The organism is Streptomyces sp. NWU339 (assembly GCF_003143855.1).
GTDB lineage: Bacteria > Actinomycetota > Actinomycetes > Streptomycetales > Streptomycetaceae > Streptomyces.
Genome location: NZ_QFRK01000050.1, coordinates 1 through 55,170, shown reverse-complemented (window position 1 = coordinate 55,170; position 55,170 = coordinate 1). Strand labels below are relative to the sequence as shown.

Annotated in this window: 50 protein-coding genes, 2 rRNA genes and 2 pseudogenes; 14 read left to right on the top strand and 40 right to left on the bottom strand. The window is 71.9% G+C overall.

Annotation, left to right across the window (positions count from 1 at the left end; all coding sequences use genetic code 11):
* A partial coding sequence (locus DIZ27_RS35955) for a DUF402 domain-containing protein (RefSeq protein WP_146229050.1) occupies positions 1 to 265 on the top strand: 265 nt, incomplete at its 5' end.
* 24 nt (positions 266 to 289) lie between these two features.
* Here the strand turns inward: DIZ27_RS35955 and DIZ27_RS35950 are convergent.
* Entirely contained in the window at positions 290 to 907 is a 618-nt protein-coding gene (locus DIZ27_RS35950; protein WP_109382613.1) for a bifunctional 2-polyprenyl-6-hydroxyphenol methylase/3-demethylubiquinol 3-O-methyltransferase UbiG, read from the bottom strand.
* A gap of 137 nt (positions 908 to 1,044) precedes the next feature.
* Here DIZ27_RS35950 and DIZ27_RS47790 point away from each other — a divergent pair, with 137 nt between their 5' ends.
* Both DIZ27_RS47790 and DIZ27_RS35945 read left to right on the top strand, forming a co-directional pair.
* The gene (locus DIZ27_RS47790) at positions 1,045 to 1,179 is read left to right on the top strand and encodes a hypothetical protein (RefSeq protein ID WP_258308691.1); all 135 of its coding nucleotides are present in this window, start codon (positions 1,045 to 1,047) and stop codon (positions 1,177 to 1,179) included.
* 200 nt (positions 1,180 to 1,379) lie between these two features.
* A complete protein-coding gene (locus tag DIZ27_RS35945) occupies positions 1,380 to 2,468 on the top strand; it encodes a lytic polysaccharide monooxygenase (RefSeq protein ID WP_109382612.1) in 1,089 nt (362 codons plus the stop codon).
* A 131-nt stretch (positions 2,469 to 2,599) separates the two neighbouring features.
* Here the strand turns inward: DIZ27_RS35945 and DIZ27_RS35940 are convergent, their stop codons facing one another.
* The 5 genes and pseudogenes from DIZ27_RS35940 to DIZ27_RS35920 all read right to left on the bottom strand — a co-directional run bounded on the left by DIZ27_RS35940 (position 2,600) and on the right by DIZ27_RS35920 (position 8,053).
* The gene (locus DIZ27_RS35940) at positions 2,600 to 3,463 is read right to left on the bottom strand and encodes a triacylglycerol lipase (RefSeq protein ID WP_109382611.1); all 864 of its coding nucleotides are present in this window, start codon (positions 3,461 to 3,463) and stop codon (positions 2,600 to 2,602) included.
* Between the two features lie 314 nt (positions 3,464 to 3,777).
* Positions 3,778 to 4,017: pseudogene (locus DIZ27_RS47785) on the bottom strand (S1 family peptidase); the annotation flags it as partial.
* A 30-nt stretch (positions 4,018 to 4,047) separates the two neighbouring features.
* Positions 4,048 to 5,268 (bottom strand): RNA-guided endonuclease TnpB family protein, encoded by a 1,221-nt coding sequence (locus DIZ27_RS35930; RefSeq protein ID WP_109382610.1) that lies wholly within the window; start codon positions 5,266 to 5,268, stop codon positions 4,048 to 4,050.
* 420 nt (positions 5,269 to 5,688) lie between these two features.
* Positions 5,689 to 6,594, bottom strand: a complete 906-nt coding sequence (locus DIZ27_RS35925) for a S1 family peptidase (RefSeq protein WP_109382609.1) — start codon at positions 6,592 to 6,594, stop codon at positions 5,689 to 5,691.
* 289 nt (positions 6,595 to 6,883) lie between these two features.
* Positions 6,884 to 8,053: a DUF5685 family protein gene (locus DIZ27_RS35920; RefSeq protein ID WP_109382608.1), complete on the bottom strand. Its 1,170-nt coding sequence runs from the start codon at positions 8,051 to 8,053 to the stop codon at positions 6,884 to 6,886.
* Between the two features lie 290 nt (positions 8,054 to 8,343).
* Here DIZ27_RS35920 and DIZ27_RS35915 point away from each other — a divergent pair, with 290 nt between their 5' ends.
* Positions 8,344 to 8,781: a cell division protein SepF gene (locus DIZ27_RS35915; protein WP_109382607.1), complete on the top strand. Its 438-nt coding sequence runs from the start codon at positions 8,344 to 8,346 to the stop codon at positions 8,779 to 8,781.
* Between the two features lie 35 nt (positions 8,782 to 8,816).
* Here DIZ27_RS35915 and DIZ27_RS35910 read toward each other — a convergent pair whose 3' ends face one another.
* Together DIZ27_RS35910 and DIZ27_RS35905 are read right to left on the bottom strand one after the other, a co-directional pair.
* Positions 8,817 to 10,016 (bottom strand): acyl-CoA dehydrogenase family protein, encoded by a 1,200-nt coding sequence (locus DIZ27_RS35910; RefSeq protein WP_109382606.1) that lies wholly within the window; start codon positions 10,014 to 10,016, stop codon positions 8,817 to 8,819.
* A 165-nt stretch (positions 10,017 to 10,181) separates the two neighbouring features.
* Positions 10,182 to 11,837: an MFS transporter gene (locus DIZ27_RS35905; RefSeq protein ID WP_109382605.1), complete on the bottom strand. Its 1,656-nt coding sequence runs from the start codon at positions 11,835 to 11,837 to the stop codon at positions 10,182 to 10,184.
* 346 nt (positions 11,838 to 12,183) lie between these two features.
* On the opposite strand from DIZ27_RS35905, the gene DIZ27_RS35900 reads away from it, so the two are divergent.
* Both DIZ27_RS35900 and DIZ27_RS35895 read left to right on the top strand, forming a co-directional pair.
* Positions 12,184 to 13,479: a glycosyltransferase family 39 protein gene (locus DIZ27_RS35900; protein ID WP_109382604.1), complete on the top strand. Its 1,296-nt coding sequence runs from the start codon at positions 12,184 to 12,186 to the stop codon at positions 13,477 to 13,479.
* A 247-nt stretch (positions 13,480 to 13,726) separates the two neighbouring features.
* Complete coding sequence (locus DIZ27_RS35895; protein WP_109382603.1) at positions 13,727 to 14,749, top strand: phosphatase PAP2 family protein; 1,023 nt, start codon at positions 13,727 to 13,729, stop codon at positions 14,747 to 14,749.
* Positions 14,750 to 14,786: 37 nt separating this feature from the next.
* Here the strand turns inward: DIZ27_RS35895 and DIZ27_RS35890 are convergent, their stop codons facing one another.
* The 3 genes and pseudogenes from DIZ27_RS35890 to DIZ27_RS35875 all read right to left on the bottom strand — a co-directional run bounded on the left by DIZ27_RS35890 (position 14,787) and on the right by DIZ27_RS35875 (position 16,925).
* Positions 14,787 to 15,002: an I78 family peptidase inhibitor gene (locus DIZ27_RS35890; protein WP_109382602.1), complete on the bottom strand. Its 216-nt coding sequence runs from the start codon at positions 15,000 to 15,002 to the stop codon at positions 14,787 to 14,789.
* 355 nt (positions 15,003 to 15,357) lie between these two features.
* Positions 15,358 to 16,079 (bottom strand): annotated as a pseudogene (locus DIZ27_RS35885) (amino acid ABC transporter substrate-binding protein); the annotation flags it as partial.
* Between the two features lie 198 nt (positions 16,080 to 16,277).
* Positions 16,278 to 16,925: a transglycosylase family protein gene (locus DIZ27_RS35875; protein WP_109382601.1), complete on the bottom strand. Its 648-nt coding sequence runs from the start codon at positions 16,923 to 16,925 to the stop codon at positions 16,278 to 16,280.
* 440 nt (positions 16,926 to 17,365) lie between these two features.
* Between DIZ27_RS35875 and DIZ27_RS35870 the strand changes: the two genes are divergently transcribed.
* On the top strand, positions 17,366 to 18,184 hold the full coding sequence (locus tag DIZ27_RS35870; protein ID WP_109382600.1) for a hypothetical protein: 819 nt from the start codon (positions 17,366 to 17,368) through the stop codon (positions 18,182 to 18,184).
* 109 nt (positions 18,185 to 18,293) lie between these two features.
* Positions 18,294 to 18,731, top strand: coding sequence for a hypothetical protein (locus DIZ27_RS35865; RefSeq protein ID WP_109382599.1), 438 nt, complete (start codon positions 18,294 to 18,296; stop codon positions 18,729 to 18,731).
* Positions 18,732 to 18,817: 86 nt separating this feature from the next.
* Here the strand turns inward: DIZ27_RS35865 and der are convergent, their stop codons facing one another.
* The 5 genes from der to aroH all read right to left on the bottom strand — a co-directional run bounded on the left by der (position 18,818) and on the right by aroH (position 23,311).
* Positions 18,818 to 20,296 carry a ribosome biogenesis GTPase Der gene (der, locus tag DIZ27_RS35860; protein ID WP_109382598.1) on the bottom strand — a complete coding sequence of 493 codons (1,479 nt, stop codon included), beginning with the start codon at positions 20,294 to 20,296 and terminating at the stop codon, positions 18,818 to 18,820.
* A 72-nt stretch (positions 20,297 to 20,368) separates the two neighbouring features.
* Complete coding sequence (locus DIZ27_RS35855) at positions 20,369 to 21,016, bottom strand: 1-acyl-sn-glycerol-3-phosphate acyltransferase (protein WP_109382597.1); 648 nt, start codon at positions 21,014 to 21,016, stop codon at positions 20,369 to 20,371.
* Positions 21,013 to 21,693 carry a (d)CMP kinase gene (gene cmk, locus DIZ27_RS35850; protein ID WP_109382596.1) on the bottom strand — a complete coding sequence of 227 codons (681 nt, stop codon included), beginning with the start codon at positions 21,691 to 21,693 and terminating at the stop codon, positions 21,013 to 21,015. Before cmk ends, DIZ27_RS35855 begins: the two co-directional genes overlap by 4 nt.
* A 173-nt stretch (positions 21,694 to 21,866) precedes the next feature.
* A complete protein-coding gene (locus tag DIZ27_RS35845) occupies positions 21,867 to 22,952 on the bottom strand; it encodes a prephenate dehydrogenase (protein ID WP_109382595.1) in 1,086 nt (361 codons plus the stop codon).
* Positions 22,949 to 23,311, bottom strand: coding sequence for a chorismate mutase (gene aroH, locus DIZ27_RS35840; protein WP_109382594.1), 363 nt, complete (start codon positions 23,309 to 23,311; stop codon positions 22,949 to 22,951). Before aroH ends, DIZ27_RS35845 begins: the two co-directional genes overlap by 4 nt.
* A 256-nt stretch (positions 23,312 to 23,567) precedes the next feature.
* Between aroH and DIZ27_RS35835 the strand changes: the two genes are divergently transcribed.
* Both DIZ27_RS35835 and DIZ27_RS35830 read left to right on the top strand, forming a co-directional pair.
* A complete protein-coding gene (locus DIZ27_RS35835; RefSeq protein WP_109382593.1) occupies positions 23,568 to 23,942 on the top strand; it encodes a Rieske (2Fe-2S) protein in 375 nt (124 codons plus the stop codon).
* A gap of 22 nt (positions 23,943 to 23,964) precedes the next feature.
* Positions 23,965 to 24,654 (top strand): DNA polymerase beta superfamily protein, encoded by a 690-nt coding sequence (locus DIZ27_RS35830; RefSeq protein WP_109382592.1) that lies wholly within the window; start codon positions 23,965 to 23,967, stop codon positions 24,652 to 24,654.
* On the opposite strand, the gene DIZ27_RS35825 is transcribed toward DIZ27_RS35830, so the two are convergent.
* The 11 genes from DIZ27_RS35825 to DIZ27_RS35775 all read right to left on the bottom strand — a co-directional run bounded on the left by DIZ27_RS35825 (position 24,651) and on the right by DIZ27_RS35775 (position 37,345).
* Entirely contained in the window at positions 24,651 to 25,676 is a 1,026-nt protein-coding gene (locus tag DIZ27_RS35825; RefSeq protein ID WP_109382591.1) for an ADP-ribosylglycohydrolase family protein, read from the bottom strand. The genes DIZ27_RS35830 and DIZ27_RS35825 overlap by 4 nt on opposite strands.
* Positions 25,673 to 26,392: an NUDIX domain-containing protein gene (locus tag DIZ27_RS35820; RefSeq protein ID WP_109382616.1), complete on the bottom strand. Its 720-nt coding sequence runs from the start codon at positions 26,390 to 26,392 to the stop codon at positions 25,673 to 25,675. The genes DIZ27_RS35825 and DIZ27_RS35820 overlap by 4 nt, the downstream gene beginning before the upstream one ends.
* 63 nt (positions 26,393 to 26,455) lie before the next feature.
* On the bottom strand, positions 26,456 to 27,499 hold the full coding sequence (locus DIZ27_RS35815; RefSeq protein WP_109382590.1) for a pseudouridine synthase: 1,044 nt from the start codon (positions 27,497 to 27,499) through the stop codon (positions 26,456 to 26,458).
* On the bottom strand, positions 27,499 to 28,155 hold the full coding sequence (scpB, locus tag DIZ27_RS35810) for an SMC-Scp complex subunit ScpB (protein ID WP_109382589.1): 657 nt from the start codon (positions 28,153 to 28,155) through the stop codon (positions 27,499 to 27,501). The genes DIZ27_RS35815 and scpB overlap by 1 nt, the downstream gene beginning before the upstream one ends.
* Positions 28,152 to 29,294 carry a ScpA family protein gene (locus tag DIZ27_RS35805; RefSeq protein WP_109382588.1) on the bottom strand — a complete coding sequence of 381 codons (1,143 nt, stop codon included), beginning with the start codon at positions 29,292 to 29,294 and terminating at the stop codon, positions 28,152 to 28,154. The genes scpB and DIZ27_RS35805 overlap by 4 nt, the downstream gene beginning before the upstream one ends.
* An 18-nt stretch (positions 29,295 to 29,312) precedes the next feature.
* The gene (locus tag DIZ27_RS35800) at positions 29,313 to 29,915 is read right to left on the bottom strand and encodes a hypothetical protein (RefSeq protein ID WP_109382587.1); all 603 of its coding nucleotides are present in this window, start codon (positions 29,913 to 29,915) and stop codon (positions 29,313 to 29,315) included.
* Complete coding sequence (locus tag DIZ27_RS35795) at positions 29,900 to 31,027, bottom strand: ParA family protein (protein ID WP_109382586.1); 1,128 nt, start codon at positions 31,025 to 31,027, stop codon at positions 29,900 to 29,902. Before DIZ27_RS35795 ends, DIZ27_RS35800 begins: the two co-directional genes overlap by 16 nt.
* 434 nt (positions 31,028 to 31,461) lie before the next feature.
* Positions 31,462 to 32,586, bottom strand: coding sequence for an alanine dehydrogenase (ald, locus tag DIZ27_RS35790; protein WP_109382585.1), 1,125 nt, complete (start codon positions 32,584 to 32,586; stop codon positions 31,462 to 31,464).
* 133 nt (positions 32,587 to 32,719) lie between these two features.
* Positions 32,720 to 34,795, bottom strand: coding sequence for a tetratricopeptide repeat protein (locus DIZ27_RS35785; protein ID WP_109382584.1), 2,076 nt, complete (start codon positions 34,793 to 34,795; stop codon positions 32,720 to 32,722).
* Between the two features lie 168 nt (positions 34,796 to 34,963).
* Complete coding sequence (locus DIZ27_RS35780; protein WP_109382583.1) at positions 34,964 to 35,590, bottom strand: NUDIX hydrolase; 627 nt, start codon at positions 35,588 to 35,590, stop codon at positions 34,964 to 34,966.
* Between the two features lie 108 nt (positions 35,591 to 35,698).
* Positions 35,699 to 37,345: a CTP synthase gene (locus DIZ27_RS35775; protein WP_109382582.1), complete on the bottom strand. Its 1,647-nt coding sequence runs from the start codon at positions 37,343 to 37,345 to the stop codon at positions 35,699 to 35,701.
* Between the two features lie 545 nt (positions 37,346 to 37,890).
* Between DIZ27_RS35775 and DIZ27_RS35770 the strand changes: the two genes are divergently transcribed.
* Complete coding sequence (locus DIZ27_RS35770; protein ID WP_109382581.1) at positions 37,891 to 39,693, top strand: glycoside hydrolase family 15 protein; 1,803 nt, start codon at positions 37,891 to 37,893, stop codon at positions 39,691 to 39,693.
* A gap of 50 nt (positions 39,694 to 39,743) precedes the next feature.
* The gene (locus DIZ27_RS35765; protein WP_109382580.1) at positions 39,744 to 41,396 is read left to right on the top strand and encodes a PucR family transcriptional regulator; all 1,653 of its coding nucleotides are present in this window, start codon (positions 39,744 to 39,746) and stop codon (positions 41,394 to 41,396) included.
* A 14-nt stretch (positions 41,397 to 41,410) separates the two neighbouring features.
* On the opposite strand, the gene DIZ27_RS35760 is transcribed toward DIZ27_RS35765, so the two are convergent.
* The 5 genes from DIZ27_RS35760 to DIZ27_RS35740 all read right to left on the bottom strand — a co-directional run bounded on the left by DIZ27_RS35760 (position 41,411) and on the right by DIZ27_RS35740 (position 46,745).
* Positions 41,411 to 42,547, bottom strand: a complete 1,137-nt coding sequence (locus tag DIZ27_RS35760; RefSeq protein WP_109382579.1) for a glycosyltransferase family 4 protein — start codon at positions 42,545 to 42,547, stop codon at positions 41,411 to 41,413.
* 227 nt (positions 42,548 to 42,774) lie between these two features.
* Complete coding sequence (recN, locus tag DIZ27_RS35755; protein WP_109382615.1) at positions 42,775 to 44,493, bottom strand: DNA repair protein RecN; 1,719 nt, start codon at positions 44,491 to 44,493, stop codon at positions 42,775 to 42,777.
* 146 nt (positions 44,494 to 44,639) lie between these two features.
* Positions 44,640 to 45,545, bottom strand: a complete 906-nt coding sequence (locus DIZ27_RS35750) for an NAD kinase (RefSeq protein WP_109382578.1) — start codon at positions 45,543 to 45,545, stop codon at positions 44,640 to 44,642.
* Positions 45,542 to 46,357, bottom strand: coding sequence for a TlyA family RNA methyltransferase (locus tag DIZ27_RS35745; RefSeq protein WP_109382577.1), 816 nt, complete (start codon positions 46,355 to 46,357; stop codon positions 45,542 to 45,544). The genes DIZ27_RS35750 and DIZ27_RS35745 overlap by 4 nt, the downstream gene beginning before the upstream one ends.
* A gap of 7 nt (positions 46,358 to 46,364) precedes the next feature.
* Entirely contained in the window at positions 46,365 to 46,745 is a 381-nt protein-coding gene (locus DIZ27_RS35740) for a hypothetical protein (RefSeq protein ID WP_258308690.1), read from the bottom strand.
* Positions 46,746 to 46,787: 42 nt separating this feature from the next.
* Between DIZ27_RS35740 and DIZ27_RS35735 the strand changes: the two genes are divergently transcribed.
* The gene (locus DIZ27_RS35735) at positions 46,788 to 47,135 is read left to right on the top strand and encodes an SCP2 sterol-binding domain-containing protein (RefSeq protein WP_109382575.1); all 348 of its coding nucleotides are present in this window, start codon (positions 46,788 to 46,790) and stop codon (positions 47,133 to 47,135) included.
* Here DIZ27_RS35735 and DIZ27_RS35730 read toward each other — a convergent pair.
* From DIZ27_RS35730 to DIZ27_RS35715, 4 genes are all read right to left on the bottom strand, one after another.
* Positions 47,119 to 48,036 (bottom strand): ABC transporter ATP-binding protein, encoded by a 918-nt coding sequence (locus DIZ27_RS35730; protein ID WP_109382574.1) that lies wholly within the window; start codon positions 48,034 to 48,036, stop codon positions 47,119 to 47,121. The two genes, DIZ27_RS35735 and DIZ27_RS35730, sit on opposite strands and share 17 nt — an antisense overlap.
* A complete protein-coding gene (locus DIZ27_RS35725) occupies positions 48,033 to 49,070 on the bottom strand; it encodes an iron chelate uptake ABC transporter family permease subunit (RefSeq protein WP_109382573.1) in 1,038 nt (345 codons plus the stop codon). The genes DIZ27_RS35730 and DIZ27_RS35725 overlap by 4 nt, the downstream gene beginning before the upstream one ends.
* A complete protein-coding gene (locus DIZ27_RS35720; protein ID WP_109382572.1) occupies positions 49,067 to 50,113 on the bottom strand; it encodes an iron ABC transporter permease in 1,047 nt (348 codons plus the stop codon). Before DIZ27_RS35720 ends, DIZ27_RS35725 begins: the two co-directional genes overlap by 4 nt.
* Positions 50,114 to 50,192: 79 nt before the next feature.
* The gene (locus DIZ27_RS35715) at positions 50,193 to 51,227 is read right to left on the bottom strand and encodes an HAD hydrolase-like protein (RefSeq protein WP_109382571.1); all 1,035 of its coding nucleotides are present in this window, start codon (positions 51,225 to 51,227) and stop codon (positions 50,193 to 50,195) included.
* 71 nt (positions 51,228 to 51,298) lie between these two features.
* Here DIZ27_RS35715 and DIZ27_RS35710 point away from each other — a divergent pair, with 71 nt between their 5' ends.
* Positions 51,299 to 52,585: a DUF1015 domain-containing protein gene (locus DIZ27_RS35710; protein WP_109382614.1), complete on the top strand. Its 1,287-nt coding sequence runs from the start codon at positions 51,299 to 51,301 to the stop codon at positions 52,583 to 52,585.
* A 113-nt stretch (positions 52,586 to 52,698) separates the two neighbouring features.
* Here DIZ27_RS35710 and DIZ27_RS46600 read toward each other — a convergent pair whose 3' ends face one another.
* From DIZ27_RS46600 to DIZ27_RS35695, 4 genes are all read right to left on the bottom strand, one after another.
* Entirely contained in the window at positions 52,699 to 53,451 is a 753-nt protein-coding gene (locus tag DIZ27_RS46600; RefSeq protein ID WP_219933689.1) for a tetratricopeptide repeat protein, read from the bottom strand.
* On the bottom strand, positions 53,343 to 54,551 hold the full coding sequence (locus DIZ27_RS48540; RefSeq protein ID WP_219933690.1) for a hypothetical protein: 1,209 nt from the start codon (positions 54,549 to 54,551) through the stop codon (positions 53,343 to 53,345). The genes DIZ27_RS46600 and DIZ27_RS48540 overlap by 109 nt, the downstream gene beginning before the upstream one ends.
* Before the next feature lie 196 nt (positions 54,552 to 54,747).
* Positions 54,748 to 54,864, bottom strand: a 5S ribosomal RNA gene (gene rrf / locus DIZ27_RS35700).
* Positions 54,865 to 54,966: 102 nt separating this feature from the next.
* Positions 54,967 to 55,170 (bottom strand): 23S ribosomal RNA (locus tag DIZ27_RS35695); the annotation flags it as partial.

The window sequence follows — 55,170 nt, the reverse complement described above, 5'->3', positions numbered from 1 at the left end:
CACCGCCGGGGGCACCCTCAAGGGCCACTACTGCGACATCACCCGCCCGGCCGTGCTCACCGGTACGGAGCTGGTGGTCGAGGACCTCGACCTGGACCTGTGGCGCTCCGCCGACGGCACGGACGTACGACGGCTCGACGAGGACGAGTTCGCAGCGAGCGGCCTCCCGCAGGCTGACCCCCGGGCAGCGGCCACCGCCGTCGCCGCCCTCGACGAACTGGAAGCCCGAGCCCGCGGAGACCGCTTCGACGCGCTCCTGAGGTGAAGAGGTGGGCCGGCCGGGCCCGCCTCACTCCGGCATCGCGACCGCCACGTACCGCTCGTCACCCACCTCCCTCCCCCACAGCGCCGCCTCGTCCGACAGCCCCTCGATCCGTACCCGTGCGGCGAGCGGGGCGAGGAGCGCGGCGAGCCGGTCCTTCGGTATGCCGACCGGGCTCACCGTCCCCCAGAACCCCTCCACCAGCACGAACCGGCCACCGGGACGCAACAGCCCCCGCCAGTGCCGCAGCACCCTGGCCGGATCGGGCAGCGTCCACAGCACGTGCCGCACGAGAACGACGTCGTAACGCCGCTCCCCCGTCGGGGGCGCTGCGGCGTCACCGATGAGGAACACCGCGTCGTGTCCGGCGAGCTTCTCCCGGGCGAGCGCCACCATGGCCGGGGACCGGTCGACCCCGGTCACCCGGTGCCCCTGCTCGGCGGCCAGCAGGGAGAGGCTGCCGGTGCCGCAGCCCAGGTCGAGGACATCGCTCGCCCGGACGGGCAGCCAGGAACGCAGCCGCACGGCCCAGGCTTCGCGCACCCGGGGATCGCGCAGCCCGTGGTCCGGTTCCTCGTCGAAGGCCGCGGCCGCCAGGTCCCAGTCGACACCCACCGTGCCCGTGACGTCACTGTCATCGGTCATGGGTCAAGAGTGACAGCTGCCACTGACAATCGATTCGTGATCGGGGCCACAGACAGATCGGGCCCGATGGGGAACTCTCCCCCGAAAGGTCCACCCCTGCGGGACCGCGGTGTCCGTGGGCCCCGAAGGAGGCAGCCATGCGCCGTGTCACCGCACAGAAGCCCCCGAAGAAGACGGAAGCCCGCCGGATCCGCGAGAAGACCGGCGAGCGCCCGGCCACGCGCCCGGAGATCCGCGAGGACATCGCCCGCACCTGGTGGCCGGACGGCTGAGCGTGTCCGGTCGGCGGCGTCCGTCACACCGCGTACGCCGCCTACCTGATCTCAGCCTGAGCACTTCCTTAACGCGGCCATAAGGATCTCCTCGCACAGCCTCTGCCAGGCGATCTCACTGTTCCTTGGGGCTAGTTTCTGAGCCGTCCCCCCACGGGATTCCCCCAAGTCCAGTGATCGTTCCGAGGAGTTGCTGCCCCATGACCGCACGCCGCAAGGCCGCCGTCGCCGCCGTCGGTATCGTCCCGCTCGCCCTGACCGGGCTGTCCGCCGCACCGGCGGCCGCGCACGGTTCGATGGGCGACCCGGTCAGCAGGGTCGCGCAGTGCTTCGCCGAGGGACCGGAGAGTCCGAAGTCGGCGGCGTGCCGGGCGGCGGTCGCGGCCGGCGGCACCCAGGCGCTCTACGACTGGAACGGCATACGCATCGGCGACGCGGGCGGACGCCACGAGGAGCTCATCCCCGACGGCAAGCTGTGCAGTGCGAACAACGAGGCGTTCAAGGGGCTCGACCTGGTCCGCGACGACTGGCCGACCACTCCGGTGAGCAGCGGCTCGTACACCTTCAAGTACCGGGTGACCGCCCCGCACAAGGGCACCTTCGAGGTGTACATCACCAAGCCCGGCTACGACCCGTCCAAGCCGCTGGGCTGGGGCGACCTGGATCTGGCGAACCCGGTGGCGACCTCCACCGACCCGGCCGCCTCCGGCGGTTTCTACACGTTCACCGGCACCCTCCCCGAGCGCTCCGGCAAGCAGCTGCTGTACGCGGTGTGGCAGCGTTCGGACAGTCCGGAGGCGTTCTACTCCTGCTCGGACGTCACGTTCGGCGGGGCGGCCGGGGGCACCGCGAACAAGAGCACCGCCGGCAGCGGTGCCGGGTCCGGCGGCGACGCGCCCAAGAGCGCGGCCGCCCCGGCGCCGGTCGCCTCCGCGCCCTCCGAGAAGCAGGTCGAGGAGGGCGCCGAGAAGTCGACCATCGAGAACCACGGGCACGGGGACGACGACCCGCACACCACGGCGCAGCCCACCCCGGCGGCCGACGACGCCTCCGGCGACACCCCGGACGACGGCTCCGACGCGGCGGCCGGCGACGCCACCGACGACACCGCCGGGACCACCCCCAACCAGCCCAAGGCGGCCGGTGCTTCGGAGAACCTCGCGGAGACCGGGGGCGACGGGAACACCCCGTACCTGATGGTCGGCGGAGCCGCTGCGCTGGCGCTCGGTTCGGCGGCGCTGTTCGCCTCCAACCGGCGGCGCGCGGCGAGCGGACGGAACGGCCGCTGACCCGGTTCCGCCCGGTACCCGGGGGCCTGTCCGGCGGCTCAGGCCGGACAGGCCCCCGGCATGCGCGTCACCGGTCGCACGTGTCACCGACTACACGTATCACCGACTACACGTGTCACCGGCTACACGTGTCAGCTGAACACCGAAGCGCAGGTGGTGGGGCGGGCGTTGGCCGGGTCCAGGGCGTTGGCGACTTCGTGGAAGGCGATCCGGTCGAGCAGCCCGATCGCCAGATGCTCGGACAGGTCGAGCGGGCACAGGTCCTGGAGCAGGACGTTGCGCACGTTCGGCCCGCTCAGGTACTGGCTGCGGTAGGGGGTGACCACCTCGTCGTACCGGGTGGCGAGGACGGTGTAGCGGACGCCGGGCACGGTGTCGCCGCCCGCGTTCAGCTTGGTGAGGAAGTCGGAGCCGGCGATCTGCTGGGCGAGGGCGGGGGTGGTCTCGTTCAGCAGGTCCCCGGCGCCCGGGAAGTAGGGCAGCAGGTTGGTGAGGCCGCTGAGGGTGGTGCCGTGGTTGCTGGGCGCGATCCCGACGAGGGCGTTCACCTCGTCGGCTCCGCCGAGGAACTTGAGGTAGTAGCGGGGCATCATGCCGCCCTGCGAGTGTCCGACGAGGTCGGCCTTGGTGGCGCCGGTCGCGGCGAGCACCTTGTCGACGAAGGCGTCGAGTTGTTCCGCGGACCGCTCGATGGGGCCGAGGCCGTGGAAGAGGGGGACTCCGGCGAGCTGACCGTAGTCGAGGGAGAAGACGCAGTAGCCGCGGTGCTTCAGATAGGGCGCGAGGCCCAGCCAGTTGTCGACGGAGTTCCCGAAGGTGCCGTGGACCAGGACGACGGGACGGGGATGGGCGGCGGACGGCTTGCAGGTGTAGTCGTTCCAGCCCGAGCCGGGTGCAGCCGCGGCGTGGGCGCCGGTGGCGGTGGGGACGGTGAGGGCCGCGGTGGCCAGCAGCAGTGCGGCCAGCGGTCTGGCCACTCGCTTCCAGGGCAGCATCGAGTGATCTCCTTGCGCGTCGAGGGGAGAATGCGACGGCCTTGCGCCCTGTGACCCGGATCACGAGGATGTTGTTCACTCGTCAAGTTACGGGCGAGTAGCCACACAGGGAAGTTACGCGTCGGTAAAAACTTTCCGCGACAGCCGACAGCGCACGACGCCACCTGATAAGGAGTCATCAAGTGGAATAAACAGGCCTGTTGGGTGCAATGCGTGACAGAACACCGCACGGCGACCGTGCCTCCCGCACCGGGCGGACACACGAAAACGTCCCGCCCCTCGCATGGAGGGACGGGACGTCCGTGTGCGTACCGCAGGCACTTCGCCACGACTCTCGCCTTGGCTCCGGCCGCCTCGACGGTCTCGGCGGCGGCCTCGTCGAGCACGTTCACCACGAGGCTCTTGCTCTTCGCGTCGTAGTACGTTCCCGCCGCGTCGGCGCCGAGGTCCTCGACGAGCGTCGAGGCGAGGTTTCCGGCCGCCGCGATCGAGAGGGTCTGGGGCGTGGAGGCCTCCGGGGTCTCGCTGACGTTCGCAGTCTGGAAATTGAATCCTCCCCTCCCTCCGGGGAGGGGATTCCTGGCTCAGGCCGCCTCCCGGAGCAGCACTCCGGGAGGTCTTGCGCCCTCGGCACCAGCCGGGTGGAGACCAGCCCGGACGAGCATGACGCGTGCGGAGTTCTTGTCCCGTGGGGACACGGTTCCGCAGGCGGTGCAGGTGTAGGTGCGCTCACCCAGCGGCAGTGCGTGCTTGGCTCTCGCATCGCAGTGCGCGCAGTCCATCGTGGTGTGCGCGGGATGGACGAGACGGATGTCCCGCCCGTGTTTGCGGCCCATCTCGATCAGGGCGGCCTTGGTGGCGCCGATGGCGGCGTCGGCTGCCTTGCGGGCCATGGTGGTCCTGGCCAGGAACTTCGGTCGGAAGTCCTCGACCGCGATGGCGTCGTGGTCGCGGACCACCTTCTTGGCCCACTTGCGGCCGGTGTCCGCCCGCTGCCGGGCGACCTTCTTGTGGGTCTTCGCCCGCAGTTTCCTCGCCTTGTGGTAGCCCTTCGAGGTCGCCTCGCCCCTCTTCGGCCTGCGGCGGGCCATCATCCGGTCGTATCGGGCCAGCTTGGTTCGGGCCTTCCTGCCGTGCTCGGCGTGCGGCAGGTCGTGCGCGTCGGACGTGGTGGTCGCGGTCTCCCTCACGCCCCAGTCGACGCCGAGGACCTGGCCGGTCTTCGGCAGGGGCTGGAGCCGGGCGGGGACGACGAACGAGCAGTACCAGTGGCCGAGGCTGTCCTGGTACAGGCGTACCGAGGACGGCTCGGCCGGCAGTTCCCGCGACCAGACCACCGTCACGGCGATGCCGCCCGCCAGGTGCAGCCGGCCGTCCTTCAACCGGAACCCGCGCCGGGTGTAGTTGAGGGTCGGCAGTGCCTCGCATTTGGTCTTCCACTGCGGCATCCCGGCCCGGCGCGCCCCGGGCAGGCGCTCCTTGATGTCCTTGTGCGCCTTGGCGCGGGAGCGGCCGAAGTCGCGGATGACCTGCTGCTGGGGAACCGACGAGCCCGCACGCAGCCACGGCGTGCGGGCGCGGGCCTCGGTCAGCATCCTGTCGAGCTGAGCCGGGCCGCACGTGGCCTTTTGGCCGGTGGACTTGTTGTGCAGGTGCACGGCCCTGGACTTGGCGACGCATTCGTTCCACACCCAGCGGCACCGGTCCCGCTCCGCCGCCAGGACGGTGCGGGCAGCGGACGACACGCGCAACCGGTAGGTGTACCGGGCATGCCCGGCCCCCGCATCCGCCCGCACCTGCGCCATCGCGCCCCCGATCTCGCTCCCGCACGGGACACTGTGCCGCCTCGGGCTCCTTGAGGGACCGTACGTACGACAGCCGCACAGACGCACCCCGATCCCACGGTCACCACCCCCACCGGCGACCACGGGCACACGCGTTCGCATCAACCCGGCGACAACAACAGCGGTACGGGCGCTCCGAGCCCCGGACCGGATGCGGCGACGCTCCGCGTCGCGACACCCGGATGCGATTCCTCCCCGGCGTGCACGCCGGGGCCTCCTCGCAAGAAACAGGTAACTCCGTGCCCCCACAAGAGCGAGCCCCCGCACGGCGGTTGCCGTGCGGGGGCTCGTCATGCTGCCGGCTGCGGGGGCCGGTGGTACCGGCCGGCCCCCGACCCGTCCTCCTGGACGGCCCGCTGCTGGTCCGTCGACCCGGTGGACCTAGTAGACGCTGACGCCGTAGGCGCTCAGGGCCTCCGTCACCGGCTGGAAGAAGGTCGTGCCGCCGGTGCTGCAGTTGCCGCTGCCGCCGGAGGTCAGACCGTACGCGGTGCCGTTGCTGCCGTACAGCGAACCACCGGAGTCACCGGGCTCGGCGCACACGTTGGTCTGGATGAGGCCCGAGACGATGTCGCCGCCGCCGTAGTTCACGGTCGCGTTGAGCGCGGTGACCCGGCCGCTGTGCGTGCCCGTGGTGGAGCCGTCACGGATGACGGTGGTGCCCACGGCCGGGGTGGCCGCGCGGGTGATGTCGACGCCGTTCGCGGTGCCGGGGCGGCTGACGGAACCGGTGTAGCGCACGATGCCGTAGTCGTTGCCCGGGAAGCTGGAGCCGGCGGTCGTGCCGATGGCCGTGGTGCGGGCGGAGTTGGAGTACCAGGTGCCCGCGCCGTCGGTGCAGTGACCGGCGGTCAGGAAGTACTCGACACCGCTGCTGCTGCGGACGTTGAAGCCGAGGGAGCAGCGCCAGCTACTCGCGTAGATGGCGTCGCCGCCCTGGATGAGCTTGCTGAACGTACCGGGCGTGCGCTTGATCTGCAGCGCGCCGGCGTCGGCACCGGCCTGCTGCTTGATCTGCGCGATCTCGGCCTGGGACACCGTGCTGTCGACGGTGACGACGACCCGGTTGGTCTTGCTGTCGACGGCCCAGGCGGTGCCAGGGATGTCGGCCTTCAGCACCGATCCGCTGACGCTGTTGAGCTCGGCGGAGCTGAAGGTGGTGGGTGCTTCGGACGCGTTCGCGCTGGGGATCGCGATCGCGGCGGCGGCCACGAGGCCGGTGGAGACGGCGATCAGCCGGGTGCGTCTCGAGATGCCGCTGCGGGGGGTGGTGCGCTTGATCCTCACTTCTCGTTCCTCCACAAAGGAAGTAGGGGGCCCCGTGGGGTTCGGGCCCGTGAGGCGCAGTCAGGGGACCGGCCGTCCGGATTCCGAACATGCCGTGCCCCTGACAAGCGCTGGGGGTGAGTATTCGGCCGAACGACCGGTCGGCGCAAGAGTGCCTTTCGGCCGTCACCCGCCTCGAGGTGTCCGGAAGTCGCCCCTCCGGTTGCCCTCTGATTCCCCTCCGGTTCCCCCGTCGGCCCCTCCGGTTCCTTCTACGGAGCCCCCTTCGAACGTCTCCCCTGACGCCGGTTCAGCAGTCGCAGCCGCAGTCGCAGCCGCCGTCCTCGCCGCAGCAGCTGCAGCACTCACAGCAGTTGCAGCAGTCGCAGCACCCGCCGCAGTCGCACCGGGAGCAGACCGCCTCCTTGTGCTCCCGGCTCCAGGGGTCCTCGTAAGTGCCGCAGCACATCTGGCACGTACAGGCCAGTCCCAGCCACACGGCGCAGCCGGCGAGCAGCCCGCGCCGGTCGCGGCGCGGCGGCTCGGGCGGCGTCGGGCCTCCGGGACCACCGGGCACGCCCGGTGTGCCGGGCGGTGCGTAGGGGCCGGAGCCGTGGGCACAAGAGACGGTGTCGAAGGCACGGTGGACGGAGTTGGGCAGTTCATGGACGAGCAGCCGGTACGCCAGAGTGCCGTCACCGAACTCCACCTCGCGCAGCGCGAGCCGGATGCCGTGCACGGCGTCGTCGGCGAGCCGGCGGACCTCGGTGAGGGGGGTGCCGGTGGCGGCGAGGGGGTTCCACGCGCCCGCCGCGGCATCGGCCTCCCGGTCCTCCACGGCGTCCAGGAGATGGGCGAGCCGGCCGAAGAGACGCCCGGCCTCGGCGAGCGGCCCGGCGTTGTGCGGGCGCCCGGCGAGCACCGCGGTGTGCGCGAAGGCCGCCGCGGTGGCGGTCTCGGTCGGTTCGGTGACGGTGAGGATCGGGGTGCCCGGCCCGGCCAATGCCTCGATGCCGGTCTGCCGGTCGACGGCGTCGACCAGGACGGCCGTGTCGAACCCGACGTCCGAACCGGTCCGCGCCCCGGCCCGGTCCCAGCTCTCGGCGACGCGGCGCGCGGCGCGCGCCACCGGTCGGCGGGCCAGCAGCCCGTCCCCGTCGGCCACATGGTCGCGCACCTTGGCGGAGGCCAGGACCAGCGAGACGGCCGCCGCGAGTCGTGCGCCCTCACCGTGTGCGACGGAGGCGGTCCGCATGCCGCGCAGCGGACACGGCCCCGCCGTGCGTCGTCCGGCGTCCGCGCGCGTCGCCTGAGCCTCCGTCAGGACCGAGACGAGCAGCCCGTCGTAGTTGGTGACCACGCGTGCGAGCTGCCCGTGGTCCCCGCGCAACGCCAGGCACAGCCCGCACAGGTGTGCCGTCCACTGAGCAGTGAGCCGTTCACCGAGCCGGTGCCGGCAGGGCCTGACCATTCCGAACATGACGTTCCCCCGTGGATGCCGCGAAGTGGAGCGGCGGCATCGTATCGACTGTCGCGTTCACCCGTACGCGCCACCGATCACCCATACGCCGAGAAGAATCATATTTCACTCACAGTCAGCATCCGCTTATGTCAGGGGCCTTGGGGTGCTTGGGCTCTCGACGGATTCGTCGTGCACCAGTACCGTCACAAACCCCCCGCGCGGCGTCCCATCACTTGGCGCGCCATCCGCATCATGGACGACCATAGGGATGCGGAAAGCAAGAAGGACCGCTGTGAGAGGAGGCGTCCATGGGATCGGTACGCAAGGCAAGTGCCTGGCTTGGCCTCGTCGACGACAACGAAGACGAGCGTTACTACGACGACGACTACTCCGACGGGACCGAGCCGGGGGACGCCTGGGTCACCGATCCGCGGGTCAAGGTGGCCACGGACGTCGCCGAGGAGAGGGGCCGCCGCATCGGCACGGTCACCCCGGACAGCTTTCGGGACGCCCGCGCCATCGGCGAGCTGTTCCGGGACGGGATCCCCGTCATCATCAACCTCACCGCCATGGACGCCGGTGACGCCAAGCGCGTCGTCGACTTCGCCGCCGGGCTGATCTTCGGTCTGCGCGGTTCCATCGAGCGCGTGTCCAACCGCGTGTTCCTGCTCAGCCCGGCCGACACCGAGGTCGTCAGCGGAGAGCCCGCGGCGCACCGGTCGGACGGCTTCTACAACCAGAGCTGAGGCAGGGCCGCTCGCCGGCCCTGCCCCCACCGGGCCTACCGGAACGCGTCGATCCCGGTCAGCGCCTTGCCCAGCACCAGCTGGTGCATCTCCACGGTGCCCTCGTAGGTGAGCACCGATTCGAGGTTCGTCGCGTGCCGCATCACGGGGTATTCGAGCGAGATCCCGTTGGCGCCGAGGATGGTGCGGGCCGTGCGGCAGATCTCGATGGCCTCGCGGACGTTGTTCAGCTTGCCGAAGCTGACCTGCTCGGGACGCAGGCGGCCGGCGTCCATGCGCCGCCCGAGATGATGGGCGAGCAGTATCCCCTTGTGCAGTTCGACCACCATGTCGGCGAGTTTGGCCTGCGTCAACTGGAACCCGCCGATGGGCCGCCCGAACTGCTCCCGCGACTTCGCGTAGTCGACGGCGGCCTCGAAGCAGGCGCGCGCCGCGCCCATCGCGCCCCAGACGATCCCGTACCGGGCGTGCGTCAGGCAGCTGAGCGGTCCGCGCAGCCCGGTCACCTCGGGCAGTACCGCGTCGGCGGGCAGCCGTACGTCGTCGAGTACCAGCTCGCTGGTGACGGAGGCGCGCAGCGACCACTTGTGCTTGATCTCCGGCGCCGAGAACCCGGCGCTGTCGGTGGGCACCACGAACCCGCGGATTCCGTCGTCGGTCTGCGCCCACACCACGGCGACACCGGCCACGGATCCGTTGGTGATCCACATCTTGCGACCGTTCAGGACCCAGTCCCCGCCGTCGCGCTTGGCGTACGTCCGCATGGCCGCGGGGTCGGAGCCGTGGTCGGGTTCGGTGAGCCCGAAGCAGCCGATGACCTCACCGGCGGCCATCTTCGGCAGCCACCGCTGCTTCTGCTCCTCGCCGCCGAACCGGTGGATCGCGTACATGGCGAGCGAGCCCTGTACGGAGACCAGGGACCGGATGCCGGAGTCGGCGGCCTCCAGTTCCAGGCAGGCGAGCCCGTACTGCACGGCCGAGGCGCCCGCACAGCCGTAGCCGCGAAGGGGCATGCCGAGCGCGCCGATCCCGCCGAGTTCCCGGGCCAGCTCCCGGATGCCGGGCAGTTCGCCCTTCTCGTACCAGTCGGCGACGTGGGGCAGTACCCGGTCTCCCGCCCAGGCGCGCACGGTGTCCCGGACCGCCAGGTCCTCCGGCTCCAGCAGGTCGTCGAGGCCGAGCGGGTCGACCGGGTCGAAGGGGGGCAGCTTCGCTGACTTCGCTGACGCGGACATGGGACACCCTCCGGGGGATCTGACCGGTGCGGACCCTCCGGGGGATCTGACCGGTGCGGAGCCGGCCGACGCACTTGTCAACTAGCACTGCTAGTCACGGCTCGGACCGACCCGACGTTACGACGCGGTGTCGCGCACGTCCACCCGGCCCGGCGGCGGTGTGCCTCACACCGAGACGCGGGAGTCCGCGGCCGCCCGCGGCGCGGGCACGTCGGCGGCTTTGCCCACGGGCACATCGGCGGGCACGTCCGCGGGCGTTTCCCCGGCCGCCGCCGTCTCACAGTGCATCACCCGCGGCAGCCGAAGCGCCATCGCGGCCCCGAGCAGCAGCAGGCCGGCGCTGACCAGCAGGGTCACATGCAGCCCGTGCACGAAGGCGTGGCGTGCCGCGTCCAGCAGGGCGGCTCCGGCGGGTCCGCCCAGTTGGGCGGCGACCTCGTGGGCCTCCCCCAGCGAGTGTCCCGCCGCCGTGGACGCCGACGCGGGCACCCCGGGGACGCCGGTGAGGCCGGGCGCGTAGGCGGCGTTCATGACGCTGCCGAGGAGCGCGATCCCGATTCCGGCGCCCAGCTGGTACGAGGTCTCGCCTATGGCGGCGGCCCCGCCCGCCTGTTCCGGTGGCGCTTCGCTCAGCATCGACTCGTACGCCCCGAACAGGGTGGTCTCCAGGCCGAAGCCGAGCAGGACGAAGCCGCTCAGCAGCAGGGTGCGGTTGTCCTGCCCGCCCATCGCGGTCAGCAGCAGCACCGCGGCGGCCGTCAGACAGAAACCGAAGCAGACCATGAGGCGCGGCCCGAACCGGCGCAGCAGCCGCGCACCCGCCAGCCCCGCCGCCATCGCCGCGAACGTCAGCGGCAGCAGGCGCAGTCCGGTCTCCAGCGGGGACAGCCCCAGGACCAGCTGGAGGTACTGCGCGGCGATCAGCTCCAGGCCCACCAGGGCGAGCATCGCCAGCACGATGCAGCCCACCGACGTGCTGAACGCCGGCCGGGCGAACATGCGCAGGTCGACCAGCGGGTGCGCGCGTCGCCGCTGCCGACGGACGAAGGCGGACAGCAGGGCGGCGCCCGCGACCAGCGTCAGGGCGGTCCACACACCGCCGCCGGCGGCGGATTCGCCGCCGCCGAGCCGCTTCACGCCCAGGACCACCGAGAACAGCCCGGCGGCGGCCATCAGCGCGCCCGCCACGTCCCAGGGGCCGCTGTCGTCGCCCTTCGACTCCGGCAGCAGGATCCGCCCCACCGGGAGGCTGACCAGCATCAGCGGAATGTTGATGAGGAAGACCGAGCCCCACCAGAAGTGCTCCAGCAGGAACCCGCCGAGCAGGGGCCCGACCGCCGCACCGACCGCGGCGACCGCGCTCCAGATGCCGATGGCGAGCGCCCGCTCACGCCGGTCCGGAAAGACCTGCCGCAGGATCGACAGCGTCGCGGGCATGATCATCGCGCCGCCCACGCCCAGCAGCACCCGCGCCGCGATCAGCACCTGCGCGTTGTCCGCGAGGGCCGCGATGCCGGAGGCGACGCCGAACAGGGCGTAGCCGAGCAGGAGCACGCGTCTGCGCCCGACCCGGTCGCCCAGGGTGCCGAACAGGATCAGCAGCGAGGCGCAGACCAGCGGGTAGGAGTCGACGATCCAGAGCAGTTCCATACCGCCGGGCCTGAGGTCCTCCGTGACGGCGGGGACCGCCACGTGCAGCACGGTCGCGTCGACGGCGACGAGCAGCAGGCTGGTGCAGAGGACGACGAGTACCACCCAGCGGTTGGCACCGGCCCCGGCCGCCCTACGGCGCAGCGCGGTGGCCGTGGTCGTCCCGGACATGCACAGACCTCCCAGATGTTCCCTCGCGCTCGGCGGGCCCGCGGGACGGGGGACTCCCCCGCGACTCGGCCGGAGAGGAGCGGTGTGGCCTCCGGCCTGCGCAACGAACGGCGAGTGACACGTCAGCGTACGCGAGGGAACGGTGGTATCGAGTGGCGGGCCTCTCACAGATTCGGCAGAAACGTGTGGCGTACACCACTTCCCTTCGGGCCCTCTCCAGTGCCTTCCGGTCGTCTCCGGGGCCCGTACGCCCCGCCGGGCCGCCCGTCCGGGTGGGCGGCCCGCCCTGGAGGGCCGAACGCTCCGCCGGGCTGCCCCGCCACGCGCCCGGTCGATAATCGGGCCCGTGACCGATCTCGAGACGCGTGCCCTGCCGTCCCGCCCCGGCGTGCTGCGCCGGGCCGCGCCGGCGCTCCTCGGGTACGCGGCCGTGCGCGCCCTGGGCCTGGCCGTCCTGGCGCTGTGGAGCGAGGCGCGCGGCAAGAGCGCGTACACCCTGCTGACGGCCCGCTGGGACGCGCTCTGGTACACGAGGATCGCCGAGCTGGGGTACGGCCACGAGGTGCGCCTCCCGAACGGGGACGTGCACTCGAGCCTGGCCTTCTTCCCCCTGCTCCCCTGGCTGGAGCGGCTGCTGGCGGTGGTGTCCCCGCTGTCGTACGCCGACGGGGGCTTCGCCGTCGCCGTGCTGGCCTCGCTCGCCGCCGCCTGGGGGATCTTCGCGGTGGCGGACCATGTGTACGGGCCGCGTGCCGGGGTGTGCGCGGTGCTGCTCTGGGCGGTGCTGCCGGTCGGTGTCGTCCAGTCGATGGCGTACAGCGAGTCCCTGTTCACGGCACTCGCCGCGTGGTCGTTGTACGCGGTGCTGACCGGGCGCTGGGTGACGGCCGGGGTCCTGGCGAGTCTGGCCGGGCTGACCCGCCCGGTGGGGATGGCGGTGGTCGCGGCGGTATGGGTGGTGGGCATCACCTCTCTCGCGCACAGCCGCCACCGATTCCCCGCCGGCCTTCGCTCGTTCGGGGGAAGCCGGGGCGCGGCAGCCGTGGGCGGCGCGCGCTGCGGGGAACGCGCCGCCCCGCACGAGGACGCCCGGCGCGTTCCCGCACCCGAGGGCGCGCACGTACCGTCGGGCGCCCCCGGCGTCCGCGTCCGCCGGGCGCTCGGCATGTTCCTCGCTCCGCTCGGTGCCGCCGGTTACGTTCTGTGGGTCGGCCGCCGGACCGGGAAGGGGCCGTTCGGGTATCTCGATGTGCAGGCCGGATGGCGGAACGGGTTCGACGGGGGTTATGCCTTCGCCCGGTTCACCCTCGAGAAGTTCACGTCGTTTCCGTCGGCCCCGGCGGGGCTCGGACTGGTCCTCGGGGTCGGTCTGCTGGTGTGGCTGTACGTGATCTGCGTACGGCAGCGCCAACCGCTCCCGCTGCTGGTGTACGCCGGTGTCGTCACCGCTCTCGCCCTGTGCGCGTCGAGCTACTTCGGCTCGAAGCCGCGTCTGCTCATGCCCGCCTTCCCGTTGCTGCTGCCCCTCGCACAGGGCCTGGCCCGGCTGCGTACGCCCAGGTCGGCGCTGGTGGTGGCGTCCGTCGCGGCGGCCTCGGCGGTGTACGGCGCCTTCTGGCTGAACGGTTCCGGTCCGCCCTGAGCCGCTCCCGCCCCGGCCACCGGCGGTGAGCACCGGGGAAATTCCGCGCCATCCCCTGGTGAACCAATTCCAAAAGCGCGATAAATCCGCGCCACCGAATGATCAAAAGAATTGAAGGACACACTGTCCGGGGATTGCCGATTCGCCAAGAATAAAGATCACCTTGAGAGCAATCCCACATCACATCGTCATCACAAAGCCGCTGATTCGGAGGGGCTGCGCGTTCACTCCCTGTAACGTCGATTGGGTGCGTACCGAACGTAAGCCCACCCGTCTGGACCGGGTGTTCGCGAGGCTGGATCGTGAGCCGGAACGACCGGCTCACATCGACGTGCCTCGAATGAGCCGGCACCGGACGGTGCTCTTCGGCTCCGCCCTGGCCTTCTACGTGGCGATCGTGTGGGCCGTCGTCATCACGTCCTGGCTGGTCCGGCTGGACTGGCGGGTGATGTTCTTCCGTCCCTACGAGCAGTGGGCACAGATCCACGCCTTCGTCGACTACTACGTGGTGCTCGGCCAGCGCGGCCCGACCGCGGTGATGGTCGCCGCCTGGCTGGGCTGGCGCTCCTGGCGGCAGCACACACTGCGTCCGCTGCTCGCGCTCGGGGTCTCCCTGCTGCTGCTCAACATCACCGTCGGTGCCGCGAAGTACGGCATGGGGCGCCTCGGACCGCACTACGCCACCGAGATCGGATCCAGCGAGATGTGGCTCGGCGGCAGCATATTTCCCAGCGGCCACACCGCCAACGCCGTGGTGACCTGGGGAATCCTGGCCTATCTGGCCTCCACTCCGAGAGCGCGGCGCTGGCTGTCCGCCCTGTCCGCGGTGACCTCGCTCGGTGTCGGCCTGTCCACCGTCTACCTCGGCACCCACTGGCTGAGCGACGTACTGCTCGGCTGGGTGGCCGGCCTGCTGATCCTGCTGGCGCTGCCCTGGTTCGAACCGATGATCGCCCGTGCCGAGGACCGTATCTTCGGCTGGCGCGACCGCTGGCGCGAGCGCCGGTACGCACGTCAGGGCCGTACGGCGCCCGCCGCCCCCCTGCCCGCCGCAGCGCCGGTCGTGCTCAAGCCGCTCACCGACCGCGAGGACACCGCGGTCCCCGAGCCGGTCTCCGCGTCCCGTTCCACCACCCGGTCACCCGTCTACCTGGCCCCCGGCCCGCATACGGGCCGGGCGGAGCGCAGTCCGGTCACCCCGACGGGCAGCCGCCGCCCCTCGCACGGGGAACGCCATCCGCGCGGCAACGCACCGTCGACCCGCCCCTGACGGATTCCCCTGACGGATTCCGGGGCGCCGCCGCGTCTCAGCCCTTCCAGGACCGCGTCACGCTGCCGTCCCTCACCTCGAAGTTCAGCCGTCCCACGAGGTACTCCATGGTGATGATCGCCCCCGGCGGCAGCGCCCGCACCGTCGACCAGCCGCGCTCGCGCGCGAGCCGCTCGGCGCGGTCCGCGGGCAGGCCCACATAGGCGTCCGGGCTGTCGTCGGGTTCCGCGGAGGGTGTCGGAATGGGTGCCATACGGTCACGCTATGCCCTGCCCGGCGGACGGGGAAGGCCCGGCCGGGAACACGGCCCGAGATCCCCCGACGGTCACACTTCTGTCACAGGATCACGACAGGCGTTTACCCTCGCGGCCATCACACGAATGGGTGATTCGGCGCCTCCTCCGAAGGAAGTCGCGGACAATTCCCGAGCGTCACGCCGGAGGCGCGGATAAAACCGGCGGTGGATCCCGGAAGAAACGTCCGGGTCCTCTTGCGTTTCGCCGTTCGCATGCCCGCGAAGCCGTTACCGCACAGAATGTTCGCGCTTCCCTCACACGGTCCGCCGTCTTCGCGGTCCCGGCGCGGGAACCGGGACCGCGGTCGATGCCTCAGGGCTCGCAGGCCGGGTGCGGTACGTCGAGGCAGGTGCGGTTCATGTCGCCCTGGGAGATCCGGCCCTCGCCGTCCCGCCGGCGGGCCACCGACAGACAGGTCCTGCCGGCCCCCGGCGGTCCGGGCCGGCGGGCGAACGCGACGGGAAGCAGCAGCCCGCCCGCGGTGCAGCCGTCGGCGCGGTTCACGAAGTCGTCGACGCACGCGCGCGTGACGCCCGTGCACGCACAGGACCTCGCCCCGTCGGTGAACCAGCGCGCGGCGGCCCATCCCTCCGGCTGCCACTGGCAGTGTGTCCTCAGGCCCTCGGTGGCGTCCCGGAACTCCCGTACCGCCTCGTGGCCGGTGTCGTCGAAGTCGCGGCTGGAGCAGGTGGCTCACAGGGCGTTGCGGCAGTGCGGGGCGTCCTTGTAGTCCTCGGCGACGGTGGACGTCCAGTGCTGCGCGTCGGTGACCTTGGCGGTGACCCGGGCGCCGACCTCGTCCACGGCCTGGCAGAGGCGTGCGTTGCCGTGGCTGTCGATGGCGTCGAGGACGAGGTCGGCGCCCTGCTGTTTCAGGCGGCGGACGCGGACTGGTCGTGGGAGACCACGGCCGCCGTGCGGGCACCGTGCTCGCGCTTGAAGTAGCGGTGGACCGCGGTCGCGGCCCGCGCGTACGGACTGCCGGCCGCGGCCGCGCTCCACGCGCGCGTGGTGATCGCCGAACAGCGGCTCCCGCCCGCGCTGCCCGACGGGCCCGCCTTCGTCCACGAACCGCACCGGGGCGCGGTGGTGTTCGCCGGGGAGGCGGGGGAACCCGGCCGCCGGATCTGACGCGGGGGGCCCGTCCGGGCGGCCGAGGACCGGGGCCGACCGGACGGGCCTCACCTCGGGTGACCGGGCCTCGCCCGGGACCCCGGTTCACCCAGAACGGTTCAGAGCGCGAGACGCTGTCCGGGCATGATCACGTCGGGATCGCCGCCGATGACGTCCTTGTTGGCGGCGTACAGCCGCTTCCAGGTGGTTCCGTGCCGGGCGGCGATGCCGCTCAGTGTGTCTCCCTTGCGGACGGTGTAGGAGCCGCCGGACGAGCCCTGCTTCGCGGCGCCCGACGACTGTGCCGGTGCCTTCGCCGGGTCCTTCTGCGCGGTCCCCGGGCCGACAGCTGGTGCGCTCCCGGACGCCCCGGCGCGTACCGAGCAGGTGGGCCAGGCACCCCACCCCTGGGCCCGCTGGACCTTGGTGGCGACGGCGATCTGCTGGGACTTGGTGGCCCGGTCGGCGGTCGGCGCATAGGCCGTGCCGCCGAACGCGCGCCAGGTGGAGGCGGTGAACTGCAGCCCGCCGTAGTGGCCGTTGCCGGTGTTGGTGTGCCAGTTGCCACCGCTCTCGCACTGCGCGATGCGGTCCCACACTCCGCCGTCCGCCGCCGCGGCGTTGCCGGTCCCGGCCAGCAGCCCGAGGGGCGCGAGCAGTACCGCGCCGGCCAGAACCGCCGCCGTACGGGGCGTCTGAGCCTTCCGGGCGTCGTCGTGGGCGTCGTCGTGGATGTCGTCGCGGGTGTTGCCGGCACATTCGAGCATGTAGTTCCCTCTCCAAGGACTCGGGGTCCCCCAAGGCAGAGCGCCACCACCACGTCACGAGACGCCGTGCGTCAACGCCCGAACCGGCAGGATCAAGCAACTTCCCGTCCTCCCAGGCCAGTTCACCTTTACCCTAAGTAGCGTCAGTTTCCGGGCACCCACTTTATTCCCTTATTTCCTGATTTACCGACCGACACGCCGGATGTCCCATGAGCCACTTCGTCCAGGCAACGCCGTTGACATCGAAGGCAGTTGACGACGAGTGCCCGATTCCTTGCCGGAAGTGACCGGGTGCGCCAGATGGTTCGATTCCGTTCGCTCCGGGGCGTGACTCCCCCCGCAGATCGCCCGTTGTCTTCTGTATGAGCCGGGGACCCGCCCGGACCACGGGCCGGGAGCCCCCCGGCCTCGCCACGCACCGCATCCCGAGGGAGCCACCCGTGCCGCGCATGCTCGACGTCAGCGACGAGGTACGCGCCGAGATCGGCGACGAAGAAGCCGACCGCCTGCTCGCCGGAGATTCAGCCCCGGGCGGTTACGACTGCACCTCCTGCCGCACCCCGGGCGACCCGGAGCAGGAGCGCACCAGCACAGTCCTGTTCATCGGGGACGAGACCGCCGTCCTCGCCTTCGCCCACTCCACCTGTCTGCCCTCGCAGGTCGTCCAGGTCACCGAGGAGCAGCTCCAGGGCGCCGTGCGGGCCATCGGCGGAAACGACACCGCGCCCGCACCGGCCGCACCCGCCATGCAGGCCGCACACGTCGCACCGGGACACACCGCACCGGAACAGGCCGTGCTCGGCGTGACCAGCGGACTCGTCCTGATCGCCGGGGAGCTGCACCCGGCCCTGGTCGTCGAGCCGACCGCGCCGGTCGCGCGGCCCGGTTCGCTCGCGCCCGGCGACGACTTCCTGCCGCTGCTCATCGAGCAGGGCTTCATCCCCATGACCGTGCTGTCCACCACACCTCCCGTGCTGCACGGCTGGTCGGTACTGCTGGCCGTGGGCCAGCTGCACGCGGTGCTCCAGCCGAATCCGAACGGCGGACAGCCGGTGGCCTGGTGGCAGGCGCACCAGCCGCTCCAGGTCACCGAGGGCTGGCGAACGGCCGCCAACAAGCACCAGCAGGTGCTGCTGTTCGCAGCCCCGGTCGGCTCGATCGGCCGTCAGCCGCGCGAGGACCTGCTGCGCGACGCCCTGGACCGGGCGGCGGCGAACGGGAGGCTGGTCGCGGCGGCACTGCCGCTCGCCGGCCTCTGAGCGGCGAAGGGGGTCGGCCGGTCGGCCGTCGGAGGACGCCGACCGGCCGGTGACCGGCGAAAACCCCATGGGGCCGCATCCCTTGCCGGGCGGGGTCGTTTGGAGATATGTGCACGCATACGACGCTCCCCGCCGCCAGACCGTCCCGCTGGCCCCCGCCCCGGTGCGGTCGACTCAGGACTCCACGAGCGGCCCTTCGGCCACGCCGATCTACGACGCGCTCTACGCCGAGTACGTGAAGTCCTTCCGCTCACTGCCGGGCGACCGCAGCGGCGAGGAGAAACTGGGCTTCACCGCCTTCGGAAGCATCCCGCACAGAACGAGCCCGTCCGCCGGTGCGGACTCGTCCGTCGGCCACGGTTCGGGGACCTTCGGGGGTTCCCTCGGCGGCGGGTCGTACAACGACTACAGCGCGGGGGCGAGCAGCGCCCGTCAGACCGCCGGGCAGCAGCCGCAGTGGCAGCAGGTCACAGCGGTCGGTCGGCACGCCATCGGAATGCACCACGTGCCGGCGGCACTGCCCCCGGCCCCGCGCCGGGAGCCCTGACCGAGGGCCACCGAGCCCGCCGGCGAGGCACGGTGAAGGGGGCGGCCCCGACCGGGGCCGCCCCCTTCACCCTGTGTGCCGTCGGGTCACTTCTTCTTGCCGCGCTTTTCGCGCACCCGCACCGAGATGTGGATCGGCGTGCCCTCGAAGCCGAACTCCTCGCGCAGCCGGCGCTCGATGAACCGCCGGTAGCCCGCCTCGATGAAGCCGGAGGCGAACAGGACGAACCGCGGCGGCTTGGTGCCGGCCTGCGTGCCGAACAGGATGCGCGGCTGCTTGCCGCCCCGCACGGGGTGCGGGTGGGAGGCGACCAGCTCGCCGAGGAAGGCGTTCAGCTTGCCCGTCGGGACGCGGGTCTCCCAGCCCGCCAGGGCCGTCTCGATCGCCGGGACCAGCTTCTCCATGTGGCGTCCGGTGCGGGCCGACACGTTCACCCGCGGCGCCCACGTCACCTGGCCGAGCTCGGTCTCGATCTCCCGCTCCAGGTAGTAGCGGCGCTCCTCGTCGAGGGTGTCCCACTTGTTGAAGGCCAGGACGAGCGCCCGCCCCGCCTCGACGGCCATGGTGACGATGCGCTGGTCCTGCACCGAGATGGAGTCGGCTGCGTCGAGGAGGACGACGGCCACCTCGGCCTTCTCCACGGCGGCGGCGGTGCGCAGCGAGGCGTAGTAGTCGGCGCCCTGCTGGAGGTGGACGCGCTTGCGGATGCCCGCGGTGTCGACGAACTTCCAGGTCTTTCCACCCAGCTGGATCAGCTCGTCGACCGGGTCACGGGTGGTGCCGGCGATCTCGTTGACGACGACGCGCTCCTCACCGGCGACCTTGTTCAGCAGCGAGGACTTGCCGACGTTCGGGCGGCCGATCAGAGCGACCCGGCGGGGGCCGCCGACCACCGTGCCGAAGGTCTGCGCGGGTGCCTGGGGCAGCGCCTCCAGGACCTGGTCCAGCATGTCGCCGGTGCCGCGGCCGTGCAGGGCCGAGACGGGGTGCGGCTCGCCCAGGCCCAGGGACCACAGATAGGAGGCGTCGGCCTCGCCGCTCGGGCCGTCCACCTTGTTGGCGCACAGGACGACCGGCTTGCCCGCCTTGCGCAGCAGCCGGACGACGGCCTCGTCGGTGTCGGTCGCGCCGACCTTGGCGTCCACCACGAACACCACGGCGTCGGCCGCCTCGATCGCGTACTCGGCCTGCGCCGCCACGGAGGCGTCGATGCCGAGCACGTCCTGTTCCCAGCCGCCGGTGTCGACGACCTTGAAGCGGCGGCCGGCCCACTCGGCCTCGTAGGTGACGCGGTCCCGGGTGACGCCGGGCTTGTCCTCGACGACGGCCTCGCGGCGGCCGATGATGCGGTTCACCAGGGTCGACTTGCCGACATTGGGGCGTCCGACGACGGCGAGCACGGGCAGCGGACCGTGTCCGGCGGCCTCGATGGCGCCCTCGACGTCCTCGAGGTCGAAGCCTTCCTCCGCGGCGAGCTCCATGAACTCCGCGAACTCGGCGTCACCGAGCGCCCCGTGATCGTGCTCGTGCTCGGCCGAGCCGTCGGGCTGGATGTGGTCGTTCATGAAGTCCGTACCTCGTTGTCCATCGTGGTCGGTGGAATGCCCGGTTCCGGGTGATCCACTACTCAGTGTCGCCTAGCGCCCGGTGAGGCGTCTGGCGTTTTCCAGGTGCGCGGTGAGCTGCTTCTGGATCCGCTCGGTCGCCGCGTCCAACGCCTTGCGGGTGCGGCGGCCGTCACCGTCGCCCGCGTCGAACGGGTCGCCGAAGACGACGTCGACACGGGAGCGCAGCGGGGGCAGCCCCTTTATCAACCGCCCGCCCCGCCTGGAACTTCCCAGCACGGCGACGGGCACGATCGGCGCGCCGCCGCGTACGGCGAAGTACGCGAGCCCCGCGCGCAGCGAGGCGAAGTCGCCCTCGCCCCGGGTGCCCTCGGGGAAGATACCGAGGACGCCGCCCTCCCGCAGGACGCCGAGCGCCTGGGAGACCGCCGTGCGGTCGGTGGTGTCCCGGTCCACCTTCACCTGGCCGATGCCGGTCAGGAACGGGTCGAGCGGTCCGACGAACGCCTCCTTCTTGATCAGGAAGTGCGTCGGCCGGGGCGCCACGCCCATGACCATCGGTCCGTCGATGTTGTGGGAGTGGTTCACGGCGAGCACCACCGGACCGGCCGCGGGTACCCGCCAGGCGCCCAGCACGCGCGGCTTCCACAGCCCGTACATCAGGCCGACGCCGATCCGCCGCCCGACCTCGGCACCCCGCGCCGACGGAAGTTCGGTCACCGTCCGGCTCGCTTCTCCTCGACGAGGGTGACGACACACTCGATGACCTGCTTCAGCGTCAGGCCGGTGGTGTCCACCTCGACCGCGTCGTCCGCCTTGGCCAGCGGGGAGGTCTTGCGGCTGGAGTCGGCCGCGTCCCGCTTGATCAGGGCCTCGCGGGTGGTGTGCAGGTCGGCGCCCTTCAGCTCACCGCTGCGGCGGGCGGCGCGCGCCTCCGGGGAGGCGGTGAGGAAGATCTTCAGGTCGGCGTCGGGCAGCACGGTGGTCCCGATGTCGCGGCCCTCGACGACGATGCCGGTGACGGCGGAACCGGCGATCGTGCGCTGCAGCTCGGTGATCCGGGAACGCACCTCGGGGACCGCGCTGACGGCGCTGACCTTGGAGGTGACGTCCTGCTCGCGGATCGGACCGGCCACGTCGACACCGTCGACCGTTATGGTCGGTCCCGCCGGGTCGGTGCCGGAGACGATCTCGGGCTTGCCGGCCACGGCGGCGATCGCGGAGGGGTCGGCGATGTCGATGCCGTTGGCGACCATCCACCACGTGATCGCCCGGTACTGGGCGCCGGTGTCCAGGTAGCTCAGGCCGAGCTGTGCCGCCACGGCCTTCGACGTGCTCGACTTGCCCGTGCCGGACGGACCGTCGATGGCGACAATCACTGGCGTGGCGCTTTCCACAGTGGGGACCTTCCTGGACCTGGCTGGCGGGGAGCGGGGCGCGACTGCCCTGGACAAGGTTACTGGGTGTATGTCCCTCGATCGGCCCTACCCGCTCCCGGCTGCGCGCGGGGCCCCGGAGCCGGCACGGGCGCTGTCCAAGGACACACCGCCCGCCCGCCGCCCGGCGGGTGCTACTGGCGGATCGCCCAGCCCCGCTCCCGGAGGGCCGCGGTGAGTACCGGGGCCGCGTTGGGTTCCACCATGAGCTGCACCAGACCGGCCTGCTGTCCGGTCGCGTGCTCGATGCGCACGTCCTCGATGTTGACGCCCGCCCGTCCCGCGTCGGCGAAGATGCGGGCCAGCTGGCCCGGCTGGTCGTCGATGAGCACCGCCACGACCTCGTAGACGCGCGGCGCGGAGCCGTGCTTGCCGGGGACCCGGATCTGGCCGGCGTTGCCTCGGCGCAGCACGCCCTCGATGCCGGTGCCGCCCTCGCGGCGCTTGTCCTCGTCGGAGGACTCCAGCGCGCGCAGGGCCCGCACCGTCTCCTCCAGGTCGGCGGCGACGTCGGTGAGCAGGTCGGCGACCGGTCCGGGATTCGCGGAGAGGATGTCGATCCACATCCGGGGGTCCGAGGCGGCGATCCGGGTCACGTCCCGGATGCCCTGCCCGCACAGCCGTACGGCGGTCTCCTCGGCGTGCTCCAGGCGGGCGGCGACCATGCTGGACACCAGGTGCGGCATGTGGGAGACGAGGGCCACGGCACGGTCGTGGGCGTCGGCGTCCATGACGACCGGCACGGCCCTGCAGTGCGAGACCAGCTCGAGGGCGAGGTTCAGCACCTCGGTGTCGGTGTCCCGGGTGGGGGTGAGCACCCACGGGCGGCCCTCGAAGAGATCCGCGCCGGCGGCCAGCGGGCCGGACTTCTCCCGGCCGGACATGGGGTGGGTACCGAGGTACGCCGACAGGTCGAGCCCCCGCTGCTCGAGCTCGCGGCGCGGACCGCCCTTCACGCTGGCGACGTCGATGTAACCGCGCGCCGCACCACGGCTCATGGCCTCGGCGAGGGCTTCGGCCACACGGGCGGGCGGGGCGGCGACGATCGCCAGGTCCACCGGCCCCTCCGGCTCCCGGTCGGTGCCGGCGCCGAGTGCGGCGGCCGTACGGGCCTGCTCCGGGTCGTGGTCGACGAGGTGGACGACGACGCCCCGCCGGGACAGGGCGAGGGCGGCGGACGTGCCGATCAGCCCGGTGCCGATGACGAGTGCGGTCCTCACTGTGCGATGTCCTTGCGCAGGGCCGCCGCGGCACCGAGGTACACATGGGCGATGTCGGCACGCGGCAGGTCGGACTCGACGTGCGCGAGGATGCGGACGACGCGGGGCATGGCGCCCTCGATGTCCAGTTCCTGGGCGCAGATCAGGGGGACGTCGACGATGCCGAGCTTGCGGGCGGCAGCTGCCGGGAAATCGGAGTGCAGGTCGGGCGTGGCCGTGAACCAGATGCTGATCAGGTCGTCCGCGGCCAGACCGTTGCGCTGCAGAACAGCGGTGAGCAGGGCGCCGACCTGCTCCTCCATGTGGCCGGACTCGTCCCGCTCGAGCTGGACGGCGCCCCGGACCGCTCGTACCGCCACGACGATGCTCCTTGCTGGTGCGCTGATGTACGGGTGTACCGGCGTGTTCACTCGCCGGCACGCCGACGTGGGTGTCGGTCGTCCAGCCTAGTCAGAACGGGCGCGGCCGGTGTCCGGTGCCCGCCCGCCGAGACGGACGGCGCGTCCGGTGGCAGACTGCCGGGGCCCTCCGCCTCGCCCACGGTTCTCTCCCCCGCAGTGACGACACACCCCTTCCCGCGACGCGACGCTCCTTCTCGCGACAGGCGCGACGGCACTGGCCGTCGGCTGCGGCGGGATCGGGAACGGCGAGGGTTCCTCGCCGGACTCCGCCACGGACACCGCCGCGCCCGACACGTCGGCAGGCCGGGAGCTGGCCTCGACCGGCGGCATCCCGGTAGGTGGAGGGGTGGTCCTCAAGGAGGAGAAGGTCGTGGTGACGCAGCCGGAGCAGGGTGACTTCAAGGCGTTCTCGGCGATCTGCACCCACCAGCACCGCCTCCTGGCGAACGTCTCGGACGGCACCGTCAACCGCGCCTGTCACGGCAGCCGGCTCCGGATCACCGACGGCTCGGTGGACCGGGGCCCGGCGACCGGTCCGCTGCCTCCGGAGCAGATCACGGTGGAGGGAAAATCGATTCGCCCGGCGTGAGCCGCCGCCTACGCTCCCGGTCATGCACCCCGAGCACCTGGTCCGCGACCACACCGTCTACGCCTGCGTCATGGGGTCGCGTGCCTTCGGTCTGGCCACGGAGGGCAGCGACACCGACCGCCGGGGTGTCTTCCTCGCCCCCACTCCCCTGTTCTGGCGCTTCGAGAAGCCGCCGACCCATGCCGAGGGACCGGCCGAGGAGCAGTTCAGCTGGGAGCTGGAACGCTTCTGCGAGCTGGCCCTGCGGGCCAACCCCAACATCCTGGAGTGCCTGCACTCGCCGCTCGTGGAGCACGCCGACGACACCGGACGCGAGCTGCTCGCCCTGCGCGGCGCGTTCCTCTCCCGCCGGGTCCACGAGACGTTCACAAGGTACGCCCACGGCCAACGCCGCAAACTGGAGGCCGACGTCCGCGCCCACGGGGCACCCCGCTGGAAGCACGCCATGCATCTGCTCCGTCTCCTGGCCTCCGCCCGCGACGTGCTGCGCACGGGCACCCTCACGATCGACGTGGGCGAGGAGCGCGAGACGCTGCTCGCGGTGAAGCGGGGCGAGGTCGCCTGGTCCGAGGTCCAGGCACGGATGACGCGCCTGGAGCGGGAGGCCGGGGAGGCCGCCCGCCACAGCCCGCTCCCCGCGGAACCGGACCGCCGACGGGTGGAGGACTTCCTCGTCCGCACCCGCCGCGCCTCGGCCCTCCGGGCGGGTTAGGGACGGGCGTCCCAGAGCGCCCCCAGCGCCAGCAGTTCGTCCCGGTACTCGATGCGGTCGGTCCAGACGTCCGGCCAGGCGTCCGCGCCCAGGTGGGCACCGGCGAAGGCGCCCGTCAGGCAGGCGATCGAGTCGGAGTCGCCCGCGGTGCAGGCGGCGCGGCGCAGGGCGGTGAGCGGTTCGTCGACGAAGAGCAGGAAGCAGAGCAGGCCGGTCGCCAGGGCCTCCTCCGCGATCCAGCCCTCCCCCGTCGCCAGGCACGGGTCGGTCTCCGGCGAGACGGTGCGCACGGCGCGCTGGAGGCGTTCCAGGATGTCCAGGCACTCGTCCCAGCCGCGGGTGATGAAGTGCTCGGGGGTGGGGTCCTGGGCGCGGGTCCACAGGTCACCGAGCCAGAACTCGTGGTAGCGGGTGCGGTTCTCGTAGGCGTAGGAACGCAACAGGCCTATCAGACCGGTGGGTTCGGCCCCCTCGGCGAGCAACCGTACGGCGTGCGCGGTGAGGTCGGAGGCGGCGAGCGCGGTGGGGTGCCCGTGGGTGAGGGCCGACTGCAACTGGGCGGCGCCCGCGCGCTGTTCGTCGCTCAGCCCGGGGGCCAGGCCTATGGGCGCGACCCGCATGTCGGCGCCGCAGCCCTTGGAGCCGACCTGGGAGGCGTCCTGCCAGGGAAGAGCGCTCTGCAGCAGACCGCACGCCGTGAGGCAGGTCCGCCCCGGTGCGCGGTTGTTCTCGGGCGAGCGGTACCACTCCACGAACTCTTCGCGCACCGGACGCTCCAGCCCTTTCGGGGTGAGCACGCCCCGCTCCATGGCCGTCCGCAGCCCCCCGCCGAGCGCCAGCGTCATCTGGGTGTCATCGGTCACGCGGGCAGGAGTGGGCAACTCCATCGTCCGCCAGGGCCCGTACCGGTCCAGGATCTTCGGTACGCCGATGAACTCGGTCGGGAAGCCCAGCGCGTCCCCCAGGGCGAGTCCGGTGAGCGCACCTGTCGCGGCGCGCTTGGTGACGGTGGTCGTGGTCATGCGGGGCGTCCTTCCGAAGTCGGCCGGAGCAGCGGTGGGTGGAGGGTGGCGGCGGTGCCCGCGCGGTACAGCGCGGCGGGTTTGCCCCGGCCGCCGGTGAGGCGCGCGGCGCCCGGGACGGCCTCGACGAAGCCCGGGGTGGCGAGCACCTTGCGCCGGAAGTTGGGCCGGTCGAGCACGGTGCCCCACACGGTCTCGTAGACCTGCTGAAGCTCCCCGAGGGTGAACTCGGGCGGGCAGAAGGCGGTGGCGAGGCAGGTGTACTCGAGCTTGGCGCCGACGCGTTCCCGGGCGTCGGCCAGGATCCGGTCGTGGTCGAAGGCAAGCTTCCGCGCGGAGTCGTACGGCGTCCAGCGGGCCTGTGCCGCGTCGCTGCCGCCGTGCGCCCCGGGAGCGTGGGGCAGCAGCGCGGCGAAGGCCACGGACACGACGCGCATCCGCGGGTCCCGACCGGGTTCGCTGTAGGTCCGCAGCTGCTCCAGATGCAGCCCGGACACGTCCGTCAGCCCGGTCTCCTCGCCCAGCTCGCGCCGCGCGGCGCTCTCCGCGGACTCGTCCGGCCGGACGAAGCCTCCCGGCAGCGCCCACCGGCCGGCGTACGGCTCCTGGCCGCGTTCGACGAGCAGCACGTGCAGCGCGCCCCCGCGGATCGTGAACACGGCGAGGTCGACGGTGACGGCGAAGGGTTCGAAGGCGTGCTTGTCATAGCCGTCCATGACCTGCACCCCCTTTTATAGTCAGGACGACTATAAAAGGGGGTGCAGGTCGGCGACAAGCCCTTAGAGCTCGACCTCCTGCATCAGCATGCCGACCTCGGTGTTCGACAGCCGGCGCAGCCAGCCCGACTTCTGGTCGCCCAGGGCGATCGGCCCGAACGCCGTGCGCACCAGCTTGTCGACCGGGAAGCCGGCCTCCGCGAGCATGCGGCGCACGATGTGCTTGCGGCCCTCGTGCAGGGTCACCTCGACGAGGTAGTTCTTGCCGGTCTGCTCGACGATGCGGAAGTGGTCCGCGCGCGCGTAACCGTCCTCCAGCTGGATGCCGTCCTTCAGCCGCTTGCCCAGGTCGCGCGGGACCGGTCCGACGATGTGCGCGAGGTAGGTCTTCTTCACCCCGTACCTCGGGTGGGTCAGCCGGTGTGCCAGCTCACCGTGGTTGGTGAGCAGGATGACGCCCTCGGTCTCGGTGTCGAGCCGGCCGACGTGGAACAGCCGGGTCTCGCGGTTGGTGACGTAGTCGCCGAGGCACTGGCGCCCGTCGGGGTCCTCCATGGTGGAGACGACACCGGCCGGCTTGTTCAGCGAGAAGAACTGGTAGGACTGGGTGGCGACGGTCAGCCCGTCCACCTTGACCTCGTCCTTCTCGGGGTCGACCCGGCGGCCCTGCTCCAGCACGATCTCGCCGTTGACCTCGACCCGCGCCTGCTCGATCAGGTCCTCGCAGGCACGCCGGGAGCCGTACCCCGCGCGGGCGAGCACCTTCTGCAGCCGCTCGCCCTCCTGCTCGGCGCCCGGGAAGGTCTTCGGGAGCTTCACGTCCTTCTTGCCCGCGTACCGGTCGCGGTTGCGCTCCTCGATCCGCGTCTCGTACTCACGCGAACGCCCGGGGACGGTACGGCCGCCCCGGCCGCCGCCCTTCTGGGACGACGGCTTGGCACCGCCACGACCGGACTTGGGGCCGTCCTTGGTGCCCCCGGGGCCCACGTCGTGGCGGCGCTCCTCGGGGCGCGGCTTGCCGGGGCGGCCCTGCCCCTGCCTCTGGTCCCTGTTGCCGCCTGCACCGCGGGGGTTACCGCGTCCGCCGCTCTTGCCGCTGCTTCGCATCACAATTCCGTGTTCGTAGGGGGACCGCCGTCCGGGTCCGGGGCGTCCGGATCGAACGACGGTACGGCTTCCTGGGTCTCGGCCTCGATCGCCTCCGCCTCCGGGAGGAAGGGCGCGAGCTCCGGGAGCTCGTCCAGACCGCGCAGGCCCATCCGCTCCAGGAAGTAGTTCGTCGTCGTGTACAGGATCGCACCTGTTTCGGGTTCCGTGCCCGCCTCCTCGACCAGACCGCGCTGCAGCAGGGTGCGCATGACCCCGTCGCAGTTCACTCCGCGTACTGCGGAGACCCTGCTGCGGCTGACCGGCTGGCGGTAGGCGACCACGGCGAGGGTCTCCAGGGCGGCCTGGGTGAGCCGGGCCTGCTGGCCGTCCAGGACGAAGCCCTCGACGGCCGCGGCGTACTCGGGGCGGCTGTAGAAGCGCCAGCCGCCGGCGACGAGCCGCAGCTCGAAGCCGCGCCCCTGGACGGTGTACTCGTCGGCCAACGCGTGCAACGCGTCCGCGACCTGGCGTCTCGGCCGTTCCAGTGTCTTCGCCAGGTGCTCCTCGGTCACAGGCTCGTCCACGACCATGAGGACCGCCTCCAGGGCGGGCTTGAGGTCGAGGTCCGCGACGGTGCGCAGCCCCGCGGGAACGTCGGTCGTGTCCTCGCTCACGCCTTCTCCTCCTTCGGTCGCTCCTCCGCCCGCTCCCTCGGCTGCTCGGGCGGCCGGTCGAACTCGTCGGTGACGGTGGGGGTGACGTCCCCGGCACCGCCGGTCCAGCGCACGGTCAGCTCGGCGAGCGCGGTCTCCTGCTCGAGGGCGACGGCCTTCTCCCGGTACAGCTCCAGGAGCGCGAGGAAGCGGGCGACGACGGTCAGCGTGTCGTCTGTGTCCTCGATCAGCTTCCGGAAACTGACCTCGCCGAGTTCCTTCAGCCGCGCGACGACGATCCCGGCCTGCTCCTGCACGCTGACCAGCGGCGCGTGGATGTGGTCGACGTACACCTGCGGCCTGGGCCTGGGCTGCATCGCCTTGACGGCGAGCCTGGCGAACCCCTCCGCGCCGATGTTGATGACGACCTCGGGCAGCAGCTCGGCGTGGTGCGGCTCGAGCCCCACGGTCCGGGGGTGGCGCCGGGCTTCCTGGTCGAGCCGCCCGTCGAAGATCTCCGCGATCCGTTTGTACGCCCGGTACTGGAGCAGGCGGGCGAACAGCAGGTCCCGGGCCTCCAGCAGGGCGAGGTCCGCCTCGTCCTCCACCTCGGCGGCGGGCAGCAGGCGTGCCGCCTTGAGATCGAGCAGGGTGGCCGCCACGACCAGGAACTCGGTCGTCTCGTCCAGGTCCCAGTCCGGCCCCAGCGCCCGGATGTACGCCATGAACTCGTCGGTCACCCGGGACAGCGCGACCTCGGTGACGTCCAGCTTGTGCTTCGAGATCAGCTGGAGCAGCAGGTCGAACGGTCCCTCGAAGTTCGACAGCCGGACCTTGAACCTGCCGTCGCCCTCCTCGGCGCCTTCGGTGCCTCCGGCACCCTCAGCCCCCTCGGTCCCCTCACCCGTCCCGGGACCCCCAGGTGCCGGCTCGGGCGGCCGCCCGACGTCCGGTGCGCCCTCCGGGGCCGCCGGAGCGGGGGCGGAAGCCGGAACCGGAGCCTGGGCCTCAATGGGAGGCACGGTCCTCGGTCCCGGTCCCTCGGCCCCCGCCTCCGCGGGTGGGGTCACCGGCGGCGCGGCCCCCGGCCCCCGCCCCAGCGCGCGCCGGCGGCCGGGCCGCGGGCCGTGGCCGGTGGCGGGGGTGTCGTTCGAGGTCATGGCCCCCGCAGGCTACCGCTACCGTCCCCGCAGGCGCCGTACGAGGATGCTGGCGTCTCCTCGGGACTCCAGGTCGGCGAGGACCACGGCGACCGCCTCGCGGACGATCCGGCCCCGGTCGACGGCCAGTCCGTGCTCGCCCCGGAGCACCAGACGGGCGTGCTCGAGGTCCATGAGCTCCTCGGCGGACACGTACACCGTGATCTTCTCGTCGTGCCGCTCACGTCCACTGGGCCGTCGCGCCGCCGGCCTTCCGCGCTTGCTCGGGGGCGCCTCGGCGGCCGTGCCGACGGAACCGGCCGAACCCGCGGAACCCGTCGCCTCCTGCTGCGCCCCCCGCCGTCGCGCGGCACGCTCCGGCGCGGCGCGGCTGCGGGACTCGCCGGCTCCGGCCGGCTCGGCGTCCGTGGCGACGTGCTCGGCACCCTCGCCGTCGCCGCCCTGCGCGGGCACCGACTGCGGAGTGTCGTCCTGGGCCGCGGCCGCGCCGCCCTCCCCCGCGGGAGCGGGGACCCGGGCCTCGCCGCCCGCCTGGCGCCTCGGCGTGGACGCCTGGAGCGCCATCCCCCCTGTCGTACGGAAGAGTTCGTCGGCCCCCGGCAGACTCACTCGGCGTGACACCGGGCGAGCACCTCCCTGGCAAGCTGGCGATAGGCGGCGGCACCGACGGAGTTGGACGCGTACGTGGTGATCGGCTCACCGGCGACGGTCGTCTCCGGGAAGCGGACCGTACGCCCGATGACCGTGTGGTAGACGTGGTCGTCGAACGCCTCGACGACGCGCGCGAGCACCTCACGACTGTGCACCGTGCGCGAGTCGTACATCGTGGCGAGGATCCCGTCGAGCTCCAGCTCGGGGTTGAGCCGTTCCTGGACCTTCTCGATGGTCTCGGTGAGCAGCGCCACACCGCGCAGGGCGAAGAACTCGCACTCCAGCGGCACGATCACCTTGTGCGCGGCCGTCAGCGCGTTGACCGTGAGCAGGCCGAGCGAGGGCTGGCAGTCGATCACGATGTAGTCGTAGTCGTCCAGGAGCGGCTTCAGCGCGCGCTGCAGCGTCGACTCGCGGGCGACCTCGGAGACGAGTTGGACCTCGGCCGCCGACAGGTCGATGTTGCTGGGCAGCAGGTCCATGTTGGGGACCGCCGTCTTCAGCAGCACCTCGTCGGCCGCCATGCCCCGCTCCATGAGCAGGTTGTAGACGGTGAGGTCGAGTTCCATCGGGTTGACGCCGAGTCCGACCGACAGCGCGCCCTGCGGGTCGAAGTCGACGAGCAGCACCCGGCGGCCGTACTCGGCGAGCGCGGCACCCAGGTTGATGGTCGACGTCGTCTTGCCGACGCCGCCCTTCTGGTTGCACATCGCGATGATCTTCGCGGGGCCGTGGTCGGTCAGCGGGCCCGGGATCGGGAAGTACGGCAGCGGGCGGCCGGTCGGGCCGACGCGCTCGCGGCGCTGGCGGGCAGCGTCGGGCGCGAGGGTGGCCGCGTACTCGGGATCCGGCTCGTACTCGGCGTCGGGGTCGTAGAAATGCCCCTCGGGCAGTTCGTCGTAGTCGGCGAGTTGGTTGTGGGGCGCGCCACTTCCGTCGCCGGCCATGGCGTTCACGTGATGGCCATCCATGCTCGGGTGTGCAGTGAGAGTCGCCTGCTGACTCTGTTGGGCTGCGAAGGTGTGCACGGCGACGGAGCCGACAGCAGCGAACCCCGCGGGACCCCGGTCCCGTGCAGGCATTCCTGGTTGACCACCCCCGGGAGTAAATGTCGACTCATTCACAAGTCGTCTTACCTCCTTGGTGACCAGGAAACTTCTAGACAGGTCAGCGTGGCATCATGCCGACGGTTGGCGACTCTATGGCGTGTCGGCGGTCCGCAGCAACACAATCCACCGGACCCGGCCCGATGTGTCGACAATGGAACATCCCTCTGTCAAGGGCGTACGACCGTCGCACGGCAGGTTTCACCGGTGTGCGAATCGGTGGAAGCGTTACGTTCGAGGCGAGTTGTCCTGGATCCGTGAAGTGACCATACACACATCTTGCCGGACCTGACGGGCAAGGCCGGGCCGAGTCGGCCGCGTTGACGAAGGAAGTTGACGTATCGCCTTTGTCGGTGGGTGACTTGGTCGACTTGACGCCCGGAGGCCGCCTGCCGCCGCCTCCCGCGGGTTCAGTCGAGCAGCGCGGCGACCTCCACGTGGGCCAGGCCGTGGGCTTCGGCGACCTCCTGGTACACGACCTTGCCGTCATGCGTGTTGAGGCCCTTGGCGAGCGCGGGGTCGTGGCGCAGCGCCTCCGCCCAGCCGCGGTCGGCGAGTTCGACGACGTAGGGCAGCGTGGCGTTGGTGAGGGCGTACGTGGAGGTGTTGGGCACCGCGCCGGGCATGTTGGCGACGCAGTAGAAGACCGATTCGTGGACCGTGAAGGTCGGCTCGGTGTGCGTGGTCGGGCGGGAGTCCTCGAAGCAGCCGCCCTGATCGATCGCGATGTCGACAAGGACACTTCCGGCCTTCATCCGTGAGACGAGGTCGTTGGTGACCAGCTTCGGCGCCTTGGCGCCGGGAATCAGCACCGCGCCGATCACCAGATCGGCCTCCAGACAGGCCTTCTCCAGCTGGAGGGCGTTGGAGACGACGGTCTGGATCCTCGTGCCGAAGACCCGGTCGGCCTCACGGAGTTTGTTGATGTCCTTGTCGAGCAGGGTCACGTGGAACCCCATGCCGACGGCGATCTGCGCGGCGCTCCAGCCGGAGACTCCTCCGCCGATGACGACGGCCCGGGCGGCCGGCACCCCGGGGACACCGCCGGGCAGCACGCCGCGGCCGCCGCCGGCCCGCATCAGGTGGTAGGCGCCGACCTGGGCGGACAGTCTCCCCGCGACCTCGGACATGGGCGCGAGCAGCGGCAAAGCGCGGCCGGGCAGCTCGACCGTCTCGTAGGCGATCGCGGTGGTGCCGGACGCCAGCAGCGCGTCCGTGCACTCCCTGGAGGCGGCCAGGTGCAGGTAGGTGAAGAGCGTCTGGTCCTTGCGCAGCCGGTGGTACTCCGCGGCGACCGGTTCCTTGACCTTCAGCAGCAGGTCGGCGGCGGCCCAGACCTCGTCGGCGGTGTCCAGCGTCTGCCCTCCCGCGGCGATGTACTCGCCGTCCGGGATCGAGGAGCCGACGCCTGCGCCGCGCTCGATGACGACCTGGTGGCCGTGGCGCACCAGCTCGTGCACGCCGGCGGGGGTGATGGCCACCCGGAACTCGTTGTCCTTGACCTCGCGGGGGATGCCGACCTTCACATCGATCACGGTCCTCGGTTCGCAGGGTATGAGGTATCACTACCCATACCCGGGCACACGGGCGCACGCCCGGAGACCGCTGAAGACAGCGCCGCAGCGCCATCTCGACGAAGGCTCTCCCCCTGTCCGGCCTTGCGAAGCATCAGCCTTCCGCAGGGACACCACGGATTTCGCAGGCACCGCCTCCTTGTTCCGGGTCGATGCCGGATGCCTGGGACGCCTCGGCCTCCTCCTGCAGCATCCGCTCTGCCGTTTCCCGGTGCAGCGCGGCCGACGCGGGGTCGCCGAGGTGCTCGAAGGTGTCGGCGAGCCGCAGGTGCAGCGCCGCCTGCAGCCGGGTGTCCTCGGCCCGCCGGGCCCACTCCACCGCCTCCCGGCAGGTGCGCAGCGACTCCTCGGGCCGGCCCGCGTACTCCTGGACCCGGGCCAGTTCGCTCAGCGCCCGCGCCTGGGCGGCCACCTCACCGCTCTTGCGGTACCCGGCGACCGCCGCCCGCCAGTTCCGCAGCGCCTCGCCGTAGCGGCCGACGTAGGTGTGGGCTGCGGCGATCCGGCCGTAGAGGCGGGCGGCGTCCGCGCGCTCGTCCCGGGCGAGCCGCTCGGCGAGGGCCCGCCCGAACCAGTCGGCGGCCCGGTCGAAGTCCCCGAGCTCCAGATGGGCGCCTCCCACGGATTCCATCGCGCGGCCGGTCGCGTACGGGTCGTTCGCCGCGCGTCCGGCGTCCAGCGCGGCCCGGTAGCGCGCCAGCGCGTCGGCCGTGCGGCCGCTCCGGGCGTCGAGGTCGCCGAGGTTCAGCAGGGCCGCGGCCTTCTCACGGGGCAGTTCCCGGCGCTCGGCCACGTCGAGGACGAGGTGGTGGATGCCGTACAGGTCGCTCGCGGCGGCCTGGGTGCCGAAGTGGGCCACCATGGCGCGCACCAGCTGCGACATCAGGCGGCGGGCCAGGGTGTCCAGCGTCCCGTCGGCGACCGCGAGCCGGGCCGAGGCCAGCAGGGCGGGCCTGCGGGCACGCAGCCAGTCGGCGGCGTCCCGGGGGGTGGCGAAGCGCAGGGAGCGCGGCGTCCCGAGCAGTCTCTCGCGTGCCTGAGGGCTGTCGGTCTCGGTGATGGCCCTGCACGACTGGAGCAGCCGCACGGTCCGCTCCAGCATGCGGGCGCGGGCCAGCTGGAGCTCCCCCGGCCGTTCGTGGGTCTCGGCGAGACCGCGCAGCAGGGGGTGCAGGCAGCAGGGCACCTCGTACTGCGGCAACGACGCCCCCGCCGGGTGCAGCAGACCCACGGAGACGAAGTCGTCCAGGGTGGAGCGTGCACTGCCCACCGAGCAGCCGGCGAGCGCGGAGGCGGTGTGCGGGTCGACCAGGCCGGCCGGGGCGAGGCTCAGCAGGCGCAGGATCCGGGCGGCGGGTGCGGGCAGTTCGGCGTGCACGAGGTGGAGGACACGGCTGACCGCGGTGCCCGCGGTGCCGTTGTCGGGGTCGGCGTGCAACTGCCTGGCGAGGTCGGCGACGGCGGCCTTGGGCCGGGCGGCGAGCCAGCCGCCGGCCAGTACCAGGGCGGCCGGCTGTCCCTGGCACTGTTCGGCCAGGCCTTCCGCGGCCCGGGGGTCGACGGTGATACGGACCGAGCCGGTGGACCGGGACAGCAGTTCCACGGCGGACTTGGTGTCGAGGCCGCCGAGGGTGCACGGGCGGACGTCGGAGATGCCGGTCAGCGGACCCTCCGAGACGGCGACCACCAGGCAGTCGGGGCTGTCCGGCAGCAGGGCGTCGACCTGCTCGGCGTCGACCGCGTCGTCCAGCAGGAGCAGGACCCGGCGGCCGGCGAGGGCGGCCCGCAGCGCCTCGACGAGATCGTCCTCGGCGGCGCCGGCCGGGGCGGGCGCGTCGAGCGCGTCGAGCAGTTCGCGCGCGGAGCGCTCGACGGGCACGCGCGTGCCGTCGGTTTCGCTCAGCCGGGCGCGCAGCACCCCGTCGGGGTACCGGTCGGCGACCTGGCGCACGAGCTCCTCACCGAGAGCCGTACGGCCCGAGCCCGGCCGGCCGGCGATGAGCAGCACGCGCGCGCGGGGAGCCTTGCGGCCGGAGAGGGTGTCCAGTCCCGCACGCTCGATGTCGGCGCGCAGTTCCTTCAACTCCCTGGTACGACCCAGGAATCGGTCACCCACGGTGACGCCCTGGGAAAGCCGTGCACCGTCCGTGTCCACCGCCTGATCCGTCACGGGCCACACTCCCGTCCCACCGCACGCGCAAGCCCGCCGGGACTCCGGATCGGGCGTTTTCCAGAGCCTAGTTCACGCTCTGCTACGTTCCGTGTGGAGCGTGGCGAACGCGTCCCCCGATCGGATCAGCCGATGGTCACATTGCAAAGTGCGGGGTGACCGGGCGGTTCAGGCCTCGAACGGGCGCGCCGGCCACGGCGCCTCGGCGGGGCGCAGCGCGTCGAGCCCGTCCCCGCCCCGTGCGGCGACGAGCGAGAGGACGCCCACCACCAGGCAGTTGTTGTGCAGTTCACCGGCCAGCACCTTGCGGACCAGGTCCGCGGCGGGCACCCGGGCCAGTTCCATGTCGGCCTCTTCGTCCTCGACCTCGAAGCGGTCGCCCTCGGCCTCGGACAGTCCGCGGGCCAGGAAGATCCGTACGGCCTCGTCGCAGCCGCCTGGGGTGGTGTAGACGTCGGTCAGCACCCGCCAGTCCTCGGCCTTGACGTGCGCCTCCTCGTAGAGCTCCCGCTGGGCGGCGCGCAGCGGGTTCTCGCCGGGCACGTCGAGCAGGCCGGCCGGGATCTCCCACAGCTTGTGGCGCACGGGGTGGCGGTACTGGCGCAGGACCAGGACGCGATCGGCGTCGTCGAGTGCGAGGACGGCCACGGAGCCCGGGTGGACCTGGTAGTCGCGGTGGACCACGGTCCCGTCGGGCATGACCACGTCGTCGGTGCGGACGGAGGTCTTGTTGCCGACGAAGGGGGTCCGGGTCGCCCGGATCTCCCACTCCTCCGGGGTGTCCTTGATCGTCATGCCCGTCCTTCCCGACGTACAGGGGTCGTGCGATTGCGGTGGGTGAGAAAAGCGGCCGGGGTGCTCACCTTTGAAGGTTCGCACCCCGGCAACCGTACAACCGGTGTGTTACTTCGAGATCTTCCGCTCGACCGCGGCCTTGACGAGACCCGCGAACAGGGGGTGCGGACGCGTCGGACGCGACCGCAGTTCCGGGTGCGCCTGGGTCGCGACCAGGTACGGGTGGACCTCGCGCGGGTATTCGACGTACTCGACGAGCTTGCCGTCCGGGGAGGTGCCGGAGAAGACGATCCCCGCCTTCTTCTCCAGCTCCGCGCGGTAGGCGTTGTTCACCTCGTAGCGGTGCCGGTGGCGCTCCTCGACGTACTCCTTGCCGTCGTACACCTCGCGCACGATCGAACCCTCGGCCAGCTTCGCCGGGTACATGCCGAGCCGCATCGTGCCGCCCAGATCGCCCTCACCCGCGACGATGTCGAGCTGCTCGGCCATGGTGGAGATGACCGGGTGGGAGGTGGCCGGGTCGAACTCGGTGGAGTTGGCGTCGGAGACGTCCGCCAGGTTGCGGGCCGCCTCGATCACGATGCACTGCAGCCCCAGGCAGAGACCGAGCAGCGGAATCCGGTTCTCGCGCGCGTAGCGGATCGCGCCGACCTTGCCGAGCACACCGCGGTCCCCGAAGCCGCCGGGGATGCAGATCGCGTCGACGTCACCGAGCTGCGCCTGGGCGCCGGCCGGGGTCTTGCAGTCGTCGGAGGCGACCCACTTGATCTTCACCCGGGCCTTGTTGGCGAAGCCGCCCGCGCGCAGCGCCTCGGTGACCGACAGGTAGGCGTCGGGCAGGTCGATGTACTTGCCGACCAGGGCCATGACGATCTCGTGGTCGGGGTTGTGGACCCGGTCGAGCAGGTCGTCCCAGGTCGTCCAGTCCACGTCCCGGAACGGCAGGTCCAGCTTGCGCACGACGTAGGCGTCCAGGCCCTCGGCGTGCACGACCTTCGGGATGTCGTAGATCGAGCGGGCGTCGGGGCAGGCGACCACGGCGGCCTCGTCGACGTCGCACATCAGCGAGATCTTCCGCTTGATCGCGGTCGGCACCTCGCGGTCGCAGCGCAGCACGATCGCGTCCGGCTGGATGCCGATGTTGCGCAGCGCGGCCACCGAGTGCTGGGTCGGCTTCGTCTTCAGCTCACCCGAGGGGCCGATGTACGGCAGGAGCGAGATGTGGACGACGAACACGTTGTCGCGGCCGACCTCGTGCCGCACCTGGCGGACGGTCTCCAGGAACGGCAGCGACTCGATGTCGCCGACCGTGCCGCCGACCTCGGTGATCACGACGTCGACCTCGTCCGTCGCCATCCGGCGGATGCGGTGCTTGATCTCGTTGGTGATGTGCGGGATGACCTGCACGGTGTCGCCCAGGTACTCGCCGCGCCGCTCCTTGGCGATCACCGTCGAGTAGACCTGGCCCGTGGTGACATTGGCGGAGCCGTCCAGGTCACGGTCGAGGAAACGCTCGTAGTGCCCGATGTCCAGGTCGGTCTCGGCGCCGTCGTTGGTGACGAACACCTCACCGTGCTGGAAGGGGTTCATCGTGCCGGGGTCGACGTTGAGGTACGGGTCGAGCTTCTGCATCACGACGCGCAGACCGCGGGCCTTGAGCAGCATGCCGAGGCTGGAGGCGGTCAGGCCCTTGCCGAGAGAGGAAGCGACACCCCCGGTGACGAAGATGTGCTTGGTCGTCGTGGATTTTGGCATGGCCAAGAGGGGGCTCCCGTGGTCGCGGTCTGGGGGTGCGGGGCGGCTGCCCGCCGGAGGTCTCCGACGGTGCCGTCGCTGCGGTTCGGGGGTGCCCTGTTCGGATTTCCCCTCCGGGGAAGGGGCACACCGGTCCACGGGCTACCAGCGTATCAGCGACGCGGGGCGATGCCGTCCGGCCACGCTCCGCGCACGTTCCGGCACAGGTCCGTCACCTTTCACAGGCCCGTCACCCGCTGCTCACCCGTTCGGCGGTGGTGCGTTGCCCGGAGCGGCACACAGACCCTCTACGTGCGTCGTATCCTGCTCGGACACCCCACCGCCGAGCCCGGCCGGCCGGACGGCACCACCCCCGCCCGTCACACCGGAACAACGAAAGCTCGTCAGTTCGTTGACTAATAATCGACGCTTTGCATTCATGGCTGAGCGACTGCTTTGCTTCGTCGCTCAACGACGCATTACGCACTTCACCATTCACTGTCCCCTTGACCGCACTAGCGACAGCCCCCTCGTGGGGTGACGTGGCCGTTCGACTGGAGTTGCACGTGGCCGGGCGCATCGAAGACTACGCACTCATCGGAGACATGCAGACCGCCGCCCTGGTCTGCCGGGACGGCACAGTCGACTGGCTGTGCCTGCCCCGCTTCGACTCGCACGCCATCTTCGCCGGCCTACTGGGCACCGAAGAACACGGCTTCTGGCGGATCGGCCCGGCGCACGCCCCCGACGCCCCGCCGCCGGCCGCGACCCGGCGCGGCTACCGCGGCGACTCGCTGGTCCTGGAGTCGGAGTGGGACACCGGGCACGGCACGGTCCGGGTGATCGATTTCATGCCCCCGCGCGACGGCGCCCCGCAGCTCATCCGCATCGTGGAGGGCGTCTCGGGCCAGGTGCCGATGCGTTCGGCGCTCCGGATGCGCTTCTCCTACGGCCGGGTGGTGCCGTGGGTGCACCGGCACGAGGGGCGCACGGTCGCCGTCGCGGGCCCGGACTCGGTGTGGTTCGACACACCCGCCGAGACGTACGGGGAGTCACTGACGACGTACTCGGACTTCACGGTGGCGCCGGGCGACCGGATCACCTTCACCCTCTCGTGGCAGCCCTCGCACAAGGAGCCGCCGCCGCTGCCGGAGCCGGAGCAGTCGCTGGAGGCGACCGAGGAGTTCTGGCGGGAGTGGGTGGAGCACTGTACGTACCACGGCCCCTACCGCGAGGCCGTGATCCGCTCCCTGATCACGCTGAAGGCCCTCACCTACGCCCCGACCGGCGGCATCGTCGCCGCGCCCACCACCTCCCTGCCCGAGGACATCGGCGGCGTCCGCAACTGGGACTACCGCTACACCTGGCTGCGTGACGCGGCGATCACCCTGTCCTCGCTGCTGCGCACCGGCTACCGCGAGGAGGCCCGCGCCTGGCGCGAGTGGCTGCTGCGCGCGGTGGCCGGCGACCCGGAGAACCTGCAGATCATGTACGGCATCGCCGGTGAGCGCGAGCTCGGCGAGGCGGAGCTGGACTGGCTGCCCGGCTACGAGAACTCGACCCCGGTCCGGGTCGGCAACGGCGCGGCGAACCAGCTCCAGCTGGACGTGTACGGCGAGGTCACCGAGGCCCTGCACCTGGCCCACATGACGGGCCTGACACGCAACGACTACGCGTCCCTGCTCCAGGTGAAGCTGATCACCTACCTGGAGAAGCACTGGACGGAGCCGGACGAGGGCATCTGGGAGGTGCGCGGCCCGCGCCGCCACTTCGTGCACTCCAAGGTGATGGCCTGGGTCGCCGTCGACCGCACCATCAAGCTCATCGAGTCCGGTGACGCGGACGGCCCGCTGGAGCGCTGGAAGCAGCTGCGCAACGACATTCACCGGGACGTGTGCGAGAAGGGCTACGACAAGGAACGCAACACCTTCACGCAGTCGTACGGCTCCAAGGAGCTGGACGCCTCGCTGCTGCTGATCCCGCAGGTGGGCTTCCTGCCGCCGGACGACAAGCGGGTGATCGGCACCATCGAGGCGATCCAGCGTGAGCTGTCCACCCCGGACGGCTTCATCCTGCGCTACCCGACGGAGGGCTCCGACGAAGGCGTCGACGGACTGCCGGGCGACGAGGGCGCCTTCCTCGCCTGCTCGTTCTGGATGGCCGACGACCTGGCGATGATCGGCCGCGTGGACGAGGCCCGCACGCTGTTCGAGAGGCTGCTGGCCCTGCGCAACGACCTCGGCCTGCTCGCCGAGGAGTGGGACCCGGTCAACCAGCGCCAGGTCGGCAACTTCCCCCAGGCCTTCAGCCACGTCCCCCTCATCGACACGGCCCTGCGCCTGACCGCCTCGGGGGCGTACGGGGGCTGAGGAACCGCCCGACGGCCCGCGCGCCCGTGCGCGCGGGTAGCGTCCGGTGCATGGGCGGCAGCGACAGGGGCAGGGACAGCGGATACGACACGCAGGGTGCCGGGATCACCGTGCGGCAGGCGCTGGAACTGCCCGCGCTGCGCAGCGGGCTGCCCGAGGTGGTGGCCGGAGCCGACGGCCTGGGGCGCACGGTGCGCTGGGTGCACGCGGGCGAGGTGCCCAACATCGCCTCGCTGCTCAAGGGCGGGGAGCTGCTGCTGACCACCGGATACGGTCTCGGCAGCCGTCCCGCCGAGCAGCGGGCGTTCGTGCGCACGCTGGCCGAGCGGGACATCGCGGCCCTCGTCGTGGAGCTCGGCACCCGCTTCACCCGTCTGCCCGCCGCCCTGGTCGACACGGCACGGGCGGCGGGACTACCCCTGGTCCAGCTGCACCGCGAGGTGCCGTACGTGACGGTGACCGAGGAGATCCACACCGAGATCGTCAACGGCCACTACACGCTGCTGCGGCGCGCCGAGGAGGTCCACCGGCGCTGCACCGAGGCGCTGCTGGGCGGTGGGGGCGTCCCCCAGGTCCTGCGGATCCTGGCCGACGTCAGCGGCAACCCGGTGTTCCTGGAGACGACGGACGGACGGCTGCTGTACGCCGCCGGGGAGGGCCCCGAGGGCACCGACCCGCTTCAGGTCTGGGAGGGGCTGCGCGACCGGCACCAGGACGCCCCGCCGGCCGGTTCGGTGCTCGTCGACGTACCGGCCGGCGGGGCGGGCAGCGGCGGGGTGCGGGCGCGTCTGGTGCTGCTGCCGGTGCGGACGGCGCCGGAGCCGGTGCACCGCATGGCGGCCGAGCGGGCGGCAGGCCTGCTCGCGGTGGTGCTGATGCAGGCCCGTCAGGAGGAGGAGCTGGCGGCACGCGGACGCGGCGACTTCCTCGTCGACCTCTCCGAGGGCCGCGTCGCCCCGCGGGACGCGCCCGCGCAGGCGCGCGTGCTGGGTTTCAGACCGGGCACCGGCCCGCTGCTCCCGGTGGTGATGCGGCTCGATGACGTCCTGTCCCCGCAGGGCGGCGGCTGGGCGGTGCTGGCCCGCGCGGTCGCCGAGGAGCTGGCCTCGCTCGGGGTCCCCGTGCTGCTGGGTGTGCGGCCGGTGGAGGGGCGGGTGCCGCTGCTGCTCGGGCTGCGCGCGCAGACGGAACGGCCGGCGATCGCGGACCGGGTGGCGGCGGCGCTGCGCGCCGGGGCGGAGCGGGCGGGGATGACGCCGCCGGGGGCGCGGCCGCCCGTGGTGGTGGTCGGGGCGGCCGGTGACTGGGCGGCGGCGTCGGCGGGTCTGCGGCACGCGGCCCGGACCGCGAGCGCGGCGCAGGGGCTGCCGGACCGTCCCTGGTACGACGCCCGCCGCCTGGACATCGACCTGCTGATGTGGCGGCTGCGTGACCAGCCGGACCTGGCGGCCTTCGTGGACCGCGCGATCGGCCCGGTCCTGGACCACGACCGCCGCTCGCGGCCGCCGCTGCTGCCCACCCTGGAGACCTATCTGGCCCGTGCGGGCCGCAAGGCGGAGACGGCCCGCGAACTGCACCTGAACCGCCAGACGCTGTACAACCGGCTGGCCAGGATCGGGGAGTTGCTGGGCAGTGACCTCGACGACCCGCACACGGTCCTGACCCTGAGCCTGGCCCTGCGGGCACGGCGGCACGTGTCCTGACGCGGGATGTGACGTCAGAGCAACGGGCGGTGCTGCGTCAACTCGTCGTAGACACTGAGCACCTGGGCCACCGCCTCGTCCTCCGTCGGCCACCCGGCCGCCTGCCGGGTGCCCCTGGCCCTGAGTTCCTCCCGGCGCCCCGGGTCGCCCAGCAGCCGTACGACGGCGTCGGCGAGCGCACGCGCGTTGCCGGGGGAGACGAGTTCGGCGGCGTCGCCGACGAGTTCGGGCATGCCGCCGGCCCTGGTCGCGACGAGCGGCACACGCGCGTGGAGGGCCTGCTGGGCGAGCGCGGAGCGCCCCTCCCACCGGCTCGGCAGCAGCGCGAGGTCCGCGGCCTCGAGCAGCCCGGTGACGTCGTCGCGTCGTCCGATGAGCCGGACCGGCAGTTCCTCGTCCGCGATCCGCCGCTGGAGTTCACCGCGCAGCGGGCCCTCCCCCGCGACGGCGACCAGCGGCGCGGGGTCGAGGCGGCGCCACCCGTGCGCGGCGTCCAGCAGGGTGTGGTGGCCACGGCGCCGTTCGAGGGGACCGGCCGCGACCAGTAAGGGGCGGCCGACGGCGCCGAGTTCGGCACGCAGTTTGGGCCGCGCCCCGTCGGGGTCCTCCGGCTCCTCGGCCGTGCGGGGCGTGGGGAAGGCGACGGCCGCCAGCCGCGCGTCCCGCGCTCCGGTCCGGCGGGCCCGGTCGACCAGGGCGGAGGTGGTTCCGAGCACCACGGTGGCCGCCTTGACGACCCTGCGCTCCAGCAGCCGCAGGAAGTGCGCGCGGGCGCCGTCGGCGGGCGCCCGGTCGTGCCAGGTGACGATCAGCGGGGTGCGCCGGCCGCTGAGGGCGAGCACGGTCCGGAAGGAGGCGTGCAGTCCGTGCGCGTGCACCAGGTCGGCGTTCGCGCAGGCCGTCCGCAGGGCGGCCACCGAGCCGGGGTCGCTGCTGCGCGGGATGTCCACATGGCCTGCGCCGACGCCCGTGAAGTCGTGGGTGTGCTCCGCCTCGGCGGGGGCGCACACCGTGACCCGCACGCCCCGTGCGACGAGCCCCTCCGCCAGTGAGCGCACATGGGCGCTGGTGGCGGCGTTGCCACCGCCCAGCACCTGCACGGTGCGCAGCGGCGACTGGCCGTGCGGTGAGTGGCTGCTCACGGGGGTCACGTGGCCGAGCTCCTGGTTCGGGTCGGATGGTCCCGAAGAACGTACAGAAGGACCGTGCGGAGGGGGTGTACCGCACGGTCTCCTACGCGTGCTCCGTCAAGCATGCCAGGACACAAGGGGATCGCGGCGACGACGGGAGCGCCCGCCTGCACCGGACCGGACAGAAATTTCACCCACACGAGTGCGGAAAAGCCTCCCGCCGGCCGAGGCGCCGGGAGGTACGACGGCTAGCCGTCCGCGCGGGCCGTCGCCAGGAGTTCCTCCGCGTGGGCACGGGCCGTTTCGGAGTTCTCCTGGCCGGCCAGCATCCGGGACAGCTCCCGGATCCGTTCCTCCCCTTCGAGCACCTTCACACCGGACCGGGTGACCGACCCGTCGTCGGTCTTCGCCACCAGCAGCTGCCGGTCGGCGAACGCGGCCACCTGCGGCAGATGCGTGACGACCACGACCTGAGCGCTCTTCGCCAGTTTGGCGAGCCGCCGTCCGATCTCGACGGCCGCCTTGCCGCCGACACCGGCGTCGACCTCGTCGAACAGATACGTCGGCACCGGGTCCGTCCCGGCGAACACGACCTCCACGGCCAGCATCACGCGCGACAGCTCACCGCCGGACGCGCCCTTGGCGATGGGCCGGGGCGGTGCCCCGGGGTGCGGGGCCAGCAGCAGCTCGACCTCGTCCACACCCGAGGGCCCGTGGGCGACGGTGCGCCCGCCGACCTCGACGCCGTCCGGGTCGTCCGTCTGCCGGATGTCGAACGACACGCGCGCGTGCGGCATGGCGAGGGACGCCAGCTCCGCGGTGACGGCCGCCGCGAACCGCTCCGCGGCCTCGGTCCGGGCCTCCGACAGCGCCTGCGCCAGCCCTCCCAGTTCGGCGCGCAGGCCGTCCCGCTCGGCGGTGAGCTCCTCGATCCGCTCGTCGTCCCCGTCCAGTTCCGTGAGCCGCGCGGCGCTCTGCTCGGCCCAGGCCAGCACGGCGGCGACGTCCTCGCCGTACTTGCGGGTCAGCCCGGTGAGCGCGGCCCGCCGCTCCTCGACGGCCGCCAGCCGCAGCGGGTCGGCGTCCAGGTCCTCGGCGTACCCGGCGAGCTCCCCGGCCACGTCACGCAGCAGGATGCCGACCTCACCGATCCGGTCGGTGAGCGCGGCCAGCGCGGGATCGTGCGCCCGGACGGCCTCCAGGGCCCGCTGGGCGCCCGCGACGAGCGTTCCGGCGTCGACGCCCTCGGGGTCCTCCGGATTGCCGGCGAGGGCGGTGTGCGCGGCGTGCGCGGCGGACGCCAGGGCCTCGGCGTGACCGAGCCGCTCGGCCTCCTCGGCCAGCTCCACGTCCTCACCGGCGCGGGGCTCCACAGCGGCGATCTCGTCGAGCCCGAAGCGCAGCATGTCGGCCTCCTGGGCCCGCTCACGCGCGCGCGTGGTGATCTGTTCGAGCTCCGCGGCGACGGCCCGCAGCCGCTTGTACGCCCCGGTGTACTTGGCGAGCGGACCGGCGACCGCGTCGCCCGCGTACCGGTCGAGCGCCTGCCGCTGCCGGGACTGCTTCAGCAGCCCCTGCTGGTCGGTCTGCCCGTGCACGGCCACCAGGTCGTCGGCGAGTTCGGCGAGCAGCCCCACGGGCACGCTCCGCCCGCCCAGGTGCGCCCGTGAGCGCCCCTCGGCGGAGACGGTCCGGCTGATCAGCAGCGCTCCGTCGTCGAGCTCGGCCCCGGCCTCCTCGGCCCGTACGACGGCCGCGGCGCCCTCGGGCACGGCGATCCGCCCCTCGACGACCGCGTTCCTGGCACCGATCCGCACCAGCGCCGCGTCCGCCCTTCCACCCAGCAGCAGCCCGAGGCTGGTGACCACCATGGTCTTGCCCGCGCCCGTCTCACCGGTGACGGCGGTGAAGCCTGGTGACAGCTCGACCACGGCGTCGTCGATGACTCCGAGCGACCGTATCCGCATCTCCTCCAACACGTCCCAGACCTTACGAGGTTTTCCTCGCGCTGTGCGACGCCGCCCCCCGCCCGTCCGGGATCGTGGCAGGTCGTCACCCGTGAGTGGGAATCCCTCCCCGGCGGGCCCGGCCACGCACCACCTCACGGCAGGCCCTAGTGCGGAGCCCCCCGCCACCCCGAGACCGGCAGGGCGAACTTCGCGACCAGTCGGTCCGTGAACGAGGCGTGATGCAGCCGGGCCAGTCGTACCGGCACCGCGCCGCGCCGCACCTCGACCCGCGCCCCGGGCGGCAGCTCCAGGGTCCGCCGCCCGTCGCACCAGAGCACACCCGGCGGAACGTGCGGCAGGACCTCCACGGCCAGCACCGAGTCCGGCGAGGTCACCAAGGGCTTGGCGAACAGCGCGTGTGCGCTGATCGGCACCATCAGCAGCGCCTCGACCTCCGGCCACACCACGGGCCCGCCCGCGGAGAACGCGTACGCGGTGGATCCGGTCGGGGTGGCGCACACGATCCCGTCGCAGCCGAATCCGGTCACCGGCCGCCCGTCGATCTCCAGCACGACCTCCAGCATCCGCTCGGCGGACACCTTCTGCACGGCTGCCTCGTTCAGCGCCCAGTCCGTGTGCACGATGGTGCCGTTCTGGTGCACGACGACATCGACGGTCATCCGTTCCTCGACCTCGTACGCCTTGCTCACCACCCGGTCGACGACCTTGTCGAGGTCGTCCCGCTCGGCCTCGGCGAGGAACCCGACGCTGCCGAGGTTCACGCCGAGCATCGGCACCCCCGAGGCGCGGGCGAACTCCGCGCCGCGCAGCAGCGTGCCGTCACCGCCCAGCACGATCAGCAGTTCGCAGCCGTCGAGGCACTCGGGCGTGGCCTCCTTGACGGTCTCCACCTCGTCCGGCAGCGGCAGGTCCTGTGCCTCGGTCTCCAGCACCCGCACCCCGAGCCCGGAACGCAGCAGCCCCTTGACCACGAGTTCCGCACTGCGGATGGCCGCGGGGCGGCCGGTGTGGGCGAGCAGGAAAACGGTACGAACTCGATTCGGTGTCAACGCGGCCCCTCCGCCACTGCACGGTCAACGTCGGCCGGGTCCAGTTCCGGAGCCCCGGCCCGCAGCCACAGAAAGTATTCGACATTCCCCGAGGGTCCGGGCAGCGGACTCGCCGTCACGCCCTTCGCCCCCAGTCCCAGCTCCCAGGCCTTGGCGGCCACCCCCCGCACGGCGTCGGCGCGCAGTCGCGGACTGCGTACGACTCCGCCGCTGCCCAGCCGCTCCTTGCCCACCTCGAACTGCGGCTTGACCATCATCACCAGATCGGCGTCCGGCCGCGCGCACCGTGTCAGGGCGGGCAGGACCAGTCCGAGCGGGATGAAGGAAAGATCCCCCACGACAAGATCCACAGGCTCCCCATCGATTGCTTCAAGCGTCAACTCCCGTACGTTCGTACGGTCCTTGACGGTGACGCGTTCATCGTTTCGGAGAGACCACGCGAGTTGTCCGTATCCGACGTCCACGGCGACCACGTGCGCGGCCCCGGCCCGCAGCAGGACGTCGGTGAAGCCCCCGGTCGAGGCGCCGGCGTCCAGCGCCCGCCGCCCCTCGACGACCAGCCCTGCGGGCACGAAGGCCTCGAGGGCGCCGGCGAGCTTGTGGCCGCCGCGCGACACGTAGTCCGGGTCGCCGGCGTCCTCGGCGACGAGGATCGCGGCGGCGGTCTCCACCTGCGTGGCGGGCTTGGTCGCGACGGTCTTTCCGACACTGACCCGCCCGGCGGCGATCAGCTGGCCGGCGTGTTCCCGCGAGCGCGCGAGCTTCCGGCGGACCAGCTCCGCGTCGAGACGGCGGCGTGCGACTCCTGCCACGTTCGGTTCAGCTCCCCTGTAGGTGCGGCGAATGGGACCCGTGACCCGAAGGACCCCGTTGAGGGGCGGTGGCCGGGTGACGGGCGGGAGCCGGAGGCCCCGGGCGGGCGTCGAGCGCGGTGAGCGCGTCGCGCAGCCCCCGGTGCACATCTTCGTACACCTCGACATGGCCGTCCGTGGTGAGGTGGTCGGCGTCGGCCAGCCGCTCCAGGCGCGCGTCCACCTCGGCGTTCCCGGTGGGGGTGCGGGGCACGTCCAGGGGTGCGGGGGCGGCGGGGGCGTACTCGGGCCCGGTGCGGGGGGCGACGTCCTCGACCGGTGGTACGGCGTGCTCCACCCGCGGGGGCGGCTGCTGCGCGCCCCCCGGCTGGGGTACTGCGTCGTTCATGCCCCGACGCTACCGCGAACCACTGGGGTACCGTCGTCCGCGATGGCCACGATCGAGGAGTGCCGCGCCGCACTCACCAGACTTTCGGACAGCATGCGGCACGCCGAGGGCGACGTCCGCGCGGCGGCGGCGATGGACCGCTCCGTCAGCTGTCACATCACCGACCTGGACGTGACCTTCGTCGGCCGCCTCACCGGCGGACGGATCGAGGTGCACGACACCCTCGAGGGCCCTCCGCTCGAGAAGGCCCAGCTCAGGCTCGCCATGAAGGGGGACGACCTGCTGGCCCTGGTCGACGGCGAACTGCACTTCGCCAGGGCCTGGGCTGCGGGCCGGGTGAGACTGGAGGCGGGTCTGCGCGACCTGTTCCACCTCAGGAAGCTTCTCTGACGCCCACCTTCTCCTGCCGGTCCGCGGTCCGCCCGGTTCCGGCCGCGACGCGCGCCTTGCGGGCCGCCGGCACGATCAGGGGCGTTCCCGTCTCGGGGTCGTCGATGACCTGGCAGCTCAGCCCGAAGACCTGCTCGACCAGTCCGGCGGTGACGATCTCCTTCGGCGCGCCCTGCGCGATGACCTTCCCTCCGCGCAGGGCGATGAGGTGGGTGGCGTACCGGGCGGCGTGGTTGAGGTCGTGCAGGACGGCGACGAGGGTGCGTCCCTGCTCCTCGTGCAGTTCCGCGCACAGGTCGAGTACGTCGATCTGGTGCTGGATGTCCAGGTAGGTCGTCGGCTCGTCCAGGAGCAGCAGCGGGGTCTCCTGGGCGAGCGCCATGGCGATCCACACGCGCTGGCGCTGCCCGCCGGAGAGCTCGTCGACATGGCGTTCGCCGAGGTCCGCGATGCCGGTCCGGGCCATCGACTCCTGGACGACCCGCTCGTCCTCGGCCGACCACTGGCGCAGGATGCCCTGGTGCGGGTACCGGCCCCGGCCCACCAGGTCGGCGACGGTGATCCCGTCGGGCGCGATCGACGACTGGGGCAGCAGTCCGAGGGTGCGGGCGAGCTTCTTCGCGGGCATCGACTGGATGACCTGGCCGTCCAGCAGCACCCGCCCCTGACTGGGCTTCAGCATGCGCGACAGCGCCCGCAGGAGCGTCGACTTGCCGCAGGCGTTCGGGCCGACGATCACGGTGAAGGAGTTGTCCGGTATCTCCACCGACAACTGCTCGGCGATGACCCGCTGGTCGTAGGCGAGGGTGACGTCCTCGGCGGACAGTCGGTTCACGGTGCTCCTTCGGTTGTTCCGTCCGCCGCCGGCGGTGGTGGGGTTCCTGGCGCTCCCGGCGCTCATATCCGGCCCGCCTTGCGCTCGGTGACCAGCAGCCACAGCAGGTAGACGCCGCCGAGCACCCCGGTGACCACGCCCACGGGCAACTGCTCGGCGCCGAAGGCCCGCTGCGAGATCCAGTCGGCGCTCACCAGCAGGGCGGCGCCCATGCACATCGACGCCACCAGGTTGGGTCCGGGCGAACGGGTCAGGCGCCGGGCGAGCTGCGGCGCGGTGAGCGCGACGAAGCCGACCGGCCCGGAGGCGGCGGTCGCGGACGCGGTGAGCAGTACGGCGGACAGCATCAGCAGCAGCCGTACGCGCTCCACCCGGACCCCGAGGGCGTACGAGATGTCGTCGCCCATCTCCATCATCCTGAGCCCGCGGGAGTTGGCGAGGACCAGCGGTACGAGGATGACGCACAGCGCGAGCAGGGGCCAGACCTGGTCCCAGTCACGGCCGTCGAGGGAGCCGGTCATCCACACCACCGCACGGGCCGCGTCGACGATGTCGGACTTGGTGAGCAGATAGCCGTTGACCGCGGTGACGATCGCGGAGACACCGATACCGACCAGGACCAGCCGGTATCCGTGCACGCCCCGCTTCCAGGCGAGCACATAGATGGCGAACCCGGTCACCAGTCCGCCGATCAGCGCACCGACGGCGACCTGGTTGGCGGTCCCGGAGAACAGCACGATCATCACGAGCGCGCCGGCCGTGGCGCCCTGGCCGAGGCCGAGGACGTCCGGACTGCCCAAGGGGTTGCGGGAGATGGACTGGAACAGCGCGCCGCCGAGCCCGAGCGAGACGCCGACCAGCAGCCCGACCAGTACCCGGGGCAGCCGCAGTTCGGTGACGATGAACTCCCGGCCCGGGTCGCCCTCGCCCAGCAGGGTCCGGATCACGTCGGCGGCCGGTATCGGGAAGTCGCCGGTGCCGATCAGCACCACGCTCGCGGTGAGCGCCACGAGCAGGAGCAGGACGGCGACGACGAGGGCCCGCACGTCCACCCGGAACGAGAGGCCGCCCGGCGTCCGCACAGCACGGTTGGTCTTCACAGCTGGGCCGTCCTCCGCCGTCGTACGAGAAAGATGAAGACCGGGCCGCCGATGATCGCGGTGACGATGCCGACCTGGAGTTCCGCGGGCCGGGCCAGCACACGGCCGAGGACATCGGCGCCGAGCAGCAGCACCGGTGACAGGACCGCCGCGTACGGCAGGATCCAGCGCAGGTCGGGTCCGGTGAACGAGCGCACGACGTGCGGCACCATCAGACCCACGAAGACGATCGGCCCGCAGGCGGCCGTCGCGGCCCCGCACAGCACGGTCGCGGCGAGCATGGCCAGCGCCCGCGTGCGGTTCAGGTTGGCGCCGAGGGCCCTGGCGGTGTCGTCGCCCATGGCCATGGCGTTCAGCGGCCGGGCGAGCAGCAGCGCCAGCACGAACCCGACCAGCAGGAACGGCAGTACCTGCCGGATGACCGAGCCGCTCGCCGAGGACAGCGACCCGACCGTCCAGAAGCGCATCCTCCCCAGGGCCGCCTCGTCCAGGATCATCACCGCCTGGAGGTAGCCGAACAGCGCCGCGGTGATCGCGGTGCCGGCCAGCACCAGGCGCACCGGGGTCGCGCCCCGGCTGCCGCCGAGGAACCACACCAGGGCACCGACCGCGGCCGCCCCGCAGAACGCGAACCACACATAGCCCGACAGCGACGTGACGCCGAAGAAGGTGATGGCCGTGACGACTGCCGCCGACGCGCCCGCGTTGATGCCGAGCAGTCCCGGATCGGCGAGCGGATTGCGGGTGAGCGCCTGCAGCACCGCCCCCGCCAGGCCGAGCGCGGCGCCGGCCAGCGCGCCGAGCAGGGTCCGTGACAGCCGGTCGGCGACGACGACGTCACCGTAGGTGCCCGTTTCCTCGAACAAGCCGTGCCAGACCTGTTCCATGGACAGGCCCTTCGCCCCGATCGCGATACTCGCCAAGGCGATGACCACCAGGATCGCGGCGGAGAGGAACAGACCGAGAACGCGTAGCATCGCCCGGCGGTTCGGGGGCGCGGGGGCAATGTCCGCGCGCGGTTCGGGAGGGCTGTCGACCAACACGCAGTTAGGTTAGCCTACCCTCCCAAGCGATCACGATTCTGAGGTTCTGAGGTGCTGAGGTGCTGAGATCGAGGGTGCCTCACAAACCCAGCCGGGCCAGTGCCTTCGCTCCGTCCAACGCGCACACGCCGTCGCCCGCCGCTGTCCACGCCGCCGCGCACAACGCCCGCAGCCCGTCCAGAGCTGCGCCGCCCCCGTCCAACGTCAGGGCCCCGCCGTCCGCTGCCGCCGTCCAGCCACCGCACCGGAATCCGCCGTCGCCGTCCGCCGCGGTCACCTCCGGCTGCCCGGTGAGCATCCCGCGCAGGTCGGCGTCGACGTAGGTCGGCCGGTGCTGCGGCGGCGCGGCCAGCAGCTGCGCCCCGTCGGTCACCCCGGTCAGCACCAGCAGCGAATCCACCCCACCGTTGAACGCGCCCTCGATGTCCGTGTCCAGCCGGTCTCCCACCACCAGGGGCCGTTCGGCGCCCGTACGCAGAATCGTCTCCCGGTGCATCGGCGGCAGCGGCTTGCCCGCCACCTGCGGCTCGGCACCCGTGGCGATGCGCACGACCTCCACCGCCGCGCCGTTGCCCGGGGCGATGCCCCGCCCGCTGGGGATCGTCAGATCCGTGTTGGACGCGAACCACGGCACCCCGCGCGCGATCGCGTAACTCGCCTCCCCGAACCGGCCCCACGGGAAGTCCGGCCCGCCGTACCCCTGTGCCACCGCGACCGGATCGTCGTCCGCCGATTCCACGGGCACCAGGCCGCGCTCACCCAGCGCCACCCGCAGGCCCTCGCCGCCGATCACCAACACCCTGGCCCCCTGCGGCACCTGCTCGCTGATCAGCCGCGCGACCGCCTGCGCCGATGTGATCACGTCCCCGGCGTCCGTCGGTATCCCCAGCTCCGTCAGATGCGCGGCCACCGTGTCCGGAGTACGCAGGGCGTTGTTCGTCACGTACGCCAGGTGCATGCCTCCCTCGCGAGCCGTGGCCAGCGAGTCGACCGCATGGACGATCGCCTCCCCACCCGCGTACACCACACCGTCGAGGTCGAGCAGCGCCGTGTCGTACGCCTCGCTCAGGGCCTGCCCACTGCCCCCGGGCCTCGTCCTGACGCTCCGGCTCATTTCGCATCGCTCCTCGTTCGACGGCTTTCCCCCGATCATCCCTCATGCCACCGGCCCCGTACGATGCCCTGATGAAGACTGCAGGCCCCTCGGAAGCAAAGGCGCGCCGAGGCCTGGAACTCACTCCGTTCCAAGGCCTTCGCTACGATCCCGACCGGGTCGGCAGCCTGGCCGCCGTGACATCCCCGCCGTACGACGTCGTCGTCCGCCCCGACGGTCTGCACCACCTGCAGTCCGCCGACCCCTACAACATCGTCCGGCTGATCCTGCCCGAGGCCGACACCCCCGAGGCCCGCAACGCCCAGGCCGCCGACACCCTGAACCGCTGGCGCGCCGAGGGCGTCCTGGCCACGGACCCCGAACCCTGCCTGTACGTCTACGAACAACGCGACGGCAACGGCCTGCTGCAACGCGGGATCATCGGCGCCCTGCGCGTCTCGGACCCCGACGAGCGGCTGGTCCTGCCGCACGAGGACGTCATGCCGCACGTCGTCGCCGACCGCGCGGCCCTGATGCTGGCCACGTCCGCGAACCTCGAGCCCCTGTTGCTGAGCTATCCCGGCGACGGTTCGACCGATGCCACCGCCGACCTGATCGAGCGCACGGCCAGGACCTCTCCCCTCCTCACGACCACCACGGAGGACGGCTTCTGTCACCGGCTGTGGTCCCTCACCGACCCCGCCGACCTGGCCACGGTCCGGACCGACCTGGCCGGCCAGCAGGCCCTCATCGCCGACGGCCACCACCGCTGGGCGACCTACCGCCGGCTCCGCGCGGAGCACCCCTCCCCCAGTCCCTGGGACGACGGCCTGGTGCTCCTGGTCGACACGGCCCGGTACCCGCTGCGGGTCCGCGCGATCCATCGCCTGCTGCACGGCCTGCCCGTCGCGGACGCGCTGGCCGCCCTCGACGGTCTGTTCCGGGTCCGCCGCGTGGACGCCCCGTTGTCGGACGCCATGGAGGTACTGGCCGAGGCGGCCGGCGCGGGCAACGCCTTCCTGCTGGCCGGTGACGGCACCTTCCACCTCGTCGACCGCCCGGACCCTGATCTGCTGGCCCGCACCGTCCCCGGCGACCGCCCGGCGGCCTGGCGCACCCTGGACGCCACGGTCCTGCACTCCACGCTCCTGAAGCAGGTGTGGCGCATCCCCGAGGACTCCCCGGCCCATATCGCCTACATCCACGACACGGCCGCGACCGTCGAGAAGGCGGAACGCGACGGCGGTACGGCGGTACTGCTGCACCCGGTCCGCGAGGAGGTCGTCCGCGACCTCGCCCGCCAGGGCGTGACGATGCCCCGCAAGTCGACGTCCTTCGGGCCCAAGCCGGCGTCGGGACTGGTACTGCGCGCGTTCTGACGGGGGGCGCAGAAAACGCGGAAAGCAGGAAGCGGAAAGCAGGAAGGGGTGGGATTCCCGGTCGGGTGAACCGGAAATCCCACCCCTTCGTCCTGCTTCACAGGCCTGAGCCGTCAATCCTTGTCGACGTCGCTCTCGTCCCTGCCCTCCGAGGCGTCGGAGTCGGCGTCGATGTCGTCACTCTCGTCGTCGAGCGCGTCCATGAACTCCACGCCGTCCAGTTCGGCCAGCCGGTCCGAAGCGTCCGTGCTGCCGTCCCGGTCAGCCTCCACGGCCTTCGCGAACCACTCCCGTGCCTCACCGGCCCGTCCGGCGGCGAGAAGCGCATCGGCGTACGCGTACCTCAGCCGCGCGGTCCACGGCTGCACGGAGTGGGACGCGAGCTCGGAGCTCTGCAGCGTCACGATGGCGGCGTCCAGCTGCCCCATGTCACGCCGAGCTCCGGCCGCGACGAGCCGCATCTCGACCTGCCCGGCCTTGTCGAGCTTCTGCACTTCGGGAGCACCGGCCATGTCCAGTGCCTTCTCCGGCCGTCCGATCCCACGTTCGCAGTCGGCCATGAGAGGCCACAGCTCCGCGGTCCCCGTCATCCGCCGCGCCGCCCGGAACTCGGCAAGCGCCTCGGAGTACTTCTGGTTGGCGTAGGCGGCGAAGCCTGCGGCTTCCCGTACGGCGGCGACACGCGACGCCAGCCGCAGAGCCACCCTGGAGTAGTCGTAGGCGCCCCCGGGGTCCTCGTCGATCAGCCGGGCGACCATCACCAGGTTCTTGGCGACATCCTCCGCGAGGGTCTTGGGCAGGCTCTGCAGCTCCTGCCGTACGTCCTTGTCGATCTCCTCACCCGTGACGTCCTCGGGGATCGGCAGCCGCTTGATGGGCTCGCGGTCCCGGTCGCGCTCCTCACGGAACCGGCCGCCTCCGTGCCGGTCGTCGCGCCCGCGGAACCCGCCCGGTCGCCCACCCCGGTCATCCCGACGCGGCCCACGCCCACGGTCGTCACGGTCTCGGTCCTCGCGGCCCCGGAAGCCGCCCCGCTCGCCGCCACGGCTGTCATCACGCCGACCGTAACCCCGGTCGGCACCGCGACTGTCCTCGCGGCCCCGGTAACCGCCCCGGTCACCGCCACGGCTGTCGTCACGGCCTCGGAAACCGCCCCGCTCGCCACGCTCGTCACGCCGCCGGCCATCACGCCGGTCATCACGCCGGTCATCTCGTCGCCCGTAACCCCGGTCGTCGTCGCGACGGAAGCCGGAACGCTCGCGGTCACCGTCACGGCGGTCGTCCCGGCCTCGGTAACCGCCACGCTCACCACCGCGGCTGTCATCCCGACGGAAACCGCCCCGATCACCACGGTCGTCACGACGGAAACCACCACGGTCCCGGTCATCACGATCGTCACGACGGAAACCACCACGGTCCCGATCGTCACGATCGTCACGACGGAAACCACCACGGTCCCGATCGTCACGATCGTCACGACGGAAACCACCACGGTCCCGATCGTCACGATCGTCACGACGGAAACCACCACGATCGTCACGCCCGCGGAAACCGCCCCGGTCGCCACGGTTGTCGTCGCGACGGTAACCGCCCCGGTCACCGCCACGGCTGTCGTCACGGCCTCGGAAACCGCCCCGCTCGCCACGCTCGTCACGCCGCCGGTCATCACGCCGGTCATCACGCCGCTCGTCACGCCGGTCATCTCGTCGCCCGTAACCCCGGTCGTCGTCGCGACGGAAGCCGGAACGCTCGCGGTCACCGTCACGGCGGTCGTCCCTGCGGTCATCTCGACTGCGGTAACCACCGCGCTCAACACCACGGTTGTCGTCACGGCCTCGGAAACCACCGCGCTCCGGCCGGCTGCCACCACGGTCGTCCCGACGGAACCCGCGGTCGCGGCCTCCGTCCCTGCGGTCCCCGCGGTCATGGTCACTGGACCGACGTGGGCCTCCTCGCTGACCGCCACGGTCCGAACGGTCCCCACTGTCCCGTCGCCGCTGGTCGCGCTCTGGTCGATCGTCGGGAGAGTTGGTGGACATGGGTGACTCCTGTCTTCGGTACCGCAAGCATTCTCGCGCAGCCGGACCTCCGGCGCGCTCCAGAAATAAAAAAGGACCCTTGGTCCCAGCTGAACGCTGGGACCAAGGGTCCTTCCAAAGATTGTTCGGCGGCGTCCTACTCTCCCACAGGGTCCCCCCTGCAGTACCATCGGCGCTATGGGGCTTAGCTTCCGGGTTCGGAATGTAACCGGGCGTTTCCCCCACGCTATGACCACCGAAACCCTAATGGTTTCGAGCGAACAAGCACACTCTTCTATTGTGTTCCGCTCAAAGCCGACAACGGTCGTTGTCTCAGAACCAACACAGTGGACGCGAGCAACTGAGGACAAGCCCTCGGCCTATTAGTACCGGTCACCTCCACACCTTGCGGTGCTTCCAGACCCGGCCTATCAACCCAGTCGTCTGCTGGGAGCCTTACCCCATCAAGTGGGTGGGAGTCCTCATCTCGAAGCAGGCTTCCCGCTTAGATGCTTTCAGCGGTTATCCCTCCCGAACGTAGCCAACCAGCCATGCCCTTGGCAGGAC

Coding starts and splice junctions, on each gene's coding strand:
- DIZ27_RS35950 (WP_109382613.1), bottom strand. CDS start 907: ATGACCGATGACAGTGACGTCACGGGCACGGTGGGTGTCGACTGGGAC.
- DIZ27_RS47790 (WP_258308691.1), top strand. CDS start 1,045: ATGCGCCGTGTCACCGCACAGAAGCCCCCGAAGAAGACGGAAGCCCGC.
- DIZ27_RS35945 (WP_109382612.1), top strand. CDS start 1,380: ATGACCGCACGCCGCAAGGCCGCCGTCGCCGCCGTCGGTATCGTCCCG.
- DIZ27_RS35940 (WP_109382611.1), bottom strand. CDS start 3,463: ATGCTGCCCTGGAAGCGAGTGGCCAGACCGCTGGCCGCACTGCTGCTG.
- DIZ27_RS35930 (WP_109382610.1), bottom strand. CDS start 5,268: ATGGCGCAGGTGCGGGCGGATGCGGGGGCCGGGCATGCCCGGTACACC.
- DIZ27_RS35920 (WP_109382608.1), bottom strand. CDS start 8,053: ATGTTCGGAATGGTCAGGCCCTGCCGGCACCGGCTCGGTGAACGGCTC.
- DIZ27_RS35915 (WP_109382607.1), top strand. CDS start 8,344: ATGGGATCGGTACGCAAGGCAAGTGCCTGGCTTGGCCTCGTCGACGAC.
- DIZ27_RS35910 (WP_109382606.1), bottom strand. CDS start 10,016: ATGTCCGCGTCAGCGAAGTCAGCGAAGCTGCCCCCCTTCGACCCGGTC.
- DIZ27_RS35905 (WP_109382605.1), bottom strand. CDS start 11,837: ATGTCCGGGACGACCACGGCCACCGCGCTGCGCCGTAGGGCGGCCGGG.
- DIZ27_RS35890 (WP_109382602.1), bottom strand. CDS start 15,002: ATGGCACCCATTCCGACACCCTCCGCGGAACCCGACGACAGCCCGGAC.
- DIZ27_RS35875 (WP_109382601.1), bottom strand. CDS start 16,925: ATGCTCGAATGTGCCGGCAACACCCGCGACGACATCCACGACGACGCC.
- der (WP_109382598.1), bottom strand. CDS start 20,296: ATGAACGACCACATCCAGCCCGACGGCTCGGCCGAGCACGAGCACGAT.
- DIZ27_RS35830 (WP_109382592.1), top strand. CDS start 23,965: ATGCACCCCGAGCACCTGGTCCGCGACCACACCGTCTACGCCTGCGTC.
- DIZ27_RS35825 (WP_109382591.1), bottom strand. CDS start 25,676: ATGACCACGACCACCGTCACCAAGCGCGCCGCGACAGGTGCGCTCACC.
- DIZ27_RS35820 (WP_109382616.1), bottom strand. CDS start 26,392: ATGGACGGCTATGACAAGCACGCCTTCGAACCCTTCGCCGTCACCGTC.
- DIZ27_RS35815 (WP_109382590.1), bottom strand. CDS start 27,499: ATGCGAAGCAGCGGCAAGAGCGGCGGACGCGGTAACCCCCGCGGTGCA.
- DIZ27_RS35805 (WP_109382588.1), bottom strand. CDS start 29,294: ATGACCTCGAACGACACCCCCGCCACCGGCCACGGCCCGCGGCCCGGC.
- DIZ27_RS35795 (WP_109382586.1), bottom strand. CDS start 31,027: ATGCCTGCACGGGACCGGGGTCCCGCGGGGTTCGCTGCTGTCGGCTCC.
- DIZ27_RS35780 (WP_109382583.1), bottom strand. CDS start 35,590: ATGACGATCAAGGACACCCCGGAGGAGTGGGAGATCCGGGCGACCCGG.
- DIZ27_RS35775 (WP_109382582.1), bottom strand. CDS start 37,345: ATGCCAAAATCCACGACGACCAAGCACATCTTCGTCACCGGGGGTGTC.
- DIZ27_RS35765 (WP_109382580.1), top strand. CDS start 39,744: ATGGGCGGCAGCGACAGGGGCAGGGACAGCGGATACGACACGCAGGGT.
- recN (WP_109382615.1), bottom strand. CDS start 44,493: ATGCGGATACGGTCGCTCGGAGTCATCGACGACGCCGTGGTCGAGCTG.
- DIZ27_RS35740 (WP_258308690.1), bottom strand. CDS start 46,745: ATGAACGACGCAGTACCCCAGCCGGGGGGCGCGCAGCAGCCGCCCCCG.
- DIZ27_RS35735 (WP_109382575.1), top strand. CDS start 46,788: ATGGCCACGATCGAGGAGTGCCGCGCCGCACTCACCAGACTTTCGGAC.
- DIZ27_RS35730 (WP_109382574.1), bottom strand. CDS start 48,036: ATGAGCGCCGGGAGCGCCAGGAACCCCACCACCGCCGGCGGCGGACGG.
- DIZ27_RS35715 (WP_109382571.1), bottom strand. CDS start 51,227: ATGAGCCGGAGCGTCAGGACGAGGCCCGGGGGCAGTGGGCAGGCCCTG.
- DIZ27_RS35710 (WP_109382614.1), top strand. CDS start 51,299: ATGAAGACTGCAGGCCCCTCGGAAGCAAAGGCGCGCCGAGGCCTGGAA.